Annotated in this window: 51 protein-coding genes, 2 tRNA genes and 1 pseudogene (1 of these 54 only partly in view); 25 read left to right on the top strand and 29 right to left on the bottom strand. The window is 64.0% G+C overall.

The genetic code is table 11. The annotated features are described in order from the left end of the window. Positions 1–427, top strand: the 3' portion of a protein-coding gene (rraA, locus tag WAQ08_RS13995; protein WP_422192214.1) for a ribonuclease E activity regulator RraA. Its footprint begins 77 nt before the window's first position; the window shows 427 of its 504 coding nt (coding positions 78–504); its start codon lies beyond the left edge, outside the window; the stop codon is at positions 425–427. A gap of 65 nt (positions 428–492) precedes the next feature. After that, complete coding sequence (locus tag WAQ08_RS13990) at positions 493–1,869, top strand: aminotransferase class I/II-fold pyridoxal phosphate-dependent enzyme (RefSeq protein WP_422192213.1); 1,377 nt, start codon at positions 493–495, stop codon at positions 1,867–1,869. A 13-nt stretch (positions 1,870–1,882) separates the two neighbouring features. On the opposite strand, the gene serB is transcribed toward WAQ08_RS13990, so the two are convergent. Next, positions 1,883–2,584 carry a phosphoserine phosphatase SerB gene (gene serB / locus WAQ08_RS13985; protein WP_422192212.1) on the bottom strand — a complete coding sequence of 234 codons (702 nt, stop codon included), beginning with the start codon at positions 2,582–2,584 and terminating at the stop codon, positions 1,883–1,885. A gap of 69 nt (positions 2,585–2,653) precedes the next feature. On the opposite strand from serB, the gene WAQ08_RS13980 reads away from it, so the two are divergent. From WAQ08_RS13980 to WAQ08_RS13970, 3 genes are all read left to right on the top strand, one after another. Beyond that, entirely contained in the window at positions 2,654–3,358 is a 705-nt protein-coding gene (locus tag WAQ08_RS13980) for a TfoX/Sxy family DNA transformation protein (RefSeq protein ID WP_422192210.1), read from the top strand. Then, positions 3,321–4,202 (top strand): sterol desaturase family protein, encoded by an 882-nt coding sequence (locus WAQ08_RS13975; RefSeq protein ID WP_422192208.1) that lies wholly within the window; start codon positions 3,321–3,323, stop codon positions 4,200–4,202. The genes WAQ08_RS13980 and WAQ08_RS13975 overlap by 38 nt, the downstream gene beginning before the upstream one ends. A gap of 175 nt (positions 4,203–4,377) precedes the next feature. Beyond that, positions 4,378–6,066 (top strand): NAD(P)/FAD-dependent oxidoreductase, encoded by a 1,689-nt coding sequence (locus tag WAQ08_RS13970; RefSeq protein ID WP_422192206.1) that lies wholly within the window; start codon positions 4,378–4,380, stop codon positions 6,064–6,066. Here the strand turns inward: WAQ08_RS13970 and mfd are convergent, their stop codons facing one another. The 4 genes from mfd to WAQ08_RS13950 all read right to left on the bottom strand — a co-directional run bounded on the left by mfd (position 6,067) and on the right by WAQ08_RS13950 (position 13,053). Next, positions 6,067–9,546: a transcription-repair coupling factor gene (mfd, locus tag WAQ08_RS13965; RefSeq protein ID WP_422192205.1), complete on the bottom strand. Its 3,480-nt coding sequence runs from the start codon at positions 9,544–9,546 to the stop codon at positions 6,067–6,069. Positions 9,547–9,660: 114 nt separating this feature from the next. Continuing rightward, complete coding sequence (locus WAQ08_RS13960; protein ID WP_422192204.1) at positions 9,661–10,035, bottom strand: hypothetical protein; 375 nt, start codon at positions 10,033–10,035, stop codon at positions 9,661–9,663. After that, positions 10,032–11,501 carry a hypothetical protein gene (locus WAQ08_RS13955; protein ID WP_422192203.1) on the bottom strand — a complete coding sequence of 490 codons (1,470 nt, stop codon included), beginning with the start codon at positions 11,499–11,501 and terminating at the stop codon, positions 10,032–10,034. Before WAQ08_RS13955 ends, WAQ08_RS13960 begins: the two co-directional genes overlap by 4 nt. 31 nt (positions 11,502–11,532) lie before the next feature. After that, positions 11,533–13,053, bottom strand: coding sequence for a hypothetical protein (locus tag WAQ08_RS13950; RefSeq protein ID WP_422192202.1), 1,521 nt, complete (start codon positions 13,051–13,053; stop codon positions 11,533–11,535). A gap of 83 nt (positions 13,054–13,136) precedes the next feature. On the opposite strand from WAQ08_RS13950, the gene ispD reads away from it, so the two are divergent. Next, entirely contained in the window at positions 13,137–13,898 is a 762-nt protein-coding gene (gene ispD / locus WAQ08_RS13945) for a 2-C-methyl-D-erythritol 4-phosphate cytidylyltransferase (RefSeq protein ID WP_422192200.1), read from the top strand. On the opposite strand, the gene WAQ08_RS13940 is transcribed toward ispD, so the two are convergent. From WAQ08_RS13940 to WAQ08_RS13930, 3 genes are all read right to left on the bottom strand, one after another. After that, positions 13,834–14,676 carry a zeta toxin family protein gene (locus WAQ08_RS13940; protein ID WP_422192198.1) on the bottom strand — a complete coding sequence of 281 codons (843 nt, stop codon included), beginning with the start codon at positions 14,674–14,676 and terminating at the stop codon, positions 13,834–13,836. The two genes, ispD and WAQ08_RS13940, sit on opposite strands and share 65 nt — an antisense overlap. Positions 14,677–14,806: 130 nt before the next feature. After that, positions 14,807–15,151 (bottom strand): type II toxin-antitoxin system Phd/YefM family antitoxin, encoded by a 345-nt coding sequence (locus WAQ08_RS13935; protein WP_422192196.1) that lies wholly within the window; start codon positions 15,149–15,151, stop codon positions 14,807–14,809. 71 nt (positions 15,152–15,222) lie between these two features. Beyond that, positions 15,223–16,425, bottom strand: a complete 1,203-nt coding sequence (locus tag WAQ08_RS13930; protein ID WP_422192195.1) for an ammonium transporter — start codon at positions 16,423–16,425, stop codon at positions 15,223–15,225. Between the two features lie 230 nt (positions 16,426–16,655). Between WAQ08_RS13930 and ispF the strand changes: the two genes are divergently transcribed. After that, positions 16,656–17,171: a 2-C-methyl-D-erythritol 2,4-cyclodiphosphate synthase gene (ispF, locus tag WAQ08_RS13925; RefSeq protein WP_422192193.1), complete on the top strand. Its 516-nt coding sequence runs from the start codon at positions 16,656–16,658 to the stop codon at positions 17,169–17,171. Between the two features lie 15 nt (positions 17,172–17,186). On the opposite strand, the gene WAQ08_RS13920 is transcribed toward ispF, so the two are convergent. Together WAQ08_RS13920 and ompR are read right to left on the bottom strand one after the other, a co-directional pair. After that, positions 17,187–18,515, bottom strand: coding sequence for an ATP-binding protein (locus WAQ08_RS13920; RefSeq protein ID WP_422192191.1), 1,329 nt, complete (start codon positions 18,513–18,515; stop codon positions 17,187–17,189). A 64-nt stretch (positions 18,516–18,579) separates the two neighbouring features. Then, positions 18,580–19,314: a two-component system response regulator OmpR gene (gene ompR / locus WAQ08_RS13915; protein WP_422192188.1), complete on the bottom strand. Its 735-nt coding sequence runs from the start codon at positions 19,312–19,314 to the stop codon at positions 18,580–18,582. Positions 19,315–19,497: 183 nt separating this feature from the next. Here ompR and WAQ08_RS13910 point away from each other — a divergent pair, with 183 nt between their 5' ends. After that, positions 19,498–20,301, top strand: coding sequence for an SIMPL domain-containing protein (locus WAQ08_RS13910; RefSeq protein ID WP_422192187.1), 804 nt, complete (start codon positions 19,498–19,500; stop codon positions 20,299–20,301). Here WAQ08_RS13910 and WAQ08_RS13905 read toward each other — a convergent pair. The 3 genes from WAQ08_RS13905 to WAQ08_RS13895 all read right to left on the bottom strand — a co-directional run bounded on the left by WAQ08_RS13905 (position 20,275) and on the right by WAQ08_RS13895 (position 22,577). After that, positions 20,275–21,093, bottom strand: coding sequence for an arginyltransferase (locus WAQ08_RS13905; RefSeq protein WP_422192186.1), 819 nt, complete (start codon positions 21,091–21,093; stop codon positions 20,275–20,277). The genes WAQ08_RS13910 and WAQ08_RS13905 overlap by 27 nt on opposite strands. Next, a complete protein-coding gene (gene aat / locus WAQ08_RS13900) occupies positions 21,090–21,857 on the bottom strand; it encodes a leucyl/phenylalanyl-tRNA--protein transferase (protein WP_422192184.1) in 768 nt (255 codons plus the stop codon). The genes WAQ08_RS13905 and aat overlap by 4 nt, the downstream gene beginning before the upstream one ends. Positions 21,858–22,028: 171 nt before the next feature. Continuing rightward, positions 22,029–22,577 carry a phasin family protein gene (locus tag WAQ08_RS13895; protein WP_422192182.1) on the bottom strand — a complete coding sequence of 183 codons (549 nt, stop codon included), beginning with the start codon at positions 22,575–22,577 and terminating at the stop codon, positions 22,029–22,031. A 247-nt stretch (positions 22,578–22,824) separates the two neighbouring features. Here WAQ08_RS13895 and ppa point away from each other — a divergent pair, with 247 nt between their 5' ends. Then, complete coding sequence (ppa, locus tag WAQ08_RS13890) at positions 22,825–23,355, top strand: inorganic diphosphatase (protein WP_422192180.1); 531 nt, start codon at positions 22,825–22,827, stop codon at positions 23,353–23,355. Between the two features lie 69 nt (positions 23,356–23,424). Here the strand turns inward: ppa and WAQ08_RS13885 are convergent, their stop codons facing one another. Next, the gene (locus WAQ08_RS13885; RefSeq protein ID WP_422192178.1) at positions 23,425–24,735 is read right to left on the bottom strand and encodes an aspartate aminotransferase family protein; all 1,311 of its coding nucleotides are present in this window, start codon (positions 24,733–24,735) and stop codon (positions 23,425–23,427) included. Positions 24,736–25,003: 268 nt separating this feature from the next. Here WAQ08_RS13885 and aceA point away from each other — a divergent pair, with 268 nt between their 5' ends. Both aceA and WAQ08_RS13875 read left to right on the top strand, forming a co-directional pair. Then, complete coding sequence (aceA, locus tag WAQ08_RS13880) at positions 25,004–26,320, top strand: isocitrate lyase (RefSeq protein ID WP_125243443.1); 1,317 nt, start codon at positions 25,004–25,006, stop codon at positions 26,318–26,320. A 266-nt stretch (positions 26,321–26,586) separates the two neighbouring features. Continuing rightward, complete coding sequence (locus WAQ08_RS13875) at positions 26,587–27,306, top strand: hypothetical protein (RefSeq protein ID WP_422192176.1); 720 nt, start codon at positions 26,587–26,589, stop codon at positions 27,304–27,306. 27 nt (positions 27,307–27,333) lie between these two features. Here the strand turns inward: WAQ08_RS13875 and WAQ08_RS13870 are convergent. Then, a tRNA-Leu gene (locus WAQ08_RS13870) sits at positions 27,334–27,425 on the bottom strand. A 181-nt stretch (positions 27,426–27,606) separates the two neighbouring features. On the opposite strand from WAQ08_RS13870, the gene WAQ08_RS13865 reads away from it, so the two are divergent. Together WAQ08_RS13865 and WAQ08_RS13860 are read left to right on the top strand one after the other, a co-directional pair. Continuing rightward, positions 27,607–27,682: transfer RNA gene (locus WAQ08_RS13865), tRNA-Gly, on the top strand. Positions 27,683–27,908: 226 nt separating this feature from the next. Beyond that, complete coding sequence (locus WAQ08_RS13860) at positions 27,909–29,852, top strand: tyrosine-type recombinase/integrase (protein ID WP_017642575.1); 1,944 nt, start codon at positions 27,909–27,911, stop codon at positions 29,850–29,852. Between the two features lie 48 nt (positions 29,853–29,900). Here WAQ08_RS13860 and WAQ08_RS13855 read toward each other — a convergent pair whose 3' ends face one another. Then, entirely contained in the window at positions 29,901–30,542 is a 642-nt protein-coding gene (locus tag WAQ08_RS13855) for a substrate-binding domain-containing protein (RefSeq protein ID WP_023110687.1), read from the bottom strand. Positions 30,543–30,652: 110 nt separating this feature from the next. Between WAQ08_RS13855 and WAQ08_RS13850 the strand changes: the two genes are divergently transcribed. Next, entirely contained in the window at positions 30,653–30,946 is a 294-nt protein-coding gene (locus WAQ08_RS13850) for a helix-turn-helix domain-containing protein (RefSeq protein ID WP_003821173.1), read from the top strand. A 26-nt stretch (positions 30,947–30,972) separates the two neighbouring features. Here WAQ08_RS13850 and WAQ08_RS13845 read toward each other — a convergent pair whose 3' ends face one another. Then, positions 30,973–31,866, bottom strand: coding sequence for a LysR family transcriptional regulator (locus WAQ08_RS13845; RefSeq protein ID WP_003821171.1), 894 nt, complete (start codon positions 31,864–31,866; stop codon positions 30,973–30,975). Between the two features lie 320 nt (positions 31,867–32,186). Beyond that, complete coding sequence (hppD, locus tag WAQ08_RS13840; protein ID WP_017642572.1) at positions 32,187–33,275, bottom strand: 4-hydroxyphenylpyruvate dioxygenase; 1,089 nt, start codon at positions 33,273–33,275, stop codon at positions 32,187–32,189. A gap of 131 nt (positions 33,276–33,406) precedes the next feature. Here hppD and WAQ08_RS13835 point away from each other — a divergent pair, with 131 nt between their 5' ends. Together WAQ08_RS13835 and WAQ08_RS13830 are read left to right on the top strand one after the other, a co-directional pair. Beyond that, positions 33,407–33,889, top strand: coding sequence for an Lrp/AsnC family transcriptional regulator (locus tag WAQ08_RS13835; RefSeq protein ID WP_033471055.1), 483 nt, complete (start codon positions 33,407–33,409; stop codon positions 33,887–33,889). A gap of 100 nt (positions 33,890–33,989) precedes the next feature. Beyond that, the gene (locus WAQ08_RS13830) at positions 33,990–34,184 is read left to right on the top strand and encodes a heavy-metal-associated domain-containing protein (RefSeq protein ID WP_003821167.1); all 195 of its coding nucleotides are present in this window, start codon (positions 33,990–33,992) and stop codon (positions 34,182–34,184) included. 74 nt (positions 34,185–34,258) lie between these two features. Here the strand turns inward: WAQ08_RS13830 and WAQ08_RS13825 are convergent, their stop codons facing one another. The 4 genes from WAQ08_RS13825 to WAQ08_RS13810 form a co-directional block, all read right to left on the bottom strand. After that, positions 34,259–35,017, bottom strand: coding sequence for a MauE/DoxX family redox-associated membrane protein (locus tag WAQ08_RS13825; RefSeq protein WP_017642570.1), 759 nt, complete (start codon positions 35,015–35,017; stop codon positions 34,259–34,261). 223 nt (positions 35,018–35,240) lie between these two features. Then, entirely contained in the window at positions 35,241–35,579 is a 339-nt protein-coding gene (gene fdx / locus WAQ08_RS13820; protein WP_003821165.1) for an ISC system 2Fe-2S type ferredoxin, read from the bottom strand. Between the two features lie 15 nt (positions 35,580–35,594). Beyond that, a complete protein-coding gene (cueR, locus tag WAQ08_RS13815) occupies positions 35,595–36,074 on the bottom strand; it encodes a Cu(I)-responsive transcriptional regulator (protein ID WP_003821164.1) in 480 nt (159 codons plus the stop codon). 15 nt (positions 36,075–36,089) lie between these two features. Beyond that, positions 36,090–38,585, bottom strand: a complete 2,496-nt coding sequence (locus WAQ08_RS13810; protein ID WP_033471058.1) for a heavy metal translocating P-type ATPase — start codon at positions 38,583–38,585, stop codon at positions 36,090–36,092. A gap of 235 nt (positions 38,586–38,820) precedes the next feature. On the opposite strand from WAQ08_RS13810, the gene WAQ08_RS13805 reads away from it, so the two are divergent. Beyond that, positions 38,821–39,177 carry an ArsR/SmtB family transcription factor gene (locus WAQ08_RS13805; RefSeq protein WP_003821162.1) on the top strand — a complete coding sequence of 119 codons (357 nt, stop codon included), beginning with the start codon at positions 38,821–38,823 and terminating at the stop codon, positions 39,175–39,177. A 109-nt stretch (positions 39,178–39,286) separates the two neighbouring features. On the opposite strand, the gene lpdA is transcribed toward WAQ08_RS13805, so the two are convergent. From lpdA to WAQ08_RS13775, 6 genes are all read right to left on the bottom strand, one after another. Beyond that, positions 39,287–40,714 (bottom strand): dihydrolipoyl dehydrogenase, encoded by a 1,428-nt coding sequence (lpdA, locus tag WAQ08_RS13800; RefSeq protein WP_003821161.1) that lies wholly within the window; start codon positions 40,712–40,714, stop codon positions 39,287–39,289. A 105-nt stretch (positions 40,715–40,819) separates the two neighbouring features. Then, positions 40,820–41,218 carry a hypothetical protein gene (locus WAQ08_RS13795; protein WP_015912828.1) on the bottom strand — a complete coding sequence of 133 codons (399 nt, stop codon included), beginning with the start codon at positions 41,216–41,218 and terminating at the stop codon, positions 40,820–40,822. Positions 41,219–41,271: 53 nt separating this feature from the next. Continuing rightward, complete coding sequence (locus WAQ08_RS13790) at positions 41,272–44,418, bottom strand: efflux RND transporter permease subunit (protein WP_039016762.1); 3,147 nt, start codon at positions 44,416–44,418, stop codon at positions 41,272–41,274. A 13-nt stretch (positions 44,419–44,431) separates the two neighbouring features. Beyond that, positions 44,432–45,547, bottom strand: a complete 1,116-nt coding sequence (locus WAQ08_RS13785) for an efflux RND transporter periplasmic adaptor subunit (protein WP_003821159.1) — start codon at positions 45,545–45,547, stop codon at positions 44,432–44,434. Further along, positions 45,544–46,095: a hypothetical protein gene (locus WAQ08_RS13780; protein ID WP_039016763.1), complete on the bottom strand. Its 552-nt coding sequence runs from the start codon at positions 46,093–46,095 to the stop codon at positions 45,544–45,546. Before WAQ08_RS13780 ends, WAQ08_RS13785 begins: the two co-directional genes overlap by 4 nt. Before the next feature lie 34 nt (positions 46,096–46,129). Continuing rightward, positions 46,130–46,291, bottom strand: coding sequence for a hypothetical protein (locus WAQ08_RS13775; protein WP_225104336.1), 162 nt, complete (start codon positions 46,289–46,291; stop codon positions 46,130–46,132). A 109-nt stretch (positions 46,292–46,400) separates the two neighbouring features. Between WAQ08_RS13775 and WAQ08_RS13770 the strand changes: the two genes are divergently transcribed. Further along, positions 46,401–47,164 (top strand): IS5 family transposase gene (locus tag WAQ08_RS13770; protein WP_128654794.1). Its coding sequence is split into 2 segments (ribosomal slippage): positions 46,401–46,716 and positions 46,716–47,164, totalling 765 coding nucleotides; the frame shifts between segments, so codons are not numbered across the junction. On the opposite strand, the gene WAQ08_RS13765 is transcribed toward WAQ08_RS13770, so the two are convergent. Next, positions 47,124–48,167: a TolC family protein gene (locus tag WAQ08_RS13765; protein WP_224031673.1), complete on the bottom strand. Its 1,044-nt coding sequence runs from the start codon at positions 48,165–48,167 to the stop codon at positions 47,124–47,126. The genes WAQ08_RS13770 and WAQ08_RS13765 overlap by 41 nt on opposite strands. A 399-nt stretch (positions 48,168–48,566) precedes the next feature. On the opposite strand from WAQ08_RS13765, the gene WAQ08_RS13760 reads away from it, so the two are divergent. The 7 genes and pseudogenes from WAQ08_RS13760 to WAQ08_RS13730 form a co-directional block, all read left to right on the top strand. Further along, on the top strand, positions 48,567–48,824 hold the full coding sequence (locus WAQ08_RS13760) for a metal-sensing transcriptional repressor (RefSeq protein WP_039016764.1): 258 nt from the start codon (positions 48,567–48,569) through the stop codon (positions 48,822–48,824). Positions 48,825–48,833: 9 nt separating this feature from the next. Next, positions 48,834–50,019: pseudogene (locus WAQ08_RS13755) on the top strand (MFS transporter). A gap of 133 nt (positions 50,020–50,152) precedes the next feature. Continuing rightward, complete coding sequence (locus WAQ08_RS13750) at positions 50,153–51,181, top strand: cation diffusion facilitator family transporter (RefSeq protein ID WP_021205762.1); 1,029 nt, start codon at positions 50,153–50,155, stop codon at positions 51,179–51,181. Positions 51,182–51,224: 43 nt separating this feature from the next. Further along, complete coding sequence (locus WAQ08_RS13745) at positions 51,225–51,602, top strand: ArsR/SmtB family transcription factor (RefSeq protein ID WP_023110690.1); 378 nt, start codon at positions 51,225–51,227, stop codon at positions 51,600–51,602. A gap of 231 nt (positions 51,603–51,833) precedes the next feature. Further along, positions 51,834–52,382 (top strand): DUF4148 domain-containing protein, encoded by a 549-nt coding sequence (locus WAQ08_RS13740; protein WP_039016765.1) that lies wholly within the window; start codon positions 51,834–51,836, stop codon positions 52,380–52,382. A gap of 187 nt (positions 52,383–52,569) precedes the next feature. Continuing rightward, entirely contained in the window at positions 52,570–55,278 is a 2,709-nt protein-coding gene (locus WAQ08_RS13735) for a heavy metal translocating P-type ATPase (protein WP_071538391.1), read from the top strand. Positions 55,279–55,389: 111 nt separating this feature from the next. Next, the coding region (locus tag WAQ08_RS13730) for an efflux RND transporter periplasmic adaptor subunit (protein WP_422192170.1) at positions 55,390–56,571 on the top strand (1,182 nt) is incomplete at its 3' end.

Genomic DNA, 56,571 nt, shown 5'->3' with positions numbered 1-56,571 from the left:
CGTGTTCAAGGATTTCGGCAAGAAGCGCAAGTTCGCCGGCCCGGTCAGCACGGTCAAGTGCTTTGAGGACAACTCCTTCGTGAAGGCGGCCGTGGATTCACCGGGCAACGGCCGCGTGCTGGTGGTCGACGGTGGTGCCTCGCTGCGCCGCGCCCTGGTGGGCGGCAACTTGGGCAAGGCCGCGGCCAAGAACGGCTGGGCCGGCGTGGTGGTCGACGGCTGCGTGCGTGACGTGGCCGAGTTGGCCGAATGCGACACCGGCATCCGGGCGCTGGCTTCCATGCCCCTGCCCACCGAGAAGCGCAACGAGGGCCAGCGCGACGTGGTCGTGCAGATCCAGGGCGTGTGGGTGCGCCCGGGCGATTGGCTCTACGCCGACGAAGACGGCATCGTGCTCATGGCTGAACCGATTCCTGCCAAAGCTTGAACCCCCTCAAGTGGGGTGTGTCGTGATTCGTCAAATGCGGAAGGATCGCCGTACAGTGCCGGTCCATGGACCGCACAACAATCGCCCTTCAGGGAACGCTGGCAGGATTCCTGGCCGAAATGGCCAAGGCTCAGGCTTCAGGGGATACCGCCGCATCGCCCGCCATCGCCCGCCCCGCATCACTGCTGGGACGGCTGAGCCCTTTGCCCTACGGCTGGGACATGCTGGACGATTTCAGCATCGACACCTTCGCCAAGCAGATCGTGGGACCGGTGCTCACGCACGCCCAGGCGCATGACCGCAAGGGCCGGCCCCTGGGCGACGGCATCAACTTCGCCAGCCAGGATTACCTGTCACTGGCCTGCCACCCCCAGATCCAGACGGCGGCGGTGGAGGCCATCGCCCGCTATGGCGTGCACTCGGCCGGGAGTCCGGCCCTGATGGGCAACACGACCCTGTCGGTGGCGTTGGAGCAGCGGCTGGCCAGTTTCCTGGGCATGCGCTCGTGCGCGCTGTTCCCGACCGGCTGGGGCGCGGGCTATGGTGCCATCCGCACCCTGGTGCGCCCGGGTGATCATGTGGTGATCGACCACCTGTCGCACGCCAGCCTATGGGAGGGCGCCCGGGGGGCAACCAAGCACGTCCACAGCTTCGCCCACCTGTCCGTGACGGAGCTCGAAGCCCACCTGGTGCGCATCCGCCAGGAGTATCCCTCCGCCGGCATCCTGGTCGTCACTGAATCGCTGTTCTCGATGGACGCCGATTCACCCGATCTGCAGGCCCATCAGGAACTGGCCCACCGCCATCAGGCCACCTTGATGGTCGACGTGGCCCATGACCTGGGCAGCATGGGCCCCCACGGGCTGGGCGCTCTGGAAACCCAGGGCATGCTGGGCAAGGTCGACGTGGTCATGGGCAGTTTTTCCAAGACCTTCGCGGCCAATGGCGGCTTCGTGGCCTGCAACGAGCCCGGCCTGAAACTGGCCATCCGTTTCGGCTGCGGGCCGCACACCTTCACCAACGCGATGTCGCCCGTGCAGGCGGCGGTGGTGCTCAAGGCGCTGGACATCGTTCAATCGCCCGAGGGCCAGGTGCGGCGCCAGAACCTGCTGAACAACGCACTGCACCTGCGGCAATTGCTGCAGGGCACGGGGCATACCGTGCTGGGGCTGCCCTCAGCGGTAGTGCCGCTGGTGGTGGGCGGCATTGGCCGCTCGCGCCTGCTGACGCGCTTCATGCTGGCCGGCGGCATGCTGGTCAACCTGGTCGAGCACCCCGCCGTGCCGCGCGATGCCAGCCGCCTGCGCCTGCAGATCATGGCCGACCACACCTTCGAGCAGATCGATCAGTTCGCGGCGGTGCTGGCCGAGGCCAGCCGATTGGCCTCCGAGGAGTTGGCGCGCATCAACCTCACGCGCCCCGAGACCGAGCAGTTGCGCTGAAGGGCCTGACGGCTCAGGCCATCAATTCGAGCAGGCGGTCCAGACCGCCTTCATTGATGGCCACCATGGCCTGTTCACGCACCTTGGGCTTGGCGTGGTAGGCCACGCTCAGGCCGGCAGCACCCATCATCGGCAAGTCATTGGCACCATCGCCCACCGCGATGGCCTGGGAGGGCTCGCAACCGATGCGCGCGCACAGGGCGAGCAAATGCTGGCGCTTGGCTTCGCCATCGACGATGTCGCCCAGCACCTGGCCTGTCAGCAGGCCGCCTTGCACTTCCAGCACGTTGGAGTGTGCTTCGTGCATGCCCAGGCGCTCGCGCACGCGGTCGGCGAAGAAGGTGAAGCCGCCGGACACCAGCAGGGTCTGCAGGCCGGCGGCCTTGGCCGCGTTGATCAGCTCCGGCGCGCCGGGGTTGAGCTTCAGGCGCTGGTCATAGACCTGCTGCAGCGCTTCGGCCGGCACGCCCTTGAGCAGGGCCACGCGGCGACGCAGGCTGTCCTTGAAATCGGTGATCTCGCCACGCATGGCCGCTTCGGTGATGGCGGCCACCTCGGCCTTCTTGCCGGCGGCGTCGGCGATCTCGTCGATGCACTCGATGCTGATCAGGGTGGAATCCATGTCGAACGCGATGGCCTTGAAGGCGCGCAAGGTCAAAGGCGGCGTGAAGCGCTGGACGACCAGACCGGGGGCGAATTCGAGGGGAGCACTCATGGCGAAGATCAAAGCACGGCTTGAAAGAGGCTGGATTATCCTTCACCCCTCACCGCAGGATGCCTGATCATGCCCCGTGCGCCTATCCCTTCCCGCAAGCAGGCCTTCGCCGACCAAGTGGTCGAGCAGATGGCCTTGTTCGCGCCGGTCCAGGCCAAGCCCATGTTCGGCGGGCATGGCGTGTACCGCGATGGCCTGATGTTCGCGCTGATCGCCGACGAGCAGCTGTACTTCAAGGCCGACGACCACACGCAGGCGGTGTTCGAGCGCGAGGGCCTGATGCCTTTCACTTACGAATCCAAGGGCAAGACGGCCACCCTGCGCTATCACCACGCCCCCTCCGAGGTGTTCGATGACCCCGAGCGCATGGCTTGGTGGGCGCACCTGGCCTATGAGTGTGCGGTGCGCAACCGGCCTGCCGCGCGCAAGGCTGCCAAGCTGGGGGGGCAGGCGGCGCCCAAGGGGGCTGGTTCAAGCAGCCCGGGGCGCGGTACTGCCAGTCTGCAGGCGCTGCCCAACCTGGGGCCTGCGTTCGCGGGGATGCTGGTGCAGGCTGGCATCCGCTCCGAGAGCGCCTTGCGCAAGGCCGGGGCTGTCACGGCCTTCGTGCGCGTGAGGGCGGCGTTCCCGGAGGCCCCGCTGCAGTTGCTGTGGGCGCTCGAAGGCGCCCTGAGCGGCCGCGCATCCCAGGATGTCAGCGAAGCCGACCGCACCAGCCTGCTGATGGCGTTGGAGGATGTCACCCGCCATCAGCCCGGCAGGCCTGATCGCTGACATGGGCGAGGTTTTGCTGACGCCCTGGGTGCAGGCGGTGATCGATCACCAACTGTTCCTGGTGGTGGGCCTGATCGTGCTGGAACTGGCCTGGTCTGCTTGGCGCAGGCGCCCGACGCACACGGTGCGCATCACCTTGTCCAGCGTGTCGCTGGCGCTGCTGCATTTCGGTGCCTATGTGATCACCACCTTGCTGGTGGTTCTGCCGGTGCTGCAGGCTGTGCGTGAGGCCTTCGGGGTGTTCGATCTGCCTGCCGATGGCGCCTTGGCCTGGGGGCTGTGCCTGCTGGGCACGGATCTGTGTGCCTATTGCCTGCACCGCTCGCAGCACCACGTGCGCTGGTTCTGGGTCGGCCACAGCGTGCACCACACGGCGCCTGAGTTCAACCTGACGGTGGGCCCGCGCCTGGGCCTGCTGGACACGCTGGACCGTATCCCGTTCTTTTTGCCGCTGGCGCTGCTGGGGTTCCACGCCGAGATGATCGTGCTGTGCTACGCCCTGATCGAGCTGTGGTCCTTCTGGACGCACACCTCGTGGATCCCGCGGCTGCGCTGGCTGCCCTGGTTCGAATGGGTGTTCAACACGCCGGCCAATCACCGCCTGCACCACGGACGTAACGCCGTCTACCTGGACCGCAATTTCGGCGAGTTCACGATGCTGTGGGACCACCTGTTCGGCACCTACGTGCGCCAGACGGAGCCGGTGGACTATGGCGCTACGCTCATGCCGCCCCGCCAGGATCCCTGGACGGCCAATGTGTTCGAGTTGCGTCGCCTGTGGGCAGACATGCGTGCGGCACCGAACTGGCGTCTGGCGCTGGCTGTCCCCTGGCGTGGGGTTTGATCAGCAGGCCCCTGCAGCCATGTAGGGCCCCAAAAACGGCATTTGCACCTAAAATGGAGGGTTCCGATGTTACTTTTACGCTGGGCCTGCGATAGCCTTTACAACAGGCCTTGCGTGCATCTTCTCCGGCGTCCTTTTTGCGATTACCAGCGCATCAGCGTATAGCGTATAGGCCATGTTGAGAATCACTGAACTGCGGTTGCCGCTGGACCATGCGCAAGATGCCCTGAAGCCCGCTATCGTGGCCCGCCTGGGCCTCAAGGCTGGCGCTGATCTCAAGGACTTTACGGTGTTCAAGCGCAGCTACGACGCGCGCAAGAAGTCCGCCATCATCCTGATCTACACGGTGGATTGCGAACTGGCCGATCCGGCCATGCAGACCCGCCTGCTGGACGCCTTCAAGAGCGATCCGCACATTCGGCCTACGCCGGACACCAGCTATCACTTCATCGGCCATGCGTCGGCTGACGGCGGCGCTGCTTCCAAACCACGTCCTGTGATCGTCGGCTTCGGTCCCTGTGGGCTGTTCGTCGCCCTGATCCTGGCGCAGATGGGCCTGCGCCCCATCGTGCTCGAGCGTGGCAAGGAAGTGCGTCAGCGCACCAAGGACACCTGGGGCCTGTGGCGCCAGAGCGAGCTCAACCCCGAATCGAACGTGCAGTTCGGCGAGGGCGGGGCCGGCACCTTCTCCGACGGCAAGCTCTGGAGCCAGATCAGCGATCCGCGCCACCTCACGCGCAAGGTGCTGACCGAGTTCGTCAAGGCCGGCGCGCCCGAAGAGATCCTCTACGTCAGCAAGCCCCACATCGGCACCTTCCGCCTGGTCAGCATGATCGAGAAGATGCGTGCCGAGATCGAGTCGCTGGGCGGTGAGATCCGCTTCCAGCAACGCGTCACGGACGTGCAGATCGAAAACGGCCATGTGCGTGGCGTGACGCTGGCCAGCGGCGAGCAACTGCGCGCCGACCATGTCGTGCTGGCGCTGGGCCACAGCGCGCGCGACACCTTCACGATGCTGCACGAGCGCGGTGTGCACATGGAGGCCAAGCCCTTCTCGATCGGCTACCGCATCGAGCACCCGCAGGGTGTGATCGACCGCGCGCGCTTCGGCCCCAACGCGGGCAACGAGATCCTGGGCGCGGCCGACTACAAGCTGGTGCACCACGCCCGCAATGGCCGCTCGGTCTACAGCTTCTGCATGTGCCCAGGCGGCACGGTGGTGGCCGCCACCTCCGAGCCCGATCGCGTGGTCACCAACGGCATGAGCCAGTACTCGCGCAACGAGCGCAACGCCAACGCCGGCATCGTGGTGGGCATCTCGCCGCAGGATTACCGGCAGGATGGCCTGAGCGATGGCCCCGTGAACCCGCTGGACGGCATGGCCTTCCAGCGCATCTGGGAGTCGCGCGCCTACGAGCTGGGCGAGGGCGGCTACGTGGCGCCAGGCCAATTGGTGGGCGACTTCATCAAGGGCCAGCGCAGCACCGCACTGGGTGATGTGATGCCGTCCTACAAGCCGGGTGTGCTGATGACCGATCTGGCCCAGAAGGGCCGTGGCAGCCTGCCGGCCTATGCACTCGTCGCGATCCGCGAGGCGCTGCCTGCCTTCGAGAAGCAGATCAAGGGCTTCTCGATGGCCGATGCCGTGCTGACGGGTGTCGAGACGCGTACGTCGTCGCCGCTGCGCATCACGCGGGGCCGCGATTACCAGAGCCTCAACGTCAAGGGCCTGTATCCGGCGGGTGAAGGCGCGGGTTACGCCGGCGGCATCATGTCGGCCGGCGTCGATGGCATCGAGGTGGCCGAGGCCGTCGGTGCCTCGATCCTGGGCGTCAAGGCGCCAGGCATCAAAGACCTGGCCTGATCAAGCCTTGATCGGCTGCCCCAACTGCCGCAGCAGATCCCGCACGTATTGCGCCCGGTCCTTCGGATCGCTCAGCGCTTTCTCGACACGCAGCTTGTCATTGCCCGCCAGCTTGATCTGCTTGTTCTTCTGCACCAGCTCGATGATGCGCATCGGCTCGATCGGCGGGTTGGGCCGGAAGGTCACGTTGATGATGCCCGGCGCGGCGTCGATCTTGACCACGCCGTAGGGCTTGGCCAGCACGCGCAGCTTGTGCGTGTCGAACAGCGTCTGCGCTTGCGGCGGCAGTTTGCCGAAGCGGTCGACGATCTCCTCCAGCATGGTCTCGATCTTGTCGGTCGAATCGGCCGTGGCCAGGCGCTTGTACAGGCTCAGGCGCACGTGCACGTCGCCGCAGTAGGCGTCGGGCAGTAGCGCGGGTGCGTGCAGGTTGATGTCGGTGTTGCTGCCGAACATGCCCAGCGGTGAGAGCAAATCCGGCTCCTTGCCGTTCTTCAGCGAGCGCACCGCCTCGGACAGCATCTCGTTGTAAAGCTGGAAGCCCACCTCCATCATGTTGCCGCTCTGGTTGTCACCCAGCACCTCGCCAGCGCCGCGGATCTCCAGGTCGTGCATGGCCAGGTAGAAGCCGCTGCCCAGCTCTTCCATGTTCTGGATGGCGTCCAGGCGCTGCGCGGCCTGCTTGGTCAGGCCCTCCACGTCGGGCACCAGCAGGTAGGCGTAGGCCTGGTGGTGCGAACGGCCCACGCGGCCACGCAGCTGGTGCAGCTGCGCCAGGCCGAACTTGTCGGCGCGCGTCATCACGATGGTGTTGGCGCTGGGCACGTCGATGCCGGTCTCGATGATGGTCGAGCACAGCAGCACGTTGTGGCGCTGGGCCACGAAGTCGCGCATCACGCGCTCCAACTCACGCTCGGGCATCTGGCCGTGGGCGATGGCGATGCGCGCCTCGGGCAGCAACTCGACCAACTTGTCGCGCCGGTTCTCGATGGTCTCGACCTCGTTGTGCAGGAAGTAGACCTGGCCGCCGCGCTTCAATTCACGCAGCACGGCCTCGCGGATCACGCTGCTGGATTCGCTGCGCACGAAGGTCTTGATGGCCAGGCGGCGTTGCGGCGCGGTGGCGATCACGGACAGGTCACGCAGGCCCTCCATCGCCATGCCCAAGGTGCGCGGGATCGGCGTGGCCGTGAGCGTGAGCACGTCGATGTCGGCGCGCATGGCCTTGATGGCCTCCTTGTGGCGCACGCCGAAACGGTGTTCTTCGTCGATGATGAGCAGACCCAGGCGCTTGAACTTCACCGAATCGCTCAGCAGCTTGTGCGTGCCGATGACGATGTCGATGGTGCCGTCTTCCAGGCCTTGCATCGCGGCCTTGATCTCCTTGGCGGAGCGGAAGCGCGACATCTCGGCCACGCGCACCGGCCACTGCGAGAAGCGGTCGGAGATGTTCTGGTAGTGCTGCTCGGCCAGCAGCGTGGTGGGCGCCAGCAGGGCCACCTGCTTGCCGCCCGTCACGGCCACGAAGGCGGCGCGCAGGGCCACCTCGGTCTTGCCGAAGCCCACGTCGCCGCAGACAAGGCGGTCCATCGGGCGCGGGCTGATCATGTCCTGCACCACGGCATGGATGGCGGCGCGCTGGTCGGCCGTCTCCTCGAAGCCGAAGCTGGCGGCGAAGGCCTCGTAATCCTGCGCGCTGAAGCGGAAGGCGAAGCCCTCGCGTGCGGCGCGGCGCGCGTACAGGTTCAGCAGCTCGGCGGCGGTGTCGCGCACCTGCTCGGCGGCCTTGCGCTTGGCCTTGTCCCACTGCGGCGAGCCCAGCTTGTGCAGTGGTGCTTCGTCGGCACTCACGCCGGTGTAGCGGCTGATCAGGTGCAGTTGCGACACGGGCACGTAGAGCGTGGCCTTGTCGGCGTATTCCAGGTGCAGGAACTCGCTCGGGCCTTCACCCAAATCCAGGTTGATCAGGCCCTGGTAGCGGCCGATGCCGTGGTTGCTGTGCACCACCGGATCGCCCACGTTCAGCTCCGACAAGTCCTTGATCAGCGAGTCGACGTCGGTGGTCTGATCGGCCTTCTTGCGGCGGCGCGTGGTCGGGCTGGCGTCGAACAGCTCGGTCTCGGTGATGAACTGCAGGCCGGCGTCGGGCTGGGCGGCCTCCTGCCAGATGAAGCCGCCGGCCAAAGGCGCCACCACCATCGCACGGGCATGGTCGCTGGCGGCGAAGGCCTGCAGCGAATCGACCGAGGGCAGGTCGATGCCGTGGTCGCGCAGCAGTTCCAGCAGGCTCTCGCGGCGACCACCGCTCTCGGCCACCACCAGCACGCGCTGACGGGCGTTCTTCACGTGGGCCTGCAGCTTGCGCAGTGGCTCCTGGGCGCCGCGTTCGGTGGACAGATCGGGCAAGGGGCGCGCCCAGTCGACCGGCTCGCTGCCGCGCACGGCCAGTTGCGCGTGCTCGTTGGCCAGGGTGAAGAAATCCTCGGGCTTGAGGTAGATGTCCTCGGGCGGCAGGATGGGCCGCTCAGGGTCGTGCTGCAAAAAGCGGTGGCGCTCGCGTGTTTCGGTCCAGAAGCGGCGCAGGGCCTCGTCGATCTCGCCGTGCATCACCAGCGCGGCGTTGCCCAGGTGGGTGAACAGCGTCGAGGTCTCGTCGAAGAACAGCGGCAGGTAGTACTCGATGCCGGCCGTGGCCACGCCGTTGCCGATGTCCTTGTAGATGCGCGACTTGGTCGGATCGCCCTCGATGCGCTCGCGCCAGCGGTTGCGGAAGGCGCCACGTGCCGCATCGTCCATCGGGAACTCGCGGCCGGGCAGCAGACGCACCTCGGGCACGGGGTAGAGGCTGCGCTGGCTGTCCGGGTCGAAGGTGCGAATCGAATCGACCTCGTCGCCGAACAGGTCCACGCGGTAGGGCACCAGCGAGCCCATCGGGAACAGGTCGATCAGCCCGCCGCGCACGGCGTATTCGCCGGGCGAGACCACCTGGCTCACATGCGTGTAGCCAGCCAAAGTCAGTTGCGATTTCAGCGCGGCCTCATCGAGCTTCTGCTTTTGCTTGAAGTGGAAGGTGTAGGCCGCCAGGAAGGCCGGCGGGGCCATGCGCGTGAGCGCGGTGGTGGCCGGCAGCAGCACCACGTCCACGCCTGTGTCGGCTTCGCCCTTCACGCCTTGCTGCACGCGCCACAGCGTGGCCAGGCGCTCGGAGATCAGATCCTGGTGCGGCGAGAAGGTGTCGTAGGGCAGCGTTTCCCAATCCGGAAACACCGCGCGGCGCAGCTCGGGCGCGAAGAAGCCGATCTCGTCGATCAGACGCTGCGCATCCGCCGGGTCGGCCGTGATGATGGCGGTGAGCTGCCCTTGCGCCTTGCGTGCCCGTGCGAACTGCGCCAGCAGCAGGGCATCGGCCGAGCCGAGCGGGCGGGGCACGGTGTAGCGTTTGCCGGGGGCGATGGAGGGCAGGGGCAGGGCAGGCAGCATGGTCCGGAAATGACAAAGCGCCCGAACACGGGGTGTGCGGGCGTTGAAAGCTCAGGCGACGATTTTAGAGCGGGCCGGACGCATGCATGCGCGTCGGCCATTGATGCCCTCTGTTCAGGCCGGAGGTTCTTCGGTACCGGGCTCTACCACCTTGCAGGCCCAAGTGCCCGTTAGCCATTGGAGCAGCGCGCGCGCCAGCGGGAAGACCTCTTCGCCAGCGAACAGGTTGGCATACAGGGTGGCAGGCCGGACCTCGAACAGCAGCACATAGGGGTACTGCTTGGGGCCGGCAGGATCGAAGGTGTCGACGAAGGCTTGCCTCGCATCGTCGTCGGCGAAGACCAGCCAGACCTCGGGGCGGACCGGATCGTTCCATGCCGCACCGATGGTGCCGATGTGCTGGCCGATGGCGGCGGTGTCGAAAGTGCCGCGTTCAGGGGCCAGTACCACCTCTTCCTGTTCGAGCAGGGCGTCGATGTCGATGGTCATTTCGGTTTCTTGCTAGGGTTGATCGGGGCGGTCTTCTTGACCGCCACGGTTTTCTTGGTGGCCACGGGCGGCACGGCCTGGACCTGGAGTTGCACGCTGGCCTGCGCCGCCTTGTAGCGCTTGGAGGCCGTCAGCGTGGCCTGCAGCGTGTAGGTGCCTGGCTTGGTGTACTTTTGTCCGGCGGCGGGCGCGTAGGTGATGGTGCCCGTGCCTTCGGTGATGGTGGCGTTGAGTTGCGTGGGGCCCAGGGCCTCGCCCGCCTTGATAGGTTGGGGTGCGGTCCACGCGAGCCTGGCGTCGAGCTTGGTCCGGCAGACAGGGTGGGTGGCCTGGCAGGAGCCTGTCTTGTAGCTGTTCTTCTCGGCGTTGGTGCCGTTGCCGAGGTTGGTGTCACCAGGGCCTTTCGGGGCCGGGGCGCCATCGATGCTCAGCTTGCACAGGATGTCCTGCTGGCTGGTGCTGAACTGCCCTGCCTGCCGCTTGCCCTCCGCCAGGATCTCGATGCAGAACTTGGGCTCGGAGCTGAAGGCGTCGCCATTAGGCTTGACGCGCACCTGCAGGCCGTTGGCGAACTTCCAGACCTGGTTGGGGTAGTTGCCGCCCTGGTACAGGTAGTCGGTGGACTTGTCCTTGACTTCCTTGTCGAGGAAATCCTTCATCTCGTCGGGGGTCATGTCCTGCATCCTGGTCATGTAATCCTGCCCCTTGGATTTCACGCCGTCGGTGTCGTTGTCCCAGCGCTGCTTCACGGCTGGCGGCAGGCCGGTGCCCTGCTTCCAGCCATTGCCCTGGCGCACGGTCTCGAAGCCGGCTTGTTCCTTCACGTTCGCATACACCAGCAGGCGGACCGAGGTTTCACCTTTCAGGTAGTTGGCGGATTCGGCATGCACTGCGCGCAGGAAATGCGTGCCCGCCGCCAGCTTGGTGCCTTGCGCGGGGGTGTAGGCCAGCGCCGACTCGCCCTTGATCACCGTGGCCGCCAATTGGGTCTTGCTCAGGGCGAACGCGGGCGGCGTGCCGGCCAGCGTTACAGCGGTCGGTGTCTTCCATTGAAGTTGTGGCGCTGCCTTGCGGACCTGGAAGCTCTGGGCGACGGGGGCGCTGGAGGCCAGGTGGGTGGTCGTGGCGGCCGTGCTTGCTGAGATCACATGCGTACCGGCTACCAGCACCAGGCCGGCATTGACCAGCTTGGAGTCAGCGTCCGCGTAGCTCGGCACGGCACCGCCCAGTGCCGTGGCGTTGAGGTGCGCCGCCGTGGTCAGGGTGTCGCCGTAGGTCAATGCCTTGCTGGTAGGCTGCCAGGTGATCACCTGGGGCTGAGGCGTGGTCGGTGGCGTGACCGGGGCGGGCCCCTTGGCCTGCGTCTGCGGTTGGGGTGTGGCCTTGCCGCCCCCTTGTTTTCCTGGCAGGTGCTGCTGGACGAACCCCACTTGCTGTGGGCTGGGTTTGCGCTTGCGGCGTGTCATGGTCGTGGTGTAGCGGTGCGGTCGGGCTGGCTCAGGTCCGGAGGGCTTGCGACAGCGCCTTCAGGGTGGACTGCAGGAGGGCGTGGACGGTCACGGGCACGAAGGGGTTGGCATCAATGGCCGACAGCAAGGGATCGGCATCGACGTAGGCCAGGAACTCCGCGATCTGCGATTGGGCCTGCCGATGGTGCTCGCTGCGGCGGGCATCGTCTTGACTGGCATTGAGGGCCGCGTCCAGCGTGTCGGCCAGGGATTCGTCCAGTGTGGCCAGGATGGCATCCAGGCCGGTCAGGCGGTTTTCCAGATCCGGGAAGGTCGGTTCGTCCTCGTCGGCGAAGGTGTCGCGTATCTCGGTGCGCAGCTTGTCCAGTTCGCCATGAACCTTCTGGCGTGCTGCCAGCCAGGCCAGCCTGGCCTTGGCGTAGTTCACGGCGCCTGTGGGGCTGCGGCCCTCGGATGATGGCGCGGGCGCAGCCGTGGTTGCCTGCGGGGTCGGCTTGGCCGTGCCGCCACTTGGGGCCGCGCTGTTGCCCGTGGCCTTTCGCAGGGCCGCCAGGATGCTGCGGGCGGTGTCCCACTGCGCGCCCTTGAGGGCCGAGTCGAACTGCGCGACCGACTTGCCGATGGTGTCTGCCATGGCGGGTTTCTGGGCGATCAGTGCTTTCAGCCCGTTGCCCAGGGCCTGCATCTCCTGCCTGAGTGCCAACCCTTCGACGGGGGGTGCCTGAGGCGGTTTCGAGGGCTGGGCGGGTGTTGATTCCTCCTGTCCATCGGCATCCGCGAACTCCTGGGCTTCGTCATCGACATCCTGGCCGTCTAGCTGGATGCGCACTGTGGTGTAGGGCAGGGGCTTGTTGAGTTTGAGGACGAGTTCGAGCTGCTTGCGCAGGCCGGACAGCACCTTCGATTCGATCACCAGCACAATCCGGGTGGGCTGTTCGGGGTCGGCAAAAGCCTGGCCCCAGGTTATGCGCGTGGCCTCGGAATCCTTCTGGATCAGCTTGGCCAGCGCACGACCGGTCTGCCGCGGGTGCACCAGGAAGCGATGATCGGGCGCGGTTTTGGCCAGACCTACAGCGAACTGCATCGGGCCCCGTTTGAGGCGCATCAGCCCGGCCTTCAACTGCGCCTGGTAGGCCACGGGGTCGGCCAGGCCGGTGATCTCTTCCTCGTCATCTGCATCGGACTTGCCGGCTGCGGCGGTCGGCGCGGCCTTGCCGCGATTGAGCAGGCTTTCGCGGGTGCCCGAGAGCAGGCGTGTGGCCGCCCTCAAGGCAGCGAGCGTGTTTTGCAGGGGTTCGGCTGCGGGCGACTTGCCGGCGGCCTTGAACTGCTGTTCGACCTCCTTGCGCAGTGGTGCCATCCGGTCTTCAACGGCCTCCAGGGCTTTGGTGGCCACGGCGAGGCCCTTTGCATCACCCGCTTCGGCCTTGCCATCGGCGGCTTCCAGCGCATCCAGTGCTTGGGCGAAGGGCTTGGCGGCCTTCAGGCCCTCCGGGAGTTCCTTGAGCCACCAGCGTCCTTGCAATGTGGGTGTGGTGTTCTTCTTCATGGGCGTTCCCCGATGGAGCGCCCGGCGTGCGAGGTGTGAATGGCCATGGCGATGAAGGATGGTTCGCCAGCGACAATAGCCGCATGTCCATCACTTTCCAATCCCCTGGCTTCAAGGCGCGTTGTTTTGCCGTCGTGCCCTGTGCCGGCATCGGCGAGCGGGCCGGCGTGGGCGGCCCCAAGCAGTACCACCCGGTGGCTGGCAAGGCCGTCGTGGCGCACACGCTGGCCGCTTTGGGTGCTGTGCCAAGGCTGGACGCCACCCTGGTCGTGCTTTCGCCGCAGGACACCCAGTTCGAGCTGCACGCCCCGGGGTTCGATAGCGAGCGCGGCTGGGTGGCCCGCGTAGGCGGTGCTTCACGTGCCGAAAGCGTGGCCAACGGCCTGGACGAACTGCTCGCCCGCGGCGCCCAGCCACACGATTGGGTGCTGGTGCACGATGCAGCCCGCTGCCTGCTGCGGCCCGAATGGGTCGAGCGCCTGATCGATGCCTGTGAAGGCGACGAGGTCGGCGGCCTGCTGGCCCTGCCGGTGGCCGACACGCTTAAGGCTGCCACGCCCGGGGGCGAGGGCGAGCCCCGATCAGCGAACACGGTGGACCGCGCGGCCAAATGGGCAGCGCAGACCCCGCAGATGTTCCGCCTGGGCCTGCTGCGTCCCGCCTTGGTCGGTGCCTTGAGTGATCCCGAACTGGCCGCCCGCATCACCGACGAAGCCAGCGCCATCGAGGCGCTGGGCCATCAGCCCCGCCTGGTGCCGGGTGACTTTGAGAACTTCAAGGTCACTTGGCCGGGCGATTTCGCTTTGGCGGCCCGCCTGCTGGCGACGGTGTCGCCACCGGCTTGAGCGGTGCAGCGGCTGGGCGCTTGGCGCGTTCGACCGGGGCTTTGCCGGCAGCGGATTTCGCCGTGGCAGAGGGCGCAGGGCTTGCCTTGGCGATCTTGTCACCATCGCCCGCCGACGCGGACTTGAGCGCCGCCATCACGACCGGCTTTGCCCATTCAGGGGTGCTGGCCAGGGCCACGGCATCCTGCGGTTGCTTGACCACACCGCGCCCGTCCTTGTCACGCTGCCAGTGCAGCAGCAACTGCGGCTTGGGCGCGATGCCCTTGTGCGGATCAGCCTCGGCCGTGTTGTCGTACATGCGCAGCTCGGTCAGCACCGGCAGCAATTGGATCAACTGCAGCCGGCTCTGATCGAAGCGCCGGCGGATGTCGGCCTCGGGAATGTCGTGACCACCCTTGCGCACGCGGGCCTTCACCCGTGCCAGATGATGTTCGGGGCTGGCCAGCCCCACGTACCACACACGCACCTCGAAGCCCTGGCGTGCCGCCTCTTCCAGCAGCTTGGCGAAGCTCTTGCCGCCCAGCGTGGTCTCGAAGTTGTAGTCCAGGCCCTTGGCGATGGCGTGCTGCAGCAGGCGCTTGCCTTCGTGCCAGGCCGCGCTGTTGGCCTGCGTGGCGCTCAGGTGCGGTTGCGCCCGGCGGATGGCGGCCGCGGCCTCATCAGGGTTGAAGTACTGCGCACCACGCGCCCGGATGGTGGCGCCACCGACACTGCTCTTGCCGGCGCCGTTGGTGCCGGCAAGGACGAAAAGGCGAGGGGTGTGGTCGGTGGTGGCCACGGTGCTGTCTCTCTCTTGTTGATTTATCAATAGGTTCAGGCGCACCGGGTGGTGCGCCTTGTCAGTCAGAAGGTCTTGATGACCCTGGGGGGCCGATGCTGACGTCGGCGGGCGTCAGGCCAGAGGCTGTTCAGCCCTTGGCTGCGGCCACGGCCGCCAGGCCCAGTTCGTCGGGCGATGCGTCGAAAGCATCGAGCATCGCGTCGCGGGCTGTGGGCCCCTGCATGCGCTGCAGCAGGGCGTCGAACTCATGGCTCAGCGTGTCCAGCGGCTGGGCCTGCGCATCGAGCAAGGCCTGGTAGGCATCGAGGGACAGCACCACGGCGGTGGGGCGGTCCCGCTTGGTGATGGCCACCACGCCTTGGCTGAACACCGTGTCCAGCACCTTGCCAAAGCTGTTCTTGGCCTCGGTGGCTGAAAATTCAGCCACCGGCACATCTTCGCCTCGGGGATTGCGCAGGGTCAGAGCGGTCATGATGGGACATCCGTCGTCAGTGTGTGGTCCATTTTAGCCATTTTGGTCAAAATGTCCAGCCGCGCCAGATCTCACCACGAGACTTCCTGCTCGGGGCTGGCCTTGATGCGGTGGATGGACAGGTCCGCGCCGTCGAATTCCTCTTCCTGCGTCAGGCGCAGGCCCAGCACGCGGTGCAGCAGCCCATAGACGGCAAAGCCCGTGGCCAGCGCGAAGAACACCACGATCACCGTGCCCGCCACCTGGGTGCCCAAGTGCACACCGCCGACGCCGCCCAGGGCCTCCTGCCCGAAGATGCCGGCCGCGATGCCGCCCCAGGCGCCGCACAGGCCGTGCAGCGGCCACACGCCCAGCACGTCGTCGATCTTCCACTTGTTCTGCGTGAGCGTGAACATCACGACGAAGATGGCCCCGGCGATGCCGCCCACCACCAGCGCGCCAGCGGGGTGCATCACATCGGAGCCAGCACATACGGCCACCAGCCCGGCCAGCGGGCCGTTGTAGGCAAAGCCCGGGTCATTGCGGCCCATCAGCACGGCCACCAGGGTGCCGCCGGCCAGCGCCATCAGCGAGTTCACCGCCACCAGGCCGGAGATCTTGTCGATGGTCTGCGCGCTCATCACGTTGAAGCCGAACCAGCCCACGGCCAGGATCCACGAACCCAGTGCCAGGAAGGGGATGGAGGAGGGCGGGTGAGCCGACATGGCGCCGTCTTTTCGGTAGCGGTTGCGCCGCGCACCCAGGATCAGCACGGCGGGCAGTGCTACCCAGCCGCCGAAGGCATGCACCACCAGCGAGCCGGCGAAATCATGGAAGGTGCCGCCCGTCATGCGCGTCAGCCAGTCGCCGAAGCCGAACCTGTTGGCCCACATCGCGCCTTCGCACAGGGGGTAGAACACACCGACGATGAGGGCCGTGGCGATCAGCTGCGGCCCGAACTTGGCCCGCTCGGCGATGCCGCCCGAGATGATGGCCGGGATGGCCGCGGCGAAGGTCAGCAGGAAGAAGAACTTCACCAGCGCATAGCCGTTGCCCTGGGCCAGGGTGCCGGCGCCCGCGTAGAAATCCACCCCGTAGGCCACGGTGTAGCCCACGAAGAAGTACACGATGGTGGACACGCAGAAATCCACCAGGATCTTGACCAGCGCATTGACCTGGTTCTTGCCCCGCACGGTGCCCAGTTCCAGGAAAGCGAAGCCGGCATGCATCGCGAGCACCATCACGGCGCCCAGCAGGATGAACAGCGCATCCGTGCCTTGTTTGAGTTGTTCCATCGTCGGTGAGTTGTGAAAGAGCGGATTGCGCACTGTTATGGGTTGTGTGCGCCAGCTTGGGTTGTTAATGCACTCAAATGAAGCAATATTCGCGCCCGAATTTGATGCGTATCGGGCCACTTCGGACATCTCCAAGGCACCGTGTATGCACAAATCAGGTGCTTCATGGATTGATTTGATCGTTATTGGTGCATTCGGACGTCTCCAGGGCGTCTGCGATACTGACGCCCATGACGACGCCTTCCGCACCCTCCGCTCCTGCTATTCCTGACCTGCGCATCGGGGAGGGGTGGGACACCCACGCATTGGTCACGGGCCGCCCGTTGGTGCTGGGCGGGGTGAGCATCCCGCACACCCATGGCCTGCTGGGCCATTCGGATGCCGATGCCTTGCTGCACGCGCTGACCGACGCGCTGCTGGGTGCCGCTGGGCTGGGTGACATCGGTCGCCATTTCCCGGACACGGATCCAGCCTTCAAGGGGGCCGATTCGTTCGCGTTGTTGGTCGAAGCCCGGCGCCGTGTAGGCGAGGCCGGTTGGGCGGTGGTCAACGTGGACAGCACCATCCTGGCCCAGGCGCCCAAGATGGCGCCGCACATCCCTGCCATGCGCGAGCGCATCGCGCAGGCCTTGTCGATCAGTGCCGATCAAGTCAATGTGAAGGCCAAGACGGCCGAGAAGATGGGCCCCGTAGGCGAGGGGCGTGCCATCGAGGCCCGGGCGGTGTGCCTGCTGGCCAGGGCTTGAGCGGCATCAACCTGCTCAGGGCGCCCGCTTGAGGCGGATGTGCGCCATCAGCCCGCCGCCGGGCGCATTGGCCAGTTCCAGCGCGCCACCCATGCGCTGCAGCGCCTTGTCCACGATCGCCAGGCCCAGCCCGGCGCCAGACGCCGCCGTGCGCGCCGCATCCCCCCGGAAGAAGGGCGTGGTCAGCTGCACCAGCTTTTCAGGGCTCACACCGGGCCCGTGGTCGCGCACGCTCAGGATCACCCAAGAGCCTGAGCGCGTGTAGTTCACCTCCACATTGGCCACGCCCGTGTACGTGTTGCGGCCATAGCGCCGCGCGTTCTCGAACAGGTTGCTCAGCACGCGGCCCAGTTCGGTCTCATCGGCCATCACCTTGGTGTCAATGGGCAGCTTGGCCGAGATGCGGATGCGCTTGGTGTCGCGGAACTGGCCGATGGCCTTGTCCACCACGCTGGACACGTGCACCGGCACCAGGCTGACTTCGCCTGGCCGCGCATAGTCCATGAACTTGTCGATGATGGCGTCGAGCTGGTCCACGTCGGCGGCGATGTTGCGGCGCGCCTCTTCGTCGTGCACGCTCATCTCCGCCTCCAGGCGGATGCGGGCTAGCGGTGTGCGCAGGTCGTGCGAGATGCCGGCCAGCATCACCGCGCGGTCTTCCTCCACCTTGGCCAGTTCGCGCGCCATGCGGTTGAAACCCTGGTTCACCTCGCGGATCTCGCGGGTGAGCATGGATTCATCGAGGATCGAGTCGTACTCGCCCTCGCGGATGCGGCTGGCCGCGAAGGACAGCTCCTTGAGCGGCTGGTTGATCAGCCGCGCGATGGTGGCCGAGCCCAGCACCGTGGCGATCACCGCGATGCCCACCCAGATGAACCAGGTGCGCCCCGTGAGCGGCTCCACCCGTGTCGGGTCGGCCTGCAGCCAGTAGCGGTCGCCATCGATCTGGAAGCCCACCCACAGGCCCTGCACATTGTTCACGCTGCCGGCGATCACTGTGTCCGGCCCCAGGCGCGAGCGCAACTCCGACGAGATCACCTCCGTGAAGCGGCTCACCTCGAAGCGCACGTACTGGTCCGATGGCTCGCGCGGCTTGAGCGAGATCGACTCCTGGTCGAAGATGGTCTTGATCAGGGTGACGCGGTTGATGCGGTCCGCGTACTGCAGCGCCGCGCGCGACAGGTTCACCAGCGAGGCGATCTGCTGCGCCGCCTGGATGGCGCGCGGCTCGAACTCCAGCGCGCGGAAGGTCTGCACCCACGCGACGATGCCCGCCGTCAGCAGCACGGCCAGCAGGATGAAGGTACGCCAGAACAGACTGAGGGCGAAGCGGTTGCGGGGCATTGGAATCGTTATGGAGAGGTGAACAGCTTCACGCAGGCAGGGGCGCGGTGGCCCCGTGCCTCAATCAGCTGCCACCGTCCGGCACGAACACATAGCCCACGCCCCAGACAGTCTGAATGTAGCGCGGTTGGGAAGGATCCGGCTCGATCATCTTGCGCAGTCGCGAGATCTGCACATCCAGGCTGCGGTCGAAGGGCTCGAACTCGCGGCCACGGGCCAACTGGGCCAGCTTGTCGCGCGACAGCGGCTGGCGCGGGTGGCGCACCAGGGCCTTGAGCATGGAGAACTCGCCCGTGGTCAGCGAGATCGGTTCGCCTTCCTTGCTCAGGCGGCGCAGTGCCAGGTCGAACTCGAAGGGCCCGAACAGCACGGTCTGGGCTTCCTTGGCCGGGGCGCCGGGGGCCTCGGGGGAAGGGCGGCGGCGCAGCACGGCGTGGATGCGGGCCAGCAGCTCGCGGGGGTTGAAGGGCTTGGGCAGGTAGTCGTCCGCGCCCACTTCCAGGCCGACGATGCGGTCCACGTCCTCGACCTTGGCGGTCAGCATGATGATGGGCGTGACGTCGTTGGCCGCGCGCAGGCGGCGGCAGATCGACAGACCGTCTTCACCGGGGAGCATCAGGTCCAGCACGATCAGGTCGACGGTCTCGCGGGTGAGCAGGCGGTTCAGGGCCTTGGCGTCTTCCGCGAGCAGCACCTCGAAGCCTTCCTGGCTCAGGTAGCGGCGCAGCAGATCGCGGATGCGGGCATCGTCGTCCACCACCAGAACACGGTCGTGGCGCTGATTGGCGTTAGGAGTCATGGTTATCGTCCTCAGCGAAATTTGTAACAGAGACGATTTTGAACAGTTTGACGGGTCGTTTTCAGCCATCTGACCTCTTGTTACAAATCTTGCCGATGGGTAAGAAATGCGTACGTTGTCGGCAGGGACATCGTCTGGCGCGTTAGTCTGGGGTGTTCGTCACACAGAAAAGGACCCTTCTCGATGACTTCCAGCCGCCGTTTCGATGCACAACCTGCCCGCGTTCTTGCCGCATCTTCAGCATCCGCACCGCGTTCGCGGCGCCAGGCTTTTGCTGCCGCCACCGTGGCGCTTCTCGTGGGCGCCGCTGCCCTGAGCGCCACCCGGGCTGATGCGCAGACCGTGGTCACCGAGCGTCGCAACGCCGTGTCCTTCTCGGCCACCGCCACGCAAGAGCTCACGCAGGATCTGCTGATCGTCACCCTGCAGGCCAACAAGGATGGCGCCCAGGCCTCCGAGGTGCAGGCCGGCCTCAAGCAACAGCTCGACGCAGCGCTGACCGAGGCCCGCAAGGCCGTGCAGCCCAATGGCGCACTGGAGGTGCGCACCGGCTCCTTCTCCATCCACCCGCGCTACACCAACCAGGGCAAGGTCAATGGCTGGCAGGGGCAAGCGCAACTGGTGATCCAGGGTACCGACATGGCGCGCATCGCGCAGACCGTGGGCCGCCTGAACCAGCTCAACGTGGTCAACGTGCGCTACGACCTGTCGCGTGCACTGCGTGAGCAGTACGAGTCGCAGGTCACGGCCCAGGCCATCGCGGCCTACCGCGCCAAGGCGGTGGATGTGGCCAAGGCCTTCGGCTTTGCCAACTACACGCTGGGCGAGGTGAACATCCAGGCCGGTGAGGGCTTCGAAAACCGCCCCGTGCCGATGATGATGAAGGCCGCCCGCGCCGAGGCCGCCGATTCGGCCCCGCTGCCGGTCGAGCCGGGCAAGGGCACCGTCACAGTGACGGTGTCAGGCTTGGTCGTCCTCGCGCCCTGACGAGGCCATTGGCCGCCCCGCTGTGCTGGGGTGGCCTCCCACGGCTGGCGTGGGCGCCGACGGATCCCGCCAGTGCCCCTGCTGCAAGATCTGGTACGGCTTGAACGAGGCTTTGTAGGCCATCTTGGGGCTCTTCTCGATCCAGTAGCCCAGGTAGGCGTAAGGCAGCCCCAACTGACGGGCCTGCTGGATCTGCCACAGGATGTTGTAGGTGCCGTAGCTGGCGTGCGGGTCCGGATCGTAGAAGGTGTAGACCGCCGACAGCCCGTCGTTGAGGATGTCCAGGATCGACACCATGCGCAGCGTGCCGGGCTGCCCCGGCGTGCCGGGATCGCGGAACTCCACCAGACGCGAGTTGACGCGGCTTTGCAGCAGGAACTGCGTGTACTGATCGACCGAATCCTGGTCCATGCCGCCGCCACTGTGCCGGCTGGCCTGGTAGTTCAGGTACAGGCGGTAATGCTCCGGCGTGAAGCACAGGCGTGACACGCGCGTTTCAAGGTCCTGGTGTGCCTTCCAGGCACGGCGCTGGCTGCGGCTGGGCTGGAACTGCTCTGCCGGCACACGCAGGGGGATGCAGGCCTGGCACCCGTCGCAGTACGGGCGGTAGGTGAACATGCCGCTGCGCCGAAACCCGCTGGACACCAGCCCCGAGTAAACATCGGCGTTGATCAGGTGGCTGGGCGTGGCCACCTGCGACCGGGCCGTCTTGTCCCCCAGATAGCTGCAGGGGTAGGGCGCCGTCGCATAGAACTGCAGTGACGCCAGGGGCAGGTCTTTGAGGTGTGTCACGGCAACAAGGGCGACTCAGGGCTCGAAGCAGGGGGCTCGGTCAACTGGGACCAGAAGGAATCATCATAGGCCCAAACCTCGGGTCTGGGGTGGTCCACGACCTGTTTCAGGTGCGCTTCAAAGCGTTCCCGTGACCAAGGCACGGCCCCGAGCGATGCCAGGTGCTCCGTCTGCTGCTGGCAGTCGATCACATCGATGCCGTTGGCCCGGCAGAAGCACACCAGCGCGGCCAGCGCGATCTTGGAGGCATCCGTGCGGTGGGCGAACATCGACTCGCCGAAGAACATGCGTCCCACGTTGACGCCGTACAGCCCGCCGGCCAGTTCGCCATCGATCCAGGTCTCGAACGAATGGACCTGCCCGGCGAGATGCCAGTGCCCGTAGGCCTCCTGGATGGCCGGCACGATCCAGGTGCCGTCCTGGCCATCACGGGGCTTGTCGGCGCAGGAGCGGATCACGGTGGGGAAATCGTTGTCGATGCGCAGTTCACAGCCGGGCGTGCGGCGAAAGCGCGCGATGGTTTTGCGCAGCGAGCGCGACAGCTTGAACTGAGACACCGGCAGCACCATGCGCGGTGCGGGCGACCACCACATCACCGGCTGGCCCGGGCCGAACCACGGGAAGATGCCGCGCCGGTAGGCCGCCTGCAGACGCTCGATGGTCAGCTCGCCTCCGGCGGCCAGCAAACCGGGTGCGTCAGTCTCCGGTCCAAGCGCGCGGCGCGTGTCCGGAAAAGGTGAGTGAGCCTGTAGCCAATCGATCATGGGTGACAAGCATAAACACAAGCAAAAAAAAGCCCGGTGGCAAGCCACCGGGCCTTAAGGTACCTTGAATGAGGATCGGAGGTACCGAGGAGACAACCTTTCAGGGAGTACCGCTTGTCCAGAGCGGCATCCTTGGGAGTCCGCAGACTCCCGTAAAGTTCCCGGGCTTGCTCAGGCCGTCTTGCGGGGCTTGGCGGCTTGCGTGGCCTTCACGGCGGTGTTGGTGATGGCCTGGAAGTTGGCTTCGGCCACGTCAGCGGCTTGCTTGGCAGCCTTCTGCACGGAGTCGAAAGCGTTGTTGGCGGCGGCCACGGCCGACTTCACCAGCACAACGGCGTTCTCGGTGCCGGCAGGTGCGTTCTTGACGGCGTTGTCCACCACCGACAGGAACTTCTTTTGGGCTTCGGCGGCTTGTGTTTCGGCCAGTTTGCTCACTTCGGAGCTGGTGGAGGCAGCGATGTCGTAGACGTGGCGGCTGTAGGCAGCGACCTTCTCGGCATTGGGTTGCAGCAGGGCGCTTTGCAGGGCGACCAGTTCCTGGGCATCCTTGACGGACAGCACGGCGCGGGTGTGGTCGGCAACCTCGTCCAGCGTGGTCTTGGCCGTTTGCAGGTTCAACTCGACCAGCTTTTCAACGCCTTCGAAAGCCTTCTGACCCAGCGTGAACAGGGTTTCGATGTTGGCTTTGTGGGTGGCCAGCAGTTGTTCGGCAGTCAGCATCTTGAATCTCCATCGTCAGTCAATGAGTGGATTGCTTGGCGACTAGCGGTCGATACTTCTGAAGGCCGCTATGTTGCGCTGCAACATGGTTCGAAGTATTGGGGAAGCAGGCGCACATTGCAAGCGTCTTTTGTGCGCTGCAACATTGATTAGATTGATTGATCTAAATGGCCTTCGCCTACACTGGCGCCCTTGCGCCACGCGCCCCCGCTCAACCCAATCTTCAAACCATCACGCACCGCACACCATGAGCCTGCTGAATGTCACCCCCGGGTCGAAGGCCCCCGACGTCTTCAACGTCATCATCGAGATCTCTGCCAATGCCGCCCCCGTCAAGTACGAGGTGGACAAGGACAGCGGCGCCGTGTTCGTGGACCGCTTCATGGGCACGGCCATGCACTATCCCTGCAACTACGGCTACGTGCCCCAGACCCTGGCACCCGATGGTGACCCGGTCGACGTGCTGGTGGTGACCCCGTTCCCGCTGCCCCCTGGCGTGGTGGTGGCCGTGCGCCCCCTGGGCATCCTGAAGATGGAAGACGAGGCTGGTGGCGACTCCAAGCTGGTGGCTGTGCCGACCGAGAAGCTGTGCCCCATGTACAAGAAGATCCAGGCCCTGGAAGACCTGCCCGAGCTGCTGCTGTCCCAGATCAAGCACTTCTTCGAGCACTACAAGGACCTGGAGCCCGGCAAGTGGGTGAAGGTGGTCGGCTGGGCCGGCAGCGACGAGGCCAAGGAAGAAGTCCGCTCCGGTCTGGAAGCCGTCAAGAAGGCCTGATCGGTTTTCTGGCTCTCCATGAAGAAACCGCCCCGAGGGGCGGTTTTTCTTTGGGCGCGCGAAGTGTGTTCACTCCACCGTGGGGATCACCTCGGCCAGCGTGCTCACGATCTGGTCGATCTGGCTGTCGTTGATGATCAGCGGTGGCGAGATGGCGATGTTGTCGCCTGCGGCGCGCAGCAGCACGCCCTTGTTCCAGGCGCCCAGGAACACCTCGAAGGCGCGGCGGCCCGGTGCGGCGCCTGGCCGTGGCGCGAACTCCAGCGCGGCCACCAGCCCGGTGTTGCGGATGTCCACCAGGTTGGGCAGGCCCTTGAGCGTGTGGATCGCCGACTGCAGCTTGGCCTCCATCTTTGCCGCGCGGGTCAGCAGGTTCTCTTCGGCATAGGTGTCCAGCGTGGCCAGGGCGGCGGCGCAGGCCATCGGGTGGCTGGAGTAGGTGTAGCCGTGCGGCAGCTCGATGCCGGGCGGGCCCTGCATGAAGGCGTCGTGGATCTCCTGCTTGGTGAAGACCACGCCCATCGGGATGGTGCCGTTGGTGACGCCCTTGGCGGCGGTGATGATGTCCGGCACCACGTCGTAGTGCTGCGCGGCGAACGGCGAGCCCAGGCGGCCAAAGCCTGTGATCACCTCGTCGAAGATCAGCAGGATGCCGTGCTTGTCGCAGATCTGGCGCAGGCGCTGCAGGTAGCCCTTGGGCGGCAGCAGCACGCCGGTGGATCCGGCCATAGGCTCGACGATCACGGCGGCGATCGTGGAGGCGTCGTGCAGCGTGACCAGGCGCTCCAGGTCATCGGCCAGTTCGGCGCCATGCTCGGGCTGCCCGTGCGTGAAGGCATTGCGCTGCAGATCGTGCGTGTGGCGGATGTGGTCCACGCCAGCCACGTGCGTGCCGAAGATCTTGCGGTTGGGCCCCATGCCGCCCACCGCCGTGCCCGCGAAGTTCACGCCGTGGTAGCCACGCTCGCGGCCGATCAGGCGCGTGCGCTGAGCCTCGCCGCGCATGCGGTGGTAGCCAATGGCGATCTTCAGCGCGGTTTCAACTGACTCGGAACCCGAGTTCGTATAGAAGACTCGGTTCAGGCCCGGCGGCGCCAGCTCCACCAGGCGCTCGGCCAATTCGAAGGCCAGTGGGTGTGCCATCTGGAAGGGCGGTGCGAAATCCAGCGTGGCGGCCTGGCGGGCGATGGCCTCCACGATGCGGGGCTGCGCATGGCCGGCGTTCACGCACCACAGGCCAGCGGTGCCATCCAGCACCTCGCGGCCCTCGGGCGTCCAGTAATGCATGCCTTCGGCTCTGGAGAGCAGGCGAGGGTTTTGCTTGAAATCCCGGTTGGCCGTGAACGGCATCCAGAAAGCATCCATGCGGGGCGTGGTCATCTTGGCTCCTTGGCGAATCGAATGTGCTTACCCCTTACCTTAGGCCCGATTGATGACCAATGCCTGACGCGGGACATCGTGGTTTGCCCGAGGGTTTGTGCCTGTCGGCAACGGATTTCGCGTGTCCGCAATGTCAAAGACCCGCCAAAGATCCCCGCGTTTGAAGGATCAAGTCTTATATAAGACACAAGTCTTCCCCAACCGAGGGGAAACCAGCTACACTGCGAGCCTTCTTTCTTAGCACCTCCCACCAACCCCGGAGATCGTCATGACTCAACTCACCCGTGAACAGCAAATCGCTGCCCTGGAAAAGGACTGGGCCGAAAACCCCCGTTGGAAGCTCGTCAAGCGCGGCTACTCCGCTGCTGACGTGGTTCGCCTGCGCGGCAGCCTGCAGCCCGAGTACACGCTGGCCAAGCGCGGCGCTGAAAAGCTGTGGGAGAAGGTCAATGGCGGCGCCAAGAAGGGCTACGTGAACGCTTTCGGCGCCATCACCGCCGGTCAAGCCATGCAACAGGCCAAGGCTGGCCTGGAAGCCGTGTACCTGTCGGGCTGGCAAGTCGCCGCCGACGGCAACACCTCCGAAACCATGTACCCCGACCAGTCGCTGTACGCGTACGACTCGGTGCCCACGATGGTTCGCCGCATCAACAACACGTTCAAGCGTGCTGACGAAATCCAATGGTCGCGTGGCATCAACCCCGGCGACGAAGGTTTCGTGGACTACTTCCTGCCCATCGTCGCTGACGCTGAAGCCGGTTTCGGTGGTGTCCTGAACGCCTTCGAACTGATGAAGAACATGATCGCTTCGGGCGCCGCTGGCGTTCACTTCGAAGACCAGCTCGCCGCTGTCAAGAAGTGCGGTCACATGGGTGGCAAGGTGCTGGTTCCTACGCAAGAAGCCATCGAAAAGCTGATCTCGGCTCGTTTCGCTGCTGACGTGATGGGCGTGCCCACCATCGTTCTGGCCCGTACCGACGCTGAAGCCGCCAACCTGATCACCTCCGATCACGACGCGAACGACAAGCCCTTCCTGACGGGCGAGCGCACGCAAGAAGGCTTCTACCGCGTCAAGAATGGCCTGGAGCAATCCATCAGCCGCGGCGTCGCCTACGCTCCCTACGCCGACCTGGTGTGGTGTGAAACCGGCGTGCCCGACATCGGCTTCGCCCGTGAATTCGCGCAAGCCGTGCACGCCAAGTGCCCGGGCAAGCTGCTGTCGTACAACTGCTCGCCTTCCTTCAACTGGAAGAAGAACCTGGACGACAAGCAGATCGCCAAGTTCCAGCAAGACCTGTCGGACCTGGGCTACAAGTACCAGTTCATCACGCTGGCTGGTATCCACATCAACTGGTACAACACGTTCCAGTTCGCTCACGCTTACGCCCGCGGCGAAGGCATGAAGCACTACACCGAAATGGTGCAAGAGCCCGAATTCGCAGCTCGCGAGAAGGGCTACACCTTCGTGTCGCACCAGCAAGAAGTGGGCGCTGGCTACTTCGACGACGTGACCACCGTGATCCAAGGCGGCTCGTCTTCCGTCAAGGCCCTGACCGGCTCGACCGAAGAAGACCAGTTCCACTGATCTTCGCTTCGATGAGGCTGCGACAAACGGCCTTATCCGGAGAACAAAGGCACCCCTTGGGGTGCCTTATTCATTTCAACCCAGCGGCCAGATTGCAGGGTGCTGTATCCCCCGGCATCGGGGGTTGTGTTCTTGCGTCATCTACAAGCCGATTGGTTGAGTGCTTCCCCCGGAATGTAAAAAAAGTGCGTGATTTTTTTCAAGATATGGCTACATTGTCTGCATGGAGGGGTGGTTCCAATGTCCGGAAAGCCGCACACTGAGATGTGCGCGATCTGGTGAAGTCTTGGGATCGACCGGTTCAATTCGATACCCTTAAGAGGTTCACCATGCCAGTCAATGACATCCTGAAAATGATGTTGGTGTTCGTGCATTTCTTTGCCAGCGCAGTCGCCGTGGCAACGATCCTGCGAACCGATTTCCTCATTCTTTCGTACTACACGAGTCCATTGACACGCAAGGCGGTAGATCGCATCCACGGCGCCAAGTCGGTGGTGAGTGCGTCGCTGATCGTGTTGTGGGTGTCGGGCCTGGCGATCTGCCTGCAGGGCTATCTGAGCGATCCGGCCTACCTGCTCAACCAGAAGCTGTGGCTCAAGGTGATGGTGGTGCTCACGCTCACGCTCAATGGCTGGTTCCTGCATCGGTTTGCCTTTCATGGCATCCAGCGTGGCGCACGTTTGTGCGAGGCGATGCCGCATCAGCGTGCGGTGCTGGTGCTCATGGCCACCATCAGTTCCAGCAGCTGGATCTTCGCGTGCTTCCTGGGCATTGCCCGGGCGCTCAACAACAAGCACAACTTCACGGGGCTGGTCAGCCTCTATCTGTTGATGCTGGGAGTGTCGCTGGTGAGTGCCTTGGTGCTGACCCATCTGCTGACGCGCATGGCGGGCAGCGGGTCGCGTGATGCGCAGCGCTGGCAGGCTCGAGTCAAGGCCTTCAAGCATCGGCTGGATGCCGGGCAGGAGAGCGAGCTGCAGGTGTGATGCGCGACTGGGAGGTGAGGGCGCTGATGGTGCCCCGGGCCGGGATCGAACCGGCACGCCCCTTTACAGGAAGCGGCGGATTTTAAGTCCGCAGTGTCTACCAATTTCACCACCGGGGCATGATCGGCGCAGTCAGCACAGTGTAGCGGTGAACATCAAAAATTTTTGCTGCGACTTGCGAATCGAGCTGAAATCGATGTATAGTCTAGGTCTTCGCTGATCACTGCCTGCAGCAAGGCAAGTTGCAAAGAGCTTAAGCTCATGAAACGGTGGTGATCGCTGTGATATCAGCGAAGGCATGCGGGATTAGCTCAGTTGGTAGAGCGATACCTTGCCAAGGTATAGGTCGAGAGTTCGAGCCTCTTATCCCGCTCCAAATTATGATCTACAGACTTCTACTGACGTCTGTAAGTCATTGAAAAAAGGGGCTTCGGCCCCTTTTTCCATTCCAGCGAGCGCCACGGAAATCCACCCACAGCTACCGTTTTTGAGTGACCAATTGAGGCACAAGAATACGGGTGGGACGGCTACCGGATAGTTGCTGGGGCTGAGCGGGAACCATGACGAGCATAGGGCCTAAGTCATTACTTAGGAGCCTCGAAATGGCACTCTCTGATCTGACCGTCCGGCAGGCAAGAACCACCGGAAAACGCTACACCCTCTCCGATAATGACTGCCTGGGCCTGATGGTCTCTGCTGCAGGCGGTAAGTCGTGGATGTTTCGCTACTACTGGCTGGGCAAGCAAAAACGTATGTCCCTGGGCGGATATCCTGCCCTCAGCTTGCGCGAGGCCCGCGCCGAGCGGGATAAGGCCCAAGCCCTGCTTGCCAGGGGGGTTGATCCGCAAATCGAGCGTGACCAGCGCCGGCACGCGGCCAAATTGGCGGGTGAATACACCTTTAGGAACGTTTTTGATGCCTGGGTCGAGCATCGCCGCAAGGAACTCAAGGAAGGCCGCCAGAGCACCCTGTCGCAGATTCTGCGCATCTTCAACAAGGACGTGCTGCCCGCCTTAGGGAAGATGTCGATCTACGACATTCGCCGCCCTCAGCTCCTGGGAGTTCTGGCGGCGATCGAGAAGCGCAAAGCGTTCACCACCGCCGAGAAGGTTCGCACCTGGTTCAACCAGATGTTCCGCTATGCCTTGGTCGTTGCCGAGGGCTTGGAGGTCAACCCTGCTGCTGACCTGGATGTGGTGGCCGAACCCAAGCCCCCGGTGACCCACAATCCCTATCTGCACCTGCCCGAGATGCCCGAGTTCCTTCAGAAGCTTCGGCTCTACACCCCCCGCGGCTGGCAGACCCAGCTTGGTGTGCGGCTGCTGTTGTTAACTGGGGTGCGGACGGGCGAATTGCGGCTGGCCGAGCCTGAGCAGTTCGACCTCGACCGCGGCTTGTGGATCATCCCGCCACAATTCGTCAAGCAGCTCCAGGACGAAATGCGCAAGGCCGGTAAGCGGCCGCAGGACGTGCCGCCCTACATCGTGCCCCTCTCTCTGCAGGCCATCGAGATCGTGCGCTATCTTCTGAGCGCGATGCGGCCGGCGCAGAAGTACTTGTTGGCTCATACCAGCGAACTCAAGAAGCGCATCAGCGAAAATACGCTGAACAAGGCCTTGCAGCTCATGGGTTACGAGGGGCGCCTGACCGGGCACGGCATCCGCGGCACCATCTCGACGGCGCTCAACGAAATCGGCTATCCGAAAATTTGGGTGGATGCACAGCTATCGCACTCCGACCCCAACAAGGTCAGCTCGGCCTACAACCACGCCAAATACGTGGAGCCGAGGCGCCGGATGATGCAGGACTGGGCCGATCGCCTCGACCTGCTCGAACAGGGCGAGGTAGAAGCTGCGAGCGCACACCTGACCATCCGCATCGATGGGGTGCCTGCGATGGCAGAAGTGGAAGAGGCGGTGGGTGCGGCCCCCATCGTGGCCGAGCCCCCTGTGCCCGGCGTGCAGTCCCTTGTCGCAACGCCCATTGTCGTCACTTCGAGCAGCGGCGGAATCACGTTCCGGAGACTGTCGCATCTGCCGCCGCCTCCGGTGCATGTCCCAGAGCCGGAAGTGTCCGCGATCCAGCGCGAGCGCGAGGAAATGCTGGCTATCTATGAGTCGCCGAACAGCCTGCCGGTCCCGTTGTTCGGCAAGCTGGCCGGGAAGTCCAAGGACCAGATCAACCGCGAACTGAAAGCCGGAAAGTTGCTGGCTATCAGCCTTGGCAATCGGGGACAGCGTGTTCCGGACTGGCAACTGGTGCCGCTCAAACACAGGCTGGCCCAGGTGCTCATGAACCAGTGCCCGCACGCGGATTCTTGGGGACTTTACCGCATGCTGACCCAGCCGCACCCTGACCTGGGCGATCGCGCCGCCATCGATGCGGTCACGCCGACCAACGTGCCGGCGATCGTACGGGTCATCATGGGCGACTACCAGCATCACGAGGATGTGCCCAAGGCCGTCGCCCCGCAGCCCGTCCCGGAAGATGTGCGGCAGAGCGTTCGTAGGCTAGTGGACAGCGCTGTGGTGATCGAGGGAACCTAATCCACGGGTCAGCCTATGGCCGGGATGACGCTTCCGGCCGTAGGCCCATCACCTTGCACCTTCCCCAGCAATCTGTAGCGCTCTACGCTCGAACCGCTTGGCAGCAGAATCGGCTTGCGCGTGGGGCCGTTGGAGGTACGTCACGATATTGTAGGGGCCATCGGCGAGCGGTCGCATGCCGATCCCCCATTGATGGGCACGCTCGATGCGCGATTGCGCGCATACGCCGATGCCGTAGCCGGATGAGACCCACAGCGCCATCATCTCGAATGAAGTTGCAGACAGGATGTTCTCTTGGTCCACTGGCATGAGGGAGGCCAACCTCTCGTCCAGCAAGGGGCAAGCCTCCACCCGCCAGCGATAGATTGGATAATCCTGAAGATCTGAGATGGTGAGCTTCGCCTGGTTAACTAAGCGGGACCGCGGTGGTATCGCAACGGCCATGCTTTCGCACCATAGCCTCCGGCTACTCGTCAGGTGATCCCCCGCACCGCTAAGAGATAGTCCCGCGTCGTAGCGGCCCTCCTGCAGGCCCGTCATCAACTCTTGATCCGAAACTTCACGCACGGCCATCGCGACGCCCGGCTCCTGCGCTCGCTGCAGTGCAAGCAGCGCCGACAGCCGTGAAGACGGTACACCTGGCGCTATGGCGAGTGTGAAATTCGGGGGCGGACTGATGACGTCATGCATGGATACCCCCAAAGAGGCGGCGGGAGGGGATCGAAAAGATCTACCGACATCATACTAAAGAGATATCTTTAACGTGGTTAAAGATCAGTGATTCCATGACGCTTCTGCGAATGCAGAAGCGCACTATTCGGCCTGGACGGCCCGCCGGAGTAACCACCTATGAGTCCGCACCGGCGTTGGCGTTCGGGCAAGCGGTGCGAGCCGCTCGCCTGGATCAGGGGATTGCTCAGGATGAGTTCGCGGGCTTGGCGGGGATCGCGCGTTCGCACATGGGCAAGATTGAGCGCGGCGAGCACATGCCGACACTCGCTCTCATTCTAAAAATTTCCCTGGCTCTCAAGATCAGCTCGGCCGAACTGATGACGGCCACGGAGCGCAACCTCTACCTTCAGGGCGATGCGTGACGCCGGGTGTGGCGCAGGCGCCGTAGCTAATCGCTCTTTGGCGAACGCAAACGCTCGATGAAGCGCTCTACGGGAACGGATAGTCCGCTACCGCCTTCGGGCCGAAGCAGGTAGGTGATGATGACGGCCGAATCGAGCGCCAACGGCCGGATCACCACGTCGGGACGTTGGCATACCGCGATTCGGGTCGCCGTTGCGAAGCCGATGCCGTAACCAGCTCCGACCAACGTGAGCATCATGTCCAGCGACGAGACATGCTCAACGATGGTGGACTCGCGCTCCAGGGGATGTAGCAGCCGGGTCAATTCGCGGCAGTAGCCCTCGCAAAGCTGCGGATCGCACATCACCAGCGGGTAACTCACGAGTTCACGTAGCGACACTTCCTTGTGGGCCAGCAACGGGTGCCGGATCGGCAAGGTCACCACCAGCGGGTCCTGCCAGATGGGCTCCGTCACCAGTCCGTCGCCGACGTCCGCAGTGTGTGCGAAACCGATCGCGAAGTCGCCGGATCGCAGCCCCCGCAACTGTTCCGCCAGGGTGACCTCGGAGAGCCGTATTTCGATCTCCGGCTCCTCCTGGCGGCACAGGGCAAGAAGTGCAGACAGCCGCGGGTCGATGGCGCCATCGGAGATGGCGATGCGCACGCTGCCTCTTAGGCCTGCGGCGATCGCCCTGACGTTTTCTCGTGCCTGCTCCAGGTTGGTGAACAGCCGGCGAATGTCCTGAAGGAAGGTGGTACCCGCTGGCGTCAACCGCGTTCCCCGCCGATCGCGGTCAAAGAGCAGCACCCCCAGTTCGTCTTCCAATTCCTTGATCGTGCGGGACAGCGGCGGCTGCTCGATGTGCAAGCGCTCCGCAGCACGGGTGAAATGCAGCTCTTCGGCGAGAGCCACGAAGCAGCGCAAATGACGAAGTTCCATGGGCACGTCCTTCAGCAATCCTGGTCATTGGGTTGGCCACGGCGCATTGCTGCCGAAGTGCGCTTAGAGGGGGCGAGGTAGTGCTGGGTCCCTCTTCAGGGCGAGGAAAAAGGCCATCGGTGTATCTGAATAAGAATACATATGTTCATGTATTAACTCAAGTCAAGAGTGGTAGCAACTGTTTCGGAACGTGACGCCGAACCCAACCCGCTCAATGCTTGAGCGGCTAAGGCCGTACTGACGCCAAAGTAGCGCGAGCCCACAGAGGGGCTCGCGAGATGTAGGACCGAAGGCGCTCTGCCTTCATGGAAAAGCCCAAATCAGGCCGGGTTGATTTCCAACGAGCCACGGTTGATCTGGTCGCGTTCCATCGACTCGAACAAGGCGCCGAAGTTTCCTTCGCCGAAGCCCTCGCGGTAGTTGCCCTTGCGCTCGATGAACTCGAAGAACACCGGGCCAAGCAGCGGCTCGGAGAATATCTGCAGCAGCAGGCGGGGCTGGCCGCCTTCGGTCGTGCCGTCGAGCAGAATGCCGCGCGCCTGCAACTCGGGCACGGGCTGGCCATGGCCGGGCAGGCGCTTTTCCAAGTTTGCGTAATAGATGTCGTTGGGGGCGGTCAGCAGCGGGATACCGGCCATCTGCACGCGGTCGAGCGCATCGAGTAGGTTGTCGCACAGCAGGGCGATGTGCTGGATGCCCTCGCCGCTGAACTGCATCAAGAATTCCTCAATCTGGCCGCCGCCCTGGCGTGCTTCCTCGTTCAGCGGGATGCGGATCAGGCCGTCCGGCGCGCTCATCGCCTTGGAAGCCAGGCCGGTGTACTCGCCGTTGATGTCGAAGTAGCGGATCTCCTGGAAGTTGAAGAACTTCGTGTAGAAGTCGGCCCAGTACGTCATGCGGCCGCGATAGACGTTGTGTGTGAGGTGATCGACGATCGAGAAGCCGTGGCCTTTGGGACGGCGATCCACACCGGGTAGGAATTCGAAGTCGATGTCGTAGATGGACTTGCCGTCCTCGAAGCGATCGATCAGGTGCAGCGGCGCGCCGCCGATGCCCTTGATCGCCGGTAGGCGCAACTCCATCGGGCCAGTGGGAATGTCCATCGGCTGCGCGCCCAGCTCCAGCGCGCGGTGGTAGGCCTTGTGCGAATCCTTGACGCGGAACGCCAGCCCGCAGGGGCTGGGGCCGTGCTCGCCCGCGAAATACGCCGCCTGGCTTTTAGGCTCGCGGTTGACGATGAAGTTGATGTCGCCCTGGCGGTAGAGCGATACGTCCTTGGAGCGATGCCGGGCCACCTCGGTGAAGCCGAGCTTCTCGAACAGCGGCTCCAGCACGCCGGGCGTCGGCGAGGCGAACTCGACGAATTCAAAGCCGCACAGGCCCATCGGGTTGTCAAAAAGGTCGGTCATCAGGGGTGTCTCTCTTGGGTTTGGGGTGGAAATCTGGACACCCTAGATGGTAAGAAAAAGCCCGCACATCATTTCTGCAAAATCAATTGCAAATAGACTTCTTGATGCCTGATTCCTGCGTGGTGAAAGAAATGAGCACAGAAATAGTCCTTGATGGTACGGATAGACGCCTTATTGATGCATTGCAACGCAATGGAAGGTCCACCTTCGACGAACTGGCCGAACACGCAAGCCTGTCGTCCTCGGCCACGCTGAGGCGGGTGCGCCGCCTCGAAGAGGCTGGCGTCATCGCCGGCTATGTGGCCCTGGTGCACCCCGAACGCATCGGCCTCACCCTCACGGCCTACCTGAACGTGCGCCTCGAAAAGCACTCTGATTCGCACAAGCGCAACCCCATGGACGTGTTCCGCGCGTCGGTTCAGAACTGGCCCGAGGTGGTGGAGTGCCACGCGCTGACCGGCGACATGGACTACCTGTTGCGGGTGGTCGTCAGAGATATGGCCCACTACTCCCGCTTCGTGCTCGATACGCTGCTCAAGCACCCCAGCGTGCAAGACTGCAAGACCAGCTTCGTGCTGGACCGCGTGAAGAGCACCACGGCCTTGCCCCTATGAACATTCGGCAGGTTGGTGTGGCGGGGATGCAAATAGCGCTTGACCTTCCAACCGTGGCAAGGATCAAACTTTAAGCATCCCAACCCGAAAGGAGTTTTCCATGCAATTCCATCTCGAAGACATGACCTGCGGCGGCTGCGCCCGCACTGTGACGAAAACGATCCAAACGATCGACCCCAACGCCAAGATCGTTACGGACCCGCCGACCCGCCGTGTCGAGGTCCAGACCTCGGCCTCGCAAGAGCAGATCGCCGCGGCCCTGAGCGAAGCTGGCTTCCCGCCGCGCGCGCAGTAACACCGCGTCGTGGCCGGCATGCACACAGGACGGCCGATGCGAGCACGTGCGCTGCGCCATATCTGGCGCGGCGCTCAGTGCATCCCAAGGTAGGCGACCTTGGCCCACATCCACAGGGCCATCGCCACCATCATCAGGTTCTCGGTCAGGGACACGAAGTCCAGCGGCACGTTGCTGTCCCCGCCCACGCAGGCGCACTTGAGTTCCCGGCGATCGACATAGACCGCCTTGAAAACCGACACGGCCCCGACGGTCCCGATGAACAGCGCCAACGGAATCGACACCCACATCCCCACGCCCGCGACCATCAGGACGCCTGCGATGGCCTCCGCGAACGGGTAGAAATAGGCATACCGAACCCAGCGCTTGGCCAGCAGGTCGTAGTTGAGGAACATCGTCGCGAAGCCGTCCACGTCCTTGAGCTTCTGCAGCGCCAGGAGACACATGGCAAAGGCCACGAGCCACTCTGCCGCCTGAATGCTCCAGAGCTGGCCGAAGGCCGCCCAGCTCGCCGCCAGCGCCATCGCGGCCGCCATGGCGAACAGCGCGATCACAGGGGTGTAGGTCACGGCGTTCTTGTCCTTCACGGACATGCCGAAGAATTTGCGTAGGTCGTCGTAGCCGCCCACGCGCCGCCCGTTTATGAAGACCTGGGGCGTGGTCTCGACGCCATGCTCCTTCTTGAACGCATCCGTCTGCTCGCGGCTCGCCAAGTGTTTGTCCTCGACCTCGTAGCCCTTGCGTTTGAGCAGATCGAGCGACTTCAGCCCGTAGGGGCAGGTATGGCCGGGCATGACCATTCGGTAGAGCGTGGCTAGCTTGGGCGCAGACATGCAGGACTTCTCCTGTGTGACTTTCCATGGGCCGGCCGTCACGGATTTAAGGACGTTGATGACCTTTCCAGCCTAACCGACGACCGTGCAAAGGGAGTGTAGACACCTGGCTCGCGGGTTGGTCTGGCCCACGGGTTGGTTATCTGGCTGCAATGCCGTCAGTCCTCCATCTGCCAGAGCAACCCTGCCGCAGGCCGGTGCGCCTGAGGCAGCACGCAGGCTCCTAGTGGTTCTCCTTGGCATGGTTGATCGTGTACTTGGGGATCTCGACGGTCAGGTCTTCGGTCGCAACGATGGCCTGGCAGCTCAGCCGCGACTGCGCCTCCAGTCCCCAGGCCCGGTCGAGCAGATCATCCTCGCACTCCTCGACTTCGTTTAGAGAATTAAACCCCTTGCGCACGATGCAGTGACAGGTCGTGCAGGCACAGCTCATGTCGCAGGCATGCTCGATCTCGATGCCGTTGTCCAGCAGGGCCTCGCAGATCGAAGTGCCTGCTGGCACGTTCAGTTCGGCTCCCTCGGGAGCCAGTTCAGGATGGGGCAAGACTGTGATTTTGGGCATATCTCTCCTGGCTGCTCAGTGCGCACGCGGCTTTTTTCCTGCTGCGTTGGCTCGCGCGCGGCGCGGCACTGCGCCAGTGCGCGCTTCGGGCTTGTTGTCACTGGTATCGGGCTGCTCCAGCGTGTGCAGGATCGGGCAGTCGGGCCGTTCGTCGCCGGCGCAACACCGGATCAGCGCCTTGAGCGTCGCGGCCATCTCCAGCATGCTCTCGATGCGCCGGTCCAACTCGTCGATGTGTTGCTGGGCCAGACGCTTTACATCAGCACTCTGGCGCGACTTGTCATTCCACAGTCCCAGCAAGTCCGTGATCTCGGCTACCGAGAAGCCGAGGTCGCGCGAACGCCGGATGAAATGCAACCGGTGAACGTCGTCCTGGGTATAGGCGCGGTAGCCCGAATCGGTGCGGTCAGCCGGAGGGATCAGACCGATTTGCTCGTAGTAGCGGATCATTTTGGCCGAGACCTTCGAGGCCTTGGATGCTTCACCGATGTTCATGGTGTTCCTCCTTTCTCAATGAGCGGTATCCGCCGCCAGCGGCGGCTGGAAGCGGCGCAGGCGCAGCGCGTTTCCGAGCACGAACACGCTGGACAGCGCCATCGCGCCAGCCGCGAAGATCGGCGACAACAGCACACCGTATGCGGGGTACAGGACGCCAGCGGCCACCGGGATCAGGGCCGTGTTGTAGCCAAACGCCCAGAACAGGTTCTGGCGGATGTTGCCGATGGTCGCCTTGGACAGCGCGATGGCGTTGGGCACGCCCTGCAGGTTGCCCGACATCAGCACTACGTCGGCCGACTCCACCGCCACGTCGGTGCCGGTGCCGATGGCCAGGCCCACGTCGGCCTCGGCCAGCGCCGGGGCGTCGTTGATGCCGTCGCCCACGTAGGCGATCTGGCCGTGGCTGGCTTTCAGCCGGCGCACGGCTTCGACCTTGCCCTCGGGCAGCACTTCGGCCACCACCTCGTCGATGCCCAGTTGCTTGGCGATGGCCTGCGCGGTACGCGCGTTGTCGCCGGTGATCATCGCCACCTTCAGGCCGAGCTGGTGCAGCGCGGCAATGGCCGCGGGCGTGCTGGACTTGATCGGATCGGCCACCGCGATGATGGCGGCCAGCCGGCCGTCGATCGAGGCGTACAGCGGCGACTTGCCCTCGTTGCCTAGGCGCTCGGCCGTGCGAGCGAAGCCGCCCACGTCCAACCCCAGCTCACGCATGAAGCGATCGGCACCGACCTCGACACGCGCGCCGTCCACGGTGGCGCGCACGCCCATGCCCGTGACCGAATCGAAGTCTGTCATCGTCGGCAGCGCGATGCCACCTTCCACGGCCGACTCGACGATGGCGCGTGCGATCGGATGCTCCGAGCGCGATTCCACGGCGGCGACCTTCGCCAGCACCTGGTTGCGGTCAAAGCCGTCGGCAATCTCCAGGTCGGTCAGGACCGGGCGGCCCTCGGTCAGCGTGCCGGTCTTGTCCACGGCCACCACCTTGGCGTCCTTGAGCAGTTGCAGGGCTTCACCCTTGCGGAACAGCACGCCCATCTCAGCGCCCCGGCCCGTGCCGACCATGATGGAGGTCGGCGTCGCCAGACCCATGGCGCACGGGCAGGCAATGATCAGCACCGCCACGGCATTGACCAGCGCGAAGGACAGCGCGGGCGACGGGCCGAACACCAGCCAGACCAGGAAGGTCAGCACGGCGGCCAGCATGACGGCGGGCACGAACCACAGCGTCACCTTGTCCACCACGGCCTGGATCGGCAGCTTGGAACCTTGCGCCTGCTCGACCATGCGGATGATCTGCGCCAGCATGGTCTGACCGCCCACGGCGGTGGCACGCAGCGTCAGCGCACCCTTCTGGTTGACGGTGCCGCCGACCACGGTGCTGCCTTCCGCCTTTTCGACGGGAATCGGCTCGCCGGTGATCATCGACTCGTCCACGAAGCTGCGGCCCTCGGTCACTTCACCATCGACCGGCACGCGCTCGCCGGGGCGCACTTCCACGATGTCGCCCTGCGCCACGTCGTTGATCGGGATGTCCACGATGCGGCCGTCGCGCAGCACGTGCGCCTCCTTGGCCTGTAGGCCGACCAGGCGCTTGATGGCCTCGGAGGTGCGGCCCTTGGCCCGTGCCTCAAGAAAGCGGCCCAGCAGGATCAGCGCCACGATGACGGCGGCCGCCTCGTAGTACACGTTCACCGTGCCGGCCGGCAGCAGACTGGGCGCGAACGTGGCGACCATCGAATAGCCGAAGGCCGCGGCCGTGCCGACCGCGACCAGCGAGTTCATGTCGGGACCCAGGCGGAACAGCGCCGGGAAGCCCTTCTCGTAGAAGCGCCAGCCCGGAATGGCGAGCACCAGCAGGGTCAGCACGAACTGCAGATACCAGCTCTGCTGGATGCCGATGGTGGAAGCCACCCACTCGTGCATGCCGGGAATCATGTGCGAGCCCATTTCGAGCACGAACACAGGCAGCGCCAGCACGGCGGCCAGGGTCAGGTCGCGCTTGAGTTCGGCGCGCTCGGCGTCCTTTTTCTCGGCGGCTTCCTCGTCGGCCTGCATGCTGGTATCGACAGGGCTGGCCTCGTAGCCGACCTTATCGACAGCCGCGATTAGATCCTGCACGGATGCCACACCACGCACGGTAGCGCGCTCGGTCGCCAGATTGACCACAGCCTCAGTGACGCCCGGCACCGCCTTGAGCGCCTTCTCGACGCGGCCCACGCACGAAGCGCAGGTCATGCCTCCGATCGCCAGCTCGATGGTGCCCTGAGGCACGTCGTACCCTACCTTCTCGATCGCCTGGATCAGCGCCATGCGATCGACAGCACGGTTCAGGCGAATGTCCGCTCGCTCGGTGGCGAGATTGACAGACACGCTTGCCACGCCCTCGACCTTGGCAAGGGCGGCCTCGACTCGGCCGACGCAGCTTGCGCAGGTCATGCCCTCGATGGGCAGGCTGATTGCCGCTGCTTGGCCGCCAGCACTACTCGTTGTTGCCATGCTCATGGTGTGCTTCCCATAGTTGAAATTCGACATGGAGGGAGCTTAGGGTTTACCATCGTGGGAAGGTCAAGCGCTTTTTCGGATGCTGTCAGGTTTCAGAAATGACCCGGTGCACGGGGAGCGGAGGCCTTGCCTGCCAGGCTCGCACTGGTTCTTTGCTGCGCGCGCCTAAGCGGCTGCTGCCTTGTTAATTCTGAAGGGCGAAAACAGCCATTCGAGGTTAGGAAATATTTTAAAAATGAATACAAGTAAGCCATTCAGTACCCCACCGAAGGATCCCAGCGCCAATTTGGAATCGCTGTCACAGAATGACGTGACCATCTTGGCTGAGACATTCCGCCTCCTGGGTGACCCGTCCCGGCTGAGAATCATGCTGTGCTGCATGAAGGGCTCATCCTCGGTCGGGGATATCGCTGAAACCCTCGAACTCTCGCAGTCGCTGGTGAGCCACCACCTGCGGCTGCTGCGCGGTGCTCGCCTGGTCAAGGGCGTGCGCCAGGCCAAACAGATCTTCTATGAGGTGGCGGACAAGCACGTGAACCAGGTGCTGCTGGATATGGCCACCCACATCGCGGAAGACCACAACGACGAGTAACTGTTGGGCATAGCATGCCGTTGCAGCGTGGCCTACGTTCCATGGCGATATGCGCCCCACCGCCCGCAGCTGCGTTCGGTGAGGCGGTTTGGATGCCGCTTCCGATCAATCAGAAGTTGAGCGCGCGCTTGTCCACTGCCAGCGAGGCCTCTTTGAACGTCTCGGAGAGGGTCGGATGGGCAAAGCAGATGCGGGCGATGTCTTCGCTGCTGGCCTTGAACGCCATGGCGATCACGGCCTCGGCCACCAGTTCGCTGGCCTGCGGGCCGACTACATGCACGCCGAGTATCTCGTCCGTGGCAGAATCGGCGATCACCTTGACGAGGCCCGTCGTGTCGCCCAGTGCACGCGCGCGGCCATTGGCCATGAACGGGAAGGAACCGATTCGATAGGCGGTGCCCTGCTCTTTGAGCTGCTGCTCGGTGCGGCCTACCCAGGCAATCTCCGGGCTGGTGTAGATGACGTTGGGGATCGTGTTGAAATCGACGTGACCGTGCTGGCCGGCAATGCGCTCGGCCACTGCGACACCTTCCTCTTCCGCCTTGTGCGCCAACATCGGGCCACGCACCACGTCACCGATGGCCCAGATGCCGGGCACACTGGTGCGGCATGCATCGTCCACCACCACGGCGCCGCGCTCATCCAGTTGGAGTCCCACGGCGGCCGGATTCAGGCCTTCGGTGTTGGGCACACGGCCGATAGCCACGATCACTTTGTCTGCCTGCAAGGACTGCGTCTGGCCCTGGCTGTCGGTGTAGTGAATAGTCACGCCGGCCTCGGTTGCATTGACTTCGCGAACCTTCGCACCTAGTTCGATCTTCAGGGCTTGCTTGTCGAACGCCTTCTTCGCCTCCTTGGCGATGGCTTGGTCGACGATTGGCAGGAAGCTGGGCAAGCCTTCGAGGATCGTGACATCCGCCCCCAGGCGGCGCCAAACGGAGCCCAGCTCCAGGCCGATCACGCCGGCACCGATGACGGTCAACCGATTGGGCACGGCCGCGATGTTCAGCGCGCCGTCGTTGGAGAGCACGACCCGCTCATCGAACGGTAGGTTGGGGAGCGGCCGCACGTTGGAGCCTGTGGCAACGATGATCTGCTTGCCCACCAAGGTAACAGCCTCATCGGCGGCGACGCTCACCTCGAAGCCACCATCGACAGTCCTGGTGAAAGACGCCAGGCCGTTGAAGAACTGGACCTTGTTTTTGCGGAACAGATAAAGGATGCCTTCGTTGCTGGACTTCACCACCTGATTCTTACGTTCCAGCATCGTGGTCACATCCATGCGCAGATCACCCGTGGAGATGCCGTGCGTGCCAAAGTGGTGCTTGGCTTGTTCAAAGTTCTCTGACGACTGCAGTAGCGCTTTCGAAGGGATACAACCGATGTTGTTGCAGGTACCGCCAGGTGCTGGCTTTCCGTCCTTGTTCTTCCAGGCATCTACACAAGCGACCTTCATGCCTAATTGGGCAGCGCGAATGGCCGCGATGTATCCGCCAGGGCCGGCACCGATAACAATGACGTCGAAATGCATGTCCATGATTTACATCTCCAAAGTTTTTGAGGAAATAGTGAGCGCCTATGTCGCGCCTTTTGTCAGGTGGTCGCCAGATTACAGCTCGTTCCCTGACGATCACGTTGAACACTACGGAAGAACGAACCGGGCGCTCGCGGTATTGCCCCCACGTTCGACTTGGACAACGGCCTTCGTGCCCTTGGCTGCGGCGAAGGTCCCGCTGCCTTCGAGGCGGCTTCCGTCCGCGGCAGGCGTGAGTTGCACCTCCTGCTTTTGTGAGCCGGTCAACAGCGTGAGCTTGGCTTTGGTGTTGCTTACGTTGACCTGCTTGCCGTGGTCGCGCAGGTAGAGTTGCGCTGCTGCGGGCTGAACGACCAACTCGTAGTCCACGTCCCGGACTTCGGTCACGACGCCACCATGCAGCGGCTTGTGGTCATGCGCGTGGTCATGGTCGCCTGCGGCGAAGGCGGTGACGGATGCCAGGGCGAGGGCGGTGCCAGCCGTGAGGGAACGAAATCGAACAGACATGAAAGCTCCTATAGGGTTACGGTGGTTGAAATCGGGTGACAGAAGGCGTTGCATCAGAATGCCCCCGCGTCGCGGTCGTCCAGCAGGCGTTCGGCAGGCTTGCGGCCGAACAGCCAGAACATGGCGGGTGTAAGGAAGGTGTCCAGCAGCGTGGAGCTGACCAGCCCCGAGAAGATCACCACCGCGACGGGGTGCAGGATCTCAGTACCGGGTCGTGACGCCTCGAACAACAGCGGGGCCAGTGCGAAGGCCGTGACCAGCGCGGTCATCAGAACCGGGGAAAGCCGTTCGAGCGAGCCACGCACGATCATCTTCTGGTCGAAGTCCTCGCCCTCCATGCGCATGAGGTTGAGGTAGTGGCTCACCTTCAGGATGCCGTTGCGCACAGAAATACCCGCGAGCGTGATGAAGCCGACCAGAGCGGCCACGGACAACGGCTGGCCAGACAGCCACAGCCCCAGCACGGCGCCGACCAGGGCCAATGGAATGTTCACCATGATGAGCGCCGATAGGGCGACCGACTTGTAGCGCGTGTACAACACCACGAACATGAGCGTCAGGGAGACGATGGACAGCAGGCCCACCAGTCGCGAGGCTTCCTCTTGTGCCTGGAACTGGCCGCCCAGCGTGATGAAGTAGCCTTCGGGCAAGCGCACTTCTTGGACGACGCTGCGTATGTCGGCCACTACTTCGGACAGCGGCCGTCTCTGAGCGTTGGCCGACAAAACTATGCGCCGACGGCCATCGTCGCGGCTGACCTGGTTGGGGCCGTCGCTGTCTTCGATGGTGGCAAGGCGCGACAACGGGACCCGACCCATGGGCGTGTCGATGAGGATGCGGCTCAAGCCCTCAATCGACCGCGCCTGCTCGGGCAGGCGAACCACCAGCGCGAAGCGGCGGTTGCCCTCGATGACCTCGGTGATCTTTTCGCCTTCGACCAGGCTTTGTAGCGTGGACAGAATTTGCGGTGCGGCCACGCCGTAGCGTCCCGCCGCCGCATAATCCACGCGGATTTTGATCTGCGGCGCAAGGACCTGCTTTTCGATCTCCAGGTCAGCAAGCCCCGGAATTCCGGCCAGCTTGGCGCGCAGCAGATCCGCCTGCCCGCGCAGGACGTCCAGGTCCTCGCCGAACACCTTGATGGCGATCTGCGAGCGCACCCCCGACAACATGTGGTCGATGCGGTGCGAGATCGGCTGGCCAATGCCGATGGAGCCGGGCAAGTGAGCCAGACGCGAACGGATGTCGGCGGTGATCTCCTCCATGGAGCGCTTTAGCTCTGAGGCAGGCAGCAGACCCACGTCCAGTTCACTGACATGCACACCTTCGGCATGCTCGTCCAGCTCGGCCCGTCCGCTGCGCCGGCCCACGTGCTGCACCTCCGGCACCTGCGCGACCAGCAGCTCGGCTTGCTGGGCAAGCGCCGAAGATTCGGCCAGCGTCACACCGGGATTCAGGCGCAGGCCCACCAGCAACGTTCCTTCATTGAACGGGGGCAGGAACGTGGTCGGGAAGAATGGCACCGCGGCGACAGCCAGTGTGACAGCCACAGCGGCCATGCCAAGGGCGGCACGCGGCCGCTGCAAGACCCGCTGCAGGCCGCCCTGATAACGCGCCTTAAGCCAGGCTAGAATCCGAGTGTCGCCATGGTCCAGCGTCCTCATCTTGGGCAGCAGGTAGTACGACAGCACCGGAGTGACCGTCACAGAGACCAGCAGCGAGGCTAGCGTGGAGACGATGAAAGCGATGCCCAGCGGCACGAACAAGCGCCCTTCCATCCCCGGCAGCGCGAACAGGGGCAGGAACACCAGCACAATGATCATCGTGGCGTAGAGAATCGCCGAGCGAACCTCCATCGAGGCCCTGGCAACGATGACCAGGGGCGTCAGCCGGTTCTCAGGGTGGCGGGCGCGGTTCTCCTTGAGCCGCCGCATGATGTTCTCCACATCGACCACAGCATCGTCCACGAGACCGCCGATGGCGATCGCCAGCCCACCGAGCGTCATGGTGTTGATTGACAGGCCGAAATAGTGGAACACCAGCCCGGTCACGAAGATCGAGGCAGGAATCGCGGTCAACGCGATCACCAGGGGGCGCAAAGTGCCCAGGAAGAAGAACAGGATCACCGCCACGAAGACCGATGCGCCGATGAGCTTGCCTTGCAGCGTGCTGATGGACGCCTCGATGAAGTTGGCTTGTCGGAAGGTCACTTGCGGCTCGGCCATGCCAGCCGGCAGTGAGCCCTTCATGTCCGCTAACGCTGACTCGATCGAGCGGGTCAGTGCAATCGTATCGGCCGTGGGCTGCTTTTGGATGCCCAGGATCACGGCTGGCAGGCCCTCGAAGCCCGCATCGCCGCGCTTGATGGCTGGCGCAAACTGAACATCGGCGACCTGGTGGATCAGGATGGGTTGGCCCGCACGCACCGCGAGAGGCAGGTTACGCAGGTCGTCGAGTCGGGACGTGCGGCCCAGGTTGCGGATCAGGTACTCGCGGCCATTGATCTCCAGGAAGCCGCCGGAAGTGTTCGCGGAGAAGCCCTTGAGAGCCGCATCCAGATCGGACGCAGTCACGCCCAGCTCTGACATTCGCGTGGTGTTGGGCTGGACCTGGAACTGACGGACCTCGCCTCCGATCGGGATGACTTGGGCAACGCCAGGTATGGCCATCAGCCGGGGGCGTAACACCCAGTCCGCGTACTCGCGCGTGTCCATGGCCGACAGCGGCGGGGCTGCGTTCTTCTGCCCTGAGGGCTTGGCACCGATGGGGATTGCAATCTGCATGATCTCGCCCATCACTGAGCTGATTGGCCCCATCGTGGGCGTCACGCCCGGGGCTAGCCCTTCCTCCATGGACGTCAGGCGTTCGGAGACCATCTGGCGCGCCCGGAAGATGTCTGTCTTCCAGTCAAATGTCACGTAGATGAAGGAAAGCCCGGCGCTGGAGACCGAGCGCACGCTTTCGACGCTGGGCAGGCCGTTCATGGCCGTTTCGAGCGGGAACGTGATGAGCTGCTCGACTTCTTCGGCAGCCATGCCGCCAGCCTCCGTCATGAGAGTGACGGTCGGCTTGTTGAGATCGGGAAAGACATCTACCGGCGTGCGCGTCAGGGTGAACGCGCCATACGCCATCAGCACCAGCGCCCCGATGATGACCAGGAGCCGGTTTCGTAAGCTATTTTCGAGAAGCCACTTGAACATGGAATGGTGCCCCTCAACGAACTTGATTGATCAGGGACGCGCCCTCGACAACCACGCGGTCGCCGTCCGCCAGGCCCGAAGTGACAGCGATGGATGCACCATCCAAAGGAGTGATGTTCACGACACGTGGCTCGAAGCGCTCGGCCTGGTCTTTGACCCAGACGATGTTCTGGTTGGCAGGGTTCTTCATCAGCGCACCGGAAGGCACGCGGTAGCCAGGTACCGTCGTCGCCTCTTGCACGAAGACCACCACCGGCATACCGACCGCCAAGCGCGAGAGGCTTTCGCTGGTGCCCTTGAACAGCATGGGCAGGGCCTGCTCGCGCAGGCTGCTGGCGGCCCCGACGAAGCTCAGCGGCACCTTCTGACCGCCTACTGCGAGTGCAGCACCGGCCAGGTTCTGTGCCATTGCCGGATCGTAGGCAAGCGCCTCGATGCGCAGTTGGGTCGGATCGACCACCTCAAACACCAGTTCGCGCGCATCCACGACCTGCCCGGCAACTGCGGGGCTGGATGCGATGACGCCGCTGACTGGGGCCTTTAGTACGTCCCTGCCGGCGAGGCCCCCGCTCAAGGCGCGGGCGCGTTCGGTCAGGCTGTTTACTTCGCTTTCGGCTGCTTCGATCTCCTTGCGGGGCACGGTCTCCGACAGCTCGCGCAGCCGGGCCAGGCGCTTCTGCGCGAGCGCTTGGCCCGCACGCAGCTCGGCAACCTGGGCCATCTGGCCTGAGCGCTCCAGCACACCGCTGGCCGGTTCGATGTAAGCCAGCACCTGGCCCTTGCGCACGGATTGGCCGATCTGCGGCAGACCATCCGGCCCGGGCACCAGCCGGCCCATTACCATTGCCTGGACCTTGCCGCCTGTCGTCGGGTCCATGATTACTTTGCCAGCCAGTTCATGGCTGCGGGCCAAGGGCTCCTGCTTGATCAGCTGGGTGCGTACACCGATCTGACGTTGTGACGGTTTCGGAAGAAACACGCTGCCATCAGGCTGGCGCTGGGGGCCATTGGAAGACGCAGCCGGCGCTTCGTCGCCGTGGTCGTGACCGTCGTGAGCGAACGCGGGAGCAGCCAGAGCCAATGCAGCCGCCATGGCCGTCGTCATTAGGAAACGGAAGTTGCGCTTCATGCTGCACCTCGCAGTGCACCGTTGGTGCGTGTACGTCTGCGCAGCGCCCACGCTAGGACACCGACGCCGAGGACTGCGGCACCGCCACCTAGTACGAGCACACGGCCGGATGCGACGGCATGCTCGTGTTCGGCGTCTTCGCTATGAACATCGAGAACGCCAGTCAACAGGTCCGATTGGCTCTGCGCAGTAACAGTGGCCATGATTGAGGTCTCGCCATCGGATAGCGGCTCAGTCAGATCGGCCTCGAACTCTCCAACCCCGTGTGGGCTGACCTTTACCTGTCGACCACCCAGCTCGAGGGTCAGCTCGCCATTGGTCACCGGCCGGTTGTCGGCAGCATGGTCGAGGTAGAGTGTGAGACGCTGGCCGTTCAGCACACCCACCAGTTCGAAGTCATCGGAAACTGCGGCAAAGCGCGGAAGCGCGGCCGCTGCGGGGGCAGGAGCGGCTTCGCCATGGTCATGGCCGTCGCCGGCCCACGTTGCGCTGGTGCCAAGCAGGAGGCTGGACAAGGCAGCAGCACGCCAGAAAGAGGATTGCGACATTTCTAAGGTTCCAGGATGGTTGAGCGCGCGCTGATCAGCGCGTGCCGGAGATGTCAGTGAAAGTCTCGGTCGGCTGCGGCAGCGTGCCTTGAGCCTGCAACAGGGACGAGATGGCCGCGGCATGCTCCACCTTGGCGAGCAGCGCCGCGCGCTCGGCCTCGGTGGCCTCCTGCTCGATGCGAAGGCGTGTCGGCATGTCCGTCTCGCCCATCGCGAACGACTTTTGGTAGAAGGTGCGCGTTTGTTGGGCTAGGGCGTGTTAACACTAATGGCGATCGTGGCGATTGCATCGGACAATCTCGGGCATGGAGATCACGCCCGCACAATTCGCCACTATTGAGCACTGCCTGCCCAAGCAGCGTGGCAACGTCAGCCTGAGTAACCTGCAGGTGGTCAATGCGATCCTCTATGTGGCCGAGCATGGCTGCAAGTGGCGCGGACTGCCCAAGCGCTTCGGCAACTGGCACACGATTTACACGCGTATGAACCGCTGGACCAAAGCAGGCGTCCTGGATCGCATGTTCGAGGAGTTACAGCGCGCGCAGGTCGTGCGCATCAAGATCGAGGCGGTCTCGCTGGACTCCACAAGCATCAAGGTCCATCCCGACGGCACGGGGGCACTAAAAAAAACGGCCCACAAGCCATCGGAAAGTCCCGAGGCGGATGGAACACCAAGATTCATATGGTTGCCGCGGATGCTCGAACGGCCGTGACGTTCTGCCTCTCGCCTGGTCAGGCGCACGACGCGCCTGAAGGCCGGCGCCTGCTCAGCAGTCTTGGGCCGACCAGCAGACCAGTGCACTTGTTGATGGACCGTGCCTACGAAGGCAACGAGACGCGGCAGCTGGCACTTGATCTGGGCTTCATTCCGGTTGTGCCACCCATGAGGACTCGGATCGAACCTTGGGAGTACGACCGCGAGATGTACAAGCGTCGCAACGAGGTCGAGCGCTTGTTCCGTCGGCTCAAGGGCTATCGCCGCATCTTCTCGCGGTTCGAGAAACTCGACCTCATGTTCCTGGGCTTCATCAGCTTCGTCCTTGTCGCTGATGGACTTCGGATGTGTTAACAGGCCCTAGTCGCTGGCGCTCCGAAGCGGCCTGCATCTGGGTGCTGGTTGCCAGTTCGCGCGATTGGGCAGTTCGAATTTCCGAGAGTAGCCGGGTGCGCTGGGCCGCGAGTGCCGACTCAGCCTCCAGTGCCTGCGCATTGGCGCTGGACAATTGCTCGGTATGACGGCTACCCGTACCGAAGGGAATGCGCACACCCACCGTGATCGTCTGGTTGTAGCGTTCGCCGTAGCCGCCCCGATCCCGCGTGGTCGCCAGGGTCAGTTCGGGGTTGGCGTACTTCTGATGGGACACCAGTTCCGCAGAGCGGCGGGCCGCCAGCGCCTTGTGCTGCAGTTCCAGCAGCGCAGGGTGGTTACCCAACAACGCGCCGGACGGCTGTGCCGATGCCGGTTGAACTCGGACACCTGACTGCTCCGGCTGCGCGGAATCGGCCTGCGACGGGATACTCTCGATGCCGGTCAGTGCCAACAACGCCTCGCGCTGCGTGACTTCTTCGGCCTGAGCAATGGCCAGGGCACTACGAGCCGACGCCAAGGCGCCATCGGCCTGGTTTCTGTCGGCTTGCGCCAGGTCGCCCGCGCGAACCCGGCGAGCCACATCTTGCGCCAACTCGTCCGCGCTGCGGGTGCGATCCTGCGCCGCCATCAATTCGGCCTGGGCACGCTGCCATGCCCACCATGCCTGGCGAACCTGTCCGGCCGTGCGTAGCTTGGCGGCCAGCATCCGGCTGGATAGAGCGAGGCTTTCCGCGTCCGCCCAGCGTGCCGACGAGGCGCGCTCACCAGGCATCCAAAGGGGAATAGCCACCCCGACTTCATATTCGCGCTTTCCGTTGCGGTTGTTGAACCGATCAGTTTTGGTGGAGGCTTCCAGCGCCATCGGACCTGCCACCCAACTACCGGCCGTCTCTTGGCGTGCTTGGGCGGCCTGCTGCCAGGCGCCTTCTCCAGCGGCTTCTGGCTGCCGCTGCCAAGCTGACTCCCACAATTGGGCGACCATGTGGCTGTCTGGTCTGGATGGGACGTGAGGGGCGGCTACTGGCTGGGCTAGCACGGTGCCGGCCCAAAGCGTGGATACCGCCCATATCCATCCCTTGCGTATGTCTTTGCGAAGCATTCAATTCTCCATCGGTGTTGCATCAGTACTTACCCCCGGCTGGGTGTTCTCTTTCCGAGCAAGTGCTTGTCGTTGAAAAGCCACTGTCTACTGGCTTAGATATGAACAATTGTATATTTATTCATATGAATGGGAAAGAAAACCTTACCTCCTTTGAGCACCAATCGCCTTAGAGAGGGCGTCGGGCGCAAGACATCGAGAGGCGAGGTGGGGCTAATCCACTGCGCAAACAGCTATGCAGACTCCTTGAGCATATCCCCCAGGGGGGGATATGATTGCTGCATGAAAGAGATGCACAAGCACACCAGCCACCCAGATCTCGTGAAACGGCTCAAGCGCGCCGAGGGTCATCTGCGACACGTCATCGGGATGATCGAAGGAGAAGAAACCTGCCTGGACATCGCTCGCCAGCTCGCTGCGGTGGAGAGCGCCGTCACAGCGGCCAAGCGCGTCCTGATCCATGACCACATCGACCACTGCCTGTCTCATGATGAGGACTCCGTTCTGGCCGAAATGAAGGCACTAACCAAACTGCTCTGAGGTCTCTCGATGCTCTCCGTCCTAAAGAACCGCACCTACCGCCACCTGTTCACCGCGCAGGTGATCGCACTCGTCGGCACAGGCCTTCGCCGACCAGTTCCCGCGACGGTCATTACTCGTAGCGCTGGACCTGGTACGAGCGGTTGTCGCGATCTGTTTGCCATTTGTCACCGAGGTCTGGCAGATCTATCTGCTGATCTTTGTCCTGCAAGCGGCATCCGCCGGCTTCACGCCGACTTTCCAAGCCACTATCCCGGACATCCTTCCCGATGAAGAGGACTACACGAAGGCGCTGTCGCTGTCCCGGCTGGCCTATGACCTGGAAAGCCTGATTTCCCCGATGCTGGCTGCTGCGCTGCTGACCGTCATCAGCTTTCACAACCTGTTCGCGGGAACAGTGCTCGGTTTCCTCGTTTCAGCCGCGCTCGTGGTCAGCGTGCGGTTGCCCACAACTATTCCCGGACCGCGCCGCGGCATTTGGGATCGCACGACCCGCGGCACACGCATCTATCTCGCTACGCCACGCCTGCGGGGCCTGCTGGCGATCAGCTTGGCCGTCTCGGCGGCGGGCGCCATGGTGATCGTGAACACGGTGGTTCTCGTGAAGGCGCGCTTTGGCCTAGGCGAGGTCGAAGTGGCGTCGGCACTGGCGGCATTCGGAGGCGGTTCGATGGTGGCAGCCTTCGTTCTGCCATCCTTACTGGAAAAGGTGGCCGACCGAACCGCGATGCTCACCGGCGCTACCGTACTGGTCGTGGGCACGGGGATCGGCGCACTGCTGCCGAGCTATGCATTGTTGCTGCCGCTGTGGTTGATCATCGGCTTTGGCTACAGCGTGGCGCAAACGCCATCCGGCCGTCTTCTGCGCCGCTCGGCCCATGCCGAGGACCGTCCTGCGATCTTCGCGGCACACTTCGCGCTGTCGCACGCCTGTTGGCTCATCTGCTACCCACTTGCCGGCCGCTTCGGCGCGGTCATGGGCTTGCCATCGACCTTCATTGTCATGTCCCTGGTCGGCTTGGCCGGCGTGGCGCTGACGCTCTGGCTGTGGCCGGCCAGCGACCCTTCTGACGTGGCGCATGACCACCCCAGCTTGCCGCCGGATCACCCTCATTTACGCACACACGCAGACCAAGGCAGGCACCATCACCAGCTGATTCTGGATGACCTGCACCGTATCTGGCCGAAAGGATAGGCACATTTTCTCGTTGCGGCATCACAACGCATGGCTTCGGAGGCTGAGAAGGGTGAGCCAAAATATATCAAATGAACACATATTCATGTGTTATATTTCACCATAGTCAAACACTCAACCAGCAGAGGCGCCCATGTCCCAATCCAATGCACATGATCATGGTCACGACCATGATCACGACCACACCCCCACAGTGACCAGCGCCAACGAGCGCAAGGTTCTGGTTTCCTTCTTCCTGATCTTCGGCTTCATGCTCGTGGAAGCTGTCGGCGGCGTGCTGTCGGGCTCGCTAGCCCTACTTGCCGATGCTGGCCACATGCTGACCGACGCCGTGGCACTTGCCCTGGCTTACGCTGCCTTCCGATTCGGTCGCCGCGCAGCCGACAGCAAACGCACATTCGGTTACCTGCGCTTCGAGGTCATCGCCGGCTTCCTGAACGCCGTGACCCTGTTCGCGATCGTCGCATGGATCGCCTACGAGGCGTGGGAGCGGCTGCAGGCGCCGCCCGTCATCCTCGCCGGCCCGATGATGATCGTCGCCGTGCTCGGCTTACTGATCAACGTCCTCGTGCTGTGGATCATGACCCGCGGCGAAACCGATCACGTCAATGTGAAAGGTGCCATCCTCCACGTGATGGGTGACCTGCTCGGCTCTGTCGGCGCCATCGTTGCAGCGATCGTCATCTACTTCACCGGCTGGACTCCGATCGACCCCATCCTGTCGGTTCTAGTAGCGGCGTTGATTCTGCGCAGCGCCTGGAAGCTCCTGGCCAAGTCGATCCATATCCTGTTGGAGGGTGCGCCAGAGGACGCTTCGCCGGAAAAGGTGGAACAAGGCCTGATGAGCACTGTGCCCGGCCTGGCGGCTGTCAGCCATGTTCACGTGTGGCAACTCACTTCCGGTCGCACGATGGCCACGCTACACGTTCGACCCAACGTGGACGAGGAGGCGCGAGCTGTGGTCAAGCGCGTCGAGGCGGTGCTGCGAGAGCAGTTCAGCATCGAACACGCCACAGTCGGAATCGACTGGAACTCGGAGGCTGACGAGAACATCTGCAGCCTGCAACCCACGACAGGCCGTCAGGACCACAGCGGCCACGACCACAGTGAGCACAATCATGACCATGACCATGACCACTCCGCTCCCGGTCACAAGCATTGAGGCCGTGCTAGACGGTTCGCAGTTCACTTGAGGGTTTGAATCCATGACATCCCGCAAAACCACCAGCGCCGCTATTGTGCAATGTTCGACCTCTAACCACGGCACGACCACTGATGTCCTCGCACTATCGCAAAGTGACGTCGCTGTTCTGGCAGAGACCTTCCGCCTGCTGGGCGACCAATCGCGATTGAAAATCCTGTTGCTGTGCATGCGCGGATCGGTCGCAGTGGGCGACATTGCTGGCTCGCTAGACCTGTCGCAGTCCTTGGTCAGCCATCACCTGCGCCTGTTGCGCGGCGCGCGCCTCGTGCGCGGCGAGCGCCAAGCCAAGCACATCTTCTACGGCATTGCCGACCAGCACGTCAGCCAGGTACTCCAGGACATGGCGGTTCACATTTCGGAGGACAGACACGACGATTGACTGAACATGTGAGTGCGCGCCGGCCTACTCCTTCAAGGGGTAGGCTTTTTTTGGCTATCAATCTAGAGAGACACCGGCGCGCCTTGCTGAATGCCTAGAAGACCCCACAAGCAAAAAGCACTCTAAAAATAAACACTTGAACATATCCTCATGTGTGTTATTATTTGTCTACGGGGTATCCGAAAGGCGTAAGGACCACGCCATTATTTTTAACGTCAAGGAGTATTGACCATGTCCAAGAAAATTCGCTTTGCTGTTCTGCTTTCCGCACTTTTTGCTGCTGGAGCAAACGCTCAACCGTTCGCCGCAGATATGACACGGCAACAGGTCCAAGAAAATCTGACTGCTTGGAGGCAATCTGGGCTGGAAGCGTTGTCTCGCGGCGAAAGCGGCCCGGATACGTCCAGCCCTCAATACCAGGCTGCCTTTCAGCGCTACTTGCAATTGACCCAAGGTGATATGTATCAGGCGCCCTCAGCAGGAAAGACTCGTGCTGAAGTGATGGCTGATTTGGAACTGTGGAAAATCTCCGGCATGCACGCGCTCACCTCGCGCGGAATCACCACCGCTTCGCACACCCAAGCCTACCAACAAGCCTACGAGAGCTACCTCCAGCTCAAGCTGGGTGCGGCTTACAAGGCTCCGGTGGCATTGACTCGTGCTCAAGTAAAGAGTGATTTGGCAGATTGGCAGGTTGCGGGAATGGCTGGATTCTGGGCTGGTGAGCAGACGCCTGATACCTATAGTGATGCCTACCGCACCGCATTTGAAACCTACTAGATGCTGCGCAACAAAAAATGACTTAATGGCAGCAGCATAAAGCAGCGGTCGGATGGTTCAGCCAGAAAGAGATTCTTTCTTTTTTTTGAATAAACATACAAACAAGTGTTCATTTGTTTGTATAACATTCCGATCGCTGATTTGTGCGTCCTGCCACGGCGATTACTCAGAGAACCAGGAGATTGATATGTCTTTGGAAACAAAGGACGGCACAGGAGCGCAGGACGAACAACTGGGCTTTCGGGTCGAAGGTATGGATTGCGCCAGTTGCGTCGGCAAGATTGAAACAGCGCTTGGTCGAATTGATGGCGTATCAAATGTACAGGTTAATTTTACAAATGAGACGCTGACGTTGACGCGCAGCACAAGTAGCCGAAATACTGCACGCGACATTGCCAAGAAAATCCGGTCCCTGGGCTTCGACGTGCAGGCACTGCCCGCGTCCGAAATGTCCGCAGCACCTGCACCGCGCCATGCGGCCCACGCGCATGACCACGCCGGCTGCGGCGGCCACCATGACCATGGGCATGCCCACGACCACGGGCACGATCATTCGCACGGCAAAGCGTGCGGTGATGACCATGGGCATGCCCATGGTCACGGCCATGCCCATGACCACGGTCACGATCACGGGGCCTGCAGTGGGCATGACCATGCGCCGGCCTCTGCCTCCCGTGGAGCACCCAGCACGCCCCCCAACGTGTCCATGCGCGTCGAGGGCATGGACTGCGCCAGTTGCGTCGGCAAGATCGAAACGGCCCTCGCTCGCATGGATGGCGTGTCCGATGCCCGCATCAACTTCACCGCAGAAACGCTGGAATTGACGCTCGCGTCTGGCGGCCCCACGCAGCTCGGCCACATCGAGAAGACCATCAAGAGCCTGGGCTTCGGCGTCTCCGACGTGCGCCGCCATGATGGCTCAGCACCCGCGGCCCCAGCAGCAGCATCGACGGCGCGCCATCAGCGCTGGTGGCAGACGAAGAAAGGCAGGCACGTGCTGGGCCTGGGCGGCCTGATGGGCTCGGCCTACGCGATCGCGCAGTTCGTTCCTGGCTACGCTGAATGGATCTTCGCCGCTGCGGTGATCGCGGGCGTGCTGCCGTTCGCTCGCAAAGCCTTCGCGCTGGCTGTGTCAGGCTCGCCGTTCTCTATCGAAACGCTGATGGTCGTCGCCTCGCTGGGCGCGCTCGTGATAGGCGAGGCCGAGGAAGCTGCTGCCGTGGTGTTCCTGTTCGCGATCGGCGAGCTGCTGGAAAGCGTGGCCGCCGGCCGCGCGCGCGCCGGCATCAAGGCGCTGGCCTCCCTGGTGCCTAAGACGGCGGTACTGCTCGATGCCGCGGGCGGGCAGCGCGAAGTGCCCGCCGCTTCCCTGCGCGTGAGCGACCGCGTGCTGGTGCGCCCTGGTGACCGGGTGCCTGCGGACGGCAAGATCCTCCGCGGTGAAAGCAGCCTGGACGAGTCGCCTATCACCGGCGAGTCCGTACCGCGTCAAAAGGCTATCGGTGCCGACGTGTTCGCCGGCTCCATCAACGTCGATGGCGTGCTCGAAGTACAAGTCGAGAAGACGGCATCGGACAACACCATTTCTCGCATCATCCAACTGGTGGAGCAGGCGCAGTCCTCCAAGGCGCCCACGGCTCGCTTCATCGAAAAGTTCAGCCGCTACTACACCCCTGCCGTCATGGCCATCGCGGCGTTGATCGTGGTGGTTCCGCCACTTGCCATGGGTGGCGACTGGGGTACCTGGCTGTACCGCGGCCTCGCACTGCTGTTGATTGCCTGCCCATGTGCGCTGGTGCTCTCCACACCGGCGGCCATCGCCTCGGGCCTTGCGGTGGCCACACGACGGGGCCTGCTGATCAAGGGTGGCAACGCGTTGGAAACCATCGGCCGCGTGCGCGCAATTGCCTTCGACAAGACTGGCACGCTGACCGAGGGCAAGCCGCGCATCACCGAGGTCCTGCCCTTCGGGCTGTTCAAGCATCAACAGGTCCTTGCGCTTGCCGCCGCTGTCGAGTCCGGCTCAAACCATCCCTTGGCGAAGGCCATTGTCGCCCATGCCAAGAGCCTGGACGTGGCGATTCCCCAGGCCACGGGCGCATCGGCCATTGCCGGCAAGGCGGTGCGCGCCACCGTGAACGGCAGTGCGCTCGCTGTCGGATCGCCCGCCCATGCGGAACAGACGGCCACGCTGACAGCCGCGCACCGCAGGGAAATCGACAAGCTGGAGGATGGCGGCAAGACCGTGGTGGTCCTGTTCGACGAAGCCAGCAAGAACGTTCTGGGCCTGCTGGCCCTGCGCGACGAGCCCCGCCGCGACGCGCGCGAAGGCGTGGCCCAGCTCAACGCCATGGGCGTGCGCTCGGTCATGCTGACCGGCGACAACCGCCGCACCGCGCAGGCGATCGCCGGCAAGCTGGGCATCGAGTGGGAGGCCGAGCTGCTGCCGCAGGACAAGCTGCGCTTGGTCAACGAGATGAAGCGTGATGCCAAGGTGGCGATGGTCGGCGACGGCATCAACGACGCGCCGGCCCTGGCGACCGCCGACGTGGGTATCGCCATGGGCGGCGGCACGGACGTGGCGCTGGAAACCGCCGATGCCGCGCTGCTCAAGAGCCGCGTCACGGACGTGGCCCACCTGGTGGCCCTGTCGCGGGCGACGATGGCCAACATTCACCAAAACGTCGTATTCGCCATTGGCCTCAAGGGCTTGTTCCTGGTCACCACCGTGTTGGGTATCACCGGCTTGTGGGTTGCCGTGCTGGCCGACACCGGCGCCACGGCCCTGGTCACGCTGAACGCACTGCGCCTGCTGCGCTTCAAGGGCGCGCCGGAGGCCAACCACGGCGACGACGCCGGGCGTCCCACCACCTTGTCCGTGCCGTCTGCCCGCTGAGGCAACAAGAGGGCTTGACCTTGCCGTCGTTGTAACGCCTAGCCTCCACACAAATGTCTGCAGAGCGCTTCGGAAGGGCCGGAGTCCTGCATCCAAGAAAGGGTCACTTCCATGCGTAAAAAAATCAGAATCATTGTGGTGGCAGGCGTCATCGCAGCCGTCGGGGGGATAGCGATCGCTGCCCGCGACGCCAAGGACGAGGGCAAGGCCGCGGCGCCCCCGGCGGGCGCGCCGATGGCGCCGCAGGTGCCCGTGGCCGAGGTCATTACCCGCACGGTCGCGCCATCGGCCGAGTACACCGGCTTCCTGGCCGCGCCCAAGACCGTCGAGCTGCGCTCGCGGGTCGGCGGCGCCGTCGATGCGGTGAGCGTTCCCGAAGGTAGCCTCGTGCGCAAGGGCCAACTGCTGTTCCAGATCGACCCGAGGCCGTTCCAGGTTGCGCTCGACACGGCCGTGGCGCAACTGCGTCAGGCCGAGGTGCTGGCCAGCCAGGCCCAGGCCGACTTTGACCGCGCCGAGCGCCTGGTGGCGACCGGCGCCGTCGCGCGCAAGACCTATGACGATGCCGCCTCCGCACGCAACGCGCGCCAGGCTCAGGTGCAGGCGGCTAAGGCCGCCGTTGCTGCGGCTCAGCTGGACCTGTCCTACGCCCGCGTCACTGCGCCCATCGCCGGGCGCGTCGACCGCGTGCTCGTGACCGAGGGCAACTTGGTCAGCGGTGGCGGCGCCGGCGCGGCCACGCTGCTGACCACGATCGTATCCATCGACCCGTTGCACGTGTACTTCGACATTGATGAGGCCACCTATCTCAACGTCGTCAGCCGCTCGCGGCCCGCTGCGGGCGCCGGTAGCAAGGCTTCGCTGCCCGTGCAGGTCGGGCTGACCACGGACAAGGGTTTCCCGCACAGGGGCGCGCTCGACTTCGTGGGCAACACCATTGACCGAAGCACCGGCACGATCCGCGCGCGCGCCGTTGTGCCCAACCCGGATGGGCGCATGGCACCCGGCATGTTCGCCCGGGCCAAGCTGTCCACCGGCGCGGCGCGCGAGGCCGTCCTGATCGACGATCAGGCCGTGGGCACCGACCAAGGGCGCAACTACGTGCTGGTCGTGGGCGAGAACAACCAGGCCCAGTACCGGCCCATCGAACTGGGGCCGGTGGTGGACGGGCTGCGCGTCATCAACGGCGGCCTGCAGGCCGGTGAGAAGATCATCATCAAGGGCCTCGTGCGCCCCGGCATGGCGGTCACGCCGCGCATGGTGCCCATGCAGGCGCCCGCGGCACCGGCCGCC

The organism is Aquabacterium sp., from assembly GCF_049274795.1.
Lineage (GTDB): Bacteria > Pseudomonadota > Gammaproteobacteria > Burkholderiales > Burkholderiaceae_C > Aquabacterium.
The sequence above is the reverse complement of the archived record's forward strand: the minus strand, read 5'-3'. Positions and strand labels throughout refer to the sequence as shown.

Coding starts and splice junctions, on each gene's coding strand:
- hppD (WP_017642572.1), bottom strand. CDS start 33,275: ATGACCGACCTTTTTGACAACCCGATGGGCCTGTGCGGCTTTGAATTC.
- WAQ08_RS13780 (WP_039016763.1), bottom strand. CDS start 46,095: ATGTCGCAATCCTCTTTCTGGCGTGCTGCTGCCTTGTCCAGCCTCCTG.
- WAQ08_RS13990 (WP_422192213.1), top strand. CDS start 493: ATGGACCGCACAACAATCGCCCTTCAGGGAACGCTGGCAGGATTCCTG.
- WAQ08_RS13765 (WP_224031673.1), bottom strand. CDS start 48,167: ATGGTCGCCCAATTGTGGGAGTCAGCTTGGCAGCGGCAGCCAGAAGCC.
- cueR (WP_003821164.1), bottom strand. CDS start 36,074: ATGAACATCGGTGAAGCATCCAAGGCCTCGAAGGTCTCGGCCAAAATG.
- WAQ08_RS13790 (WP_039016762.1), bottom strand. CDS start 44,418: ATGTTCAAGTGGCTTCTCGAAAATAGCTTACGAAACCGGCTCCTGGTC.
- WAQ08_RS13970 (WP_422192206.1), top strand. CDS start 4,378: ATGTTGAGAATCACTGAACTGCGGTTGCCGCTGGACCATGCGCAAGAT.
- WAQ08_RS13735 (WP_071538391.1), top strand. CDS start 52,570: ATGTCTTTGGAAACAAAGGACGGCACAGGAGCGCAGGACGAACAACTG.
- ispD (WP_422192200.1), top strand. CDS start 13,137: ATGTCCATCACTTTCCAATCCCCTGGCTTCAAGGCGCGTTGTTTTGCC.
- lpdA (WP_003821161.1), bottom strand. CDS start 40,714: ATGGACATGCATTTCGACGTCATTGTTATCGGTGCCGGCCCTGGCGGA.
- WAQ08_RS13955 (WP_422192203.1), bottom strand. CDS start 11,501: ATGACACGCCGCAAGCGCAAACCCAGCCCACAGCAAGTGGGGTTCGTC.
- WAQ08_RS13785 (WP_003821159.1), bottom strand. CDS start 45,547: ATGAAGCGCAACTTCCGTTTCCTAATGACGACGGCCATGGCGGCTGCA.
- WAQ08_RS13850 (WP_003821173.1), top strand. CDS start 30,653: ATGCAGAAGCGCACTATTCGGCCTGGACGGCCCGCCGGAGTAACCACC.
- WAQ08_RS13935 (WP_422192196.1), bottom strand. CDS start 15,151: ATGACCGCTCTGACCCTGCGCAATCCCCGAGGCGAAGATGTGCCGGTG.
- WAQ08_RS13960 (WP_422192204.1), bottom strand. CDS start 10,035: ATGACCATCGACATCGACGCCCTGCTCGAACAGGAAGAGGTGGTACTG.
- WAQ08_RS13750 (WP_021205762.1), top strand. CDS start 50,153: ATGTCCCAATCCAATGCACATGATCATGGTCACGACCATGATCACGAC.
- WAQ08_RS13795 (WP_015912828.1), bottom strand. CDS start 41,218: ATGTCTGTTCGATTTCGTTCCCTCACGGCTGGCACCGCCCTCGCCCTG.
- aceA (WP_125243443.1), top strand. CDS start 25,004: ATGACTCAACTCACCCGTGAACAGCAAATCGCTGCCCTGGAAAAGGAC.
- WAQ08_RS13775 (WP_225104336.1), bottom strand. CDS start 46,291: ATGCCGACACGCCTTCGCATCGAGCAGGAGGCCACCGAGGCCGAGCGC.
- WAQ08_RS13855 (WP_023110687.1), bottom strand. CDS start 30,542: ATGCATGACGTCATCAGTCCGCCCCCGAATTTCACACTCGCCATAGCG.
- WAQ08_RS13825 (WP_017642570.1), bottom strand. CDS start 35,017: ATGTCTGCGCCCAAGCTAGCCACGCTCTACCGAATGGTCATGCCCGGC.
- WAQ08_RS13920 (WP_422192191.1), bottom strand. CDS start 18,515: ATGCCCCGCAACCGCTTCGCCCTCAGTCTGTTCTGGCGTACCTTCATC.
- mfd (WP_422192205.1), bottom strand. CDS start 9,546: ATGCTGCCTGCCCTGCCCCTGCCCTCCATCGCCCCCGGCAAACGCTAC.
- WAQ08_RS13745 (WP_023110690.1), top strand. CDS start 51,225: ATGACATCCCGCAAAACCACCAGCGCCGCTATTGTGCAATGTTCGACC.
- ppa (WP_422192180.1), top strand. CDS start 22,825: ATGAGCCTGCTGAATGTCACCCCCGGGTCGAAGGCCCCCGACGTCTTC.
- WAQ08_RS13950 (WP_422192202.1), bottom strand. CDS start 13,053: ATGAAGAAGAACACCACACCCACATTGCAAGGACGCTGGTGGCTCAAG.
- WAQ08_RS13805 (WP_003821162.1), top strand. CDS start 38,821: ATGAATACAAGTAAGCCATTCAGTACCCCACCGAAGGATCCCAGCGCC.
- serB (WP_422192212.1), bottom strand. CDS start 2,584: ATGAGTGCTCCCCTCGAATTCGCCCCCGGTCTGGTCGTCCAGCGCTTC.
- WAQ08_RS13885 (WP_422192178.1), bottom strand. CDS start 24,735: ATGACCACGCCCCGCATGGATGCTTTCTGGATGCCGTTCACGGCCAAC.
- WAQ08_RS13930 (WP_422192195.1), bottom strand. CDS start 16,425: ATGGAACAACTCAAACAAGGCACGGATGCGCTGTTCATCCTGCTGGGC.
- ispF (WP_422192193.1), top strand. CDS start 16,656: ATGACGACGCCTTCCGCACCCTCCGCTCCTGCTATTCCTGACCTGCGC.
- WAQ08_RS13810 (WP_033471058.1), bottom strand. CDS start 38,585: ATGAGCATGGCAACAACGAGTAGTGCTGGCGGCCAAGCAGCGGCAATC.
- WAQ08_RS13910 (WP_422192187.1), top strand. CDS start 19,498: ATGACTTCCAGCCGCCGTTTCGATGCACAACCTGCCCGCGTTCTTGCC.
- fdx (WP_003821165.1), bottom strand. CDS start 35,579: ATGCCCAAAATCACAGTCTTGCCCCATCCTGAACTGGCTCCCGAGGGA.
- WAQ08_RS13860 (WP_017642575.1), top strand. CDS start 27,909: ATGGCACTCTCTGATCTGACCGTCCGGCAGGCAAGAACCACCGGAAAA.
- WAQ08_RS13975 (WP_422192208.1), top strand. CDS start 3,321: ATGTCACCCGCCATCAGCCCGGCAGGCCTGATCGCTGACATGGGCGAG.
- ompR (WP_422192188.1), bottom strand. CDS start 19,314: ATGACTCCTAACGCCAATCAGCGCCACGACCGTGTTCTGGTGGTGGAC.
- WAQ08_RS13830 (WP_003821167.1), top strand. CDS start 33,990: ATGCAATTCCATCTCGAAGACATGACCTGCGGCGGCTGCGCCCGCACT.
- aat (WP_422192184.1), bottom strand. CDS start 21,857: ATGATCGATTGGCTACAGGCTCACTCACCTTTTCCGGACACGCGCCGC.
- WAQ08_RS13845 (WP_003821171.1), bottom strand. CDS start 31,866: ATGGAACTTCGTCATTTGCGCTGCTTCGTGGCTCTCGCCGAAGAGCTG.
- WAQ08_RS13980 (WP_422192210.1), top strand. CDS start 2,654: ATGCCCCGTGCGCCTATCCCTTCCCGCAAGCAGGCCTTCGCCGACCAA.
- WAQ08_RS13895 (WP_422192182.1), bottom strand. CDS start 22,577: ATGCTGACTGCCGAACAACTGCTGGCCACCCACAAAGCCAACATCGAA.
- WAQ08_RS13740 (WP_039016765.1), top strand. CDS start 51,834: ATGTCCAAGAAAATTCGCTTTGCTGTTCTGCTTTCCGCACTTTTTGCT.
- WAQ08_RS13760 (WP_039016764.1), top strand. CDS start 48,567: ATGAAAGAGATGCACAAGCACACCAGCCACCCAGATCTCGTGAAACGG.
- WAQ08_RS13835 (WP_033471055.1), top strand. CDS start 33,407: ATGAGCACAGAAATAGTCCTTGATGGTACGGATAGACGCCTTATTGAT.